The sequence below is a fragment of the Ruegeria sp. HKCCA4633 genome, assembly GCF_013034605.1.
In the GTDB taxonomy this organism is placed as follows: Bacteria; Pseudomonadota; Alphaproteobacteria; order Rhodobacterales; family Rhodobacteraceae; genus Ruegeria.
This window is the reverse complement of the sequence record NZ_WQGJ01000002.1, coordinates 576,715-620,942: the sequence shown is the minus strand read 5'-3', so window position 1 is coordinate 620,942 and position 44,228 is coordinate 576,715. Positions and strand designations below refer to the sequence as shown.

Genomic DNA, 44,228 nt, shown 5'->3' with positions numbered 1-44,228 from the left:
ATCCCATAACAAAACCCCGCCAAAACATAGGCGGGGTTTTCGCCAATCGGAAACTTCCCAAACAATTTGGCACTGACCAAACCAAGGTTGGTACATCCAATGAAACACTACGTTGTCACGAATGATCACGAGAATGCTGCCAAAGGCTCTGCCCCGGTGTCAGATCGGTTACAATTCATCGATGTCGTTTTGTACCGAAACTCTGACAAAGCCTCTGCTGAACTGATTATGGAGTTTTACCGGGCGCTGAACACTTTGGTGGAAAAACACACCTATGTTGTGAATTTACGTGTCCTTGCTAGAGAGCCAGTAGGAGGTCCGCTGTATTGGGCCGGACGTACCGCGATTTTTTGGGGGGATTTTGAACGCGCCTGGTGCCCCACTGCAGCTGAAAGGTCCTGGGTGAATCAGGTGCTGAACTTGTCCCCCAGGTCTGTTCTTGTAGGGGGGGCGGTGATGCTGCTGGCCCAACTCGGAAGTGCTGACAGAAGCACAGCAGCCGTGCATTCGGGTTTCGAAGCCGCAGCGCTGGAACTGGGGATTGGAAACAGCGGAACTTCGATCCATTTTCCCCCAGATGGGCGCACGCACAGCGCAAACACACGGATCAGCGCCCTACGTCTGCTGGCCGAGTTTGTGTCAATGGATCATGGTGAGCATTTGGCAGACACGTTGCGGCGGTATGTCGGGCTGGCCGAACCCAAGGGTGCAACTGAAAGCCAGGTCGCAAATCGCCTCATTCGAAAGTCCAATGGAGACAGGCTTGTGAGCCTTGCCGTGGATACAATGCTGGATAACATCGAAGACCCGCTCAGGATTTCTGAGCTTTCTGAACTGGTCGGGACGTCCATCCGGCAGCTTCAGCGAAGGTTCTTGTGTAAAACGGGCATGACTCTTTTGGACACATATAAGGAACTCCGCCTTGAGAGGTCCAACAGTCTTTTGAAGTATACTGACATGCCACTTGTTGAGGTCGCATCTGCAACTGGTTTTTCGTCCCGAACGGCAATGTCGCGGGCCTTTATTAAACGTTACAAATTACGCCCAGAACAGGTTCGGAACGGACGGTTTCTTGGACACATGTCTGCTTGAATTAGCAGTTGCGGGTTTCCAGCGATCTAGCGGTACGGGCGATAGGTGCTGTGGCCGGATCAAGGGTAGCTGTCCCGATGACTTGGCCGTTTTCAACAAGCTGTATTATTACTGCCCTGTCGCGGCGTTTCCTGTTGGACATTTACGTCAAGAATTTGGACAGCAGTTTTGACCAATGGCACACCTTTTCCGAGGTTTTCTGCTGCCGCCTCTTTCGTTGATTTTAGCCATAGTTGTCGCGCTGCTGTGGTACGCCCACCGATGAGCCATAGGTTGTCCAACACCCTCGCCGCGCTTTCAAGATAGCCCTGATTTTTTCTTTTGGCTCATCCGGTCCCACGTTCGTTAGGCTTGGCTGAGGCGAGGATTGCCGCGCAGTTTTTCTACGTTGCGCAACGAAAAATCCCAATACAGCGGATTGAACGGGCTAGCTTTCGGGTCGGTTTTTTGCTTTACATCATATCGGCACGTGTCGCTATTATCCGACATTTTGTTGATGTAATTGCTGCTGGCCGCATAGGGTTTCGATCCCAGCAATCCTCAGTCGGCAAACTGACTCAAGCTAATGACATTGGAGGCTTCGACCGCGTTCAGCGGGGCATGACCGTCATAATAGGCGCGTTTAACCCGTCGGCAGATTTCCAGTGGATACAGCAGCCCGGCGTTCAGATACTGAGCTAGGACCGAATAATAATGAAACGGTTCACCCATCTAAATCGCGTCCTGACAGTCACCGAAATGCGGTAAGGCCGTCTGCACAAAGTGCTCCAGCGCGTTGTCCCGTGTTGCGGCAAACAAGAACGGTATCACGCGCGGCGATGCCCCGACGCAGCGCGGCGATCTTGGGGGGTCAGCTGATCGCCAAGGACGACAATTATCCTGAGGTGCGTTTCTTCCATTGGCTTGGAGCGAGGACATCAGAGCAAGTTGGCCAGATCAAACCGAGCGTATGCGCTTTGGTCTGGCTGGCTAATCCCGCCATTGGCAAAACGCGTGAAAACTGAAGTCTTCTTCTCTGAGCGTTTGCCAGTTTCCGTGGCGTAAAAGGTTGAACCAAGAGCGCCTCACTCAAGGTCTTCGGCGAAATCAGGATGGTTGTCGATTGACAATGAAACCAGCACGCGTCGCGCTCAGGTCATTCGCCGGCATAGTACCCTACGACATCGCCATCCGTTGTGACGCCCAATCCGTTGAGCAATCGATTGGCATAATTGAAATAGCCGACGATCTGGTTGATTTCGAGAATCTCGCCGTCGTCCCAACCTGCGTGTCTCAGTGCGGTGACGTCGGATTCAACCATAGTGCCAGGCGACACAGTGAGCTTTTCGGCGTAGATCAAGGCCTCTAGATGTTCGCCGTCGAACGCATCCTGCGGTCGTTGCGCCTTGAGCGCGGCCTCGATCTTGTCCGCCCGCGCGTCATCCCCGATCAGATGCCGCGCGTTGGCCCAGTGATTTGCGTAGGAATACGGGCATGTGTTCAACGTCGAAACATAAGAACTGACCACTTCCTGAAACCACATTGGGATCGTGTTGCTGTCATCGTGCAAGCAGGCGCGATACAAAACCACATGCCCTTTCATGGTATTGGGGCGCAGGGAATGCACGCGCATAACGTTGTCCACCGTTCCATGCGGAGTTCGCGCAAGGTCCAGAACGGCCTTAAGCGGCGCTTCGGCCTCTTCATCAGATATCATCCTGATCCAGGCAGACAAATTTGGTTCCTTCCTTGTATTCATAGCCCAGGTTTTGAGCGATCGTTGGTGTCACGCCACGTTTGTTTGGCGAATTCCGTATCTTGGTGAACCAATGTAGAGCGCGCGCATTAGTGTCAGTATGATTAACCTGTTTTGCGCAACCCGATATCTGTGTCGGGATGGGCAAATAGCCCTGCGGCGCAAGGATACCGGCTTAGTATCTCTGAACCGCGCGGCAGACGATCGGCGTAAAAACGCCCGCTCTGCCAATAGGTTGTGCCGTCGATGACAATGGTCGGGTCGATCACGTTCCAGCTGATTTCACCGGGAGCGTAAGCACCACATGTGTGGAAATGCAAGATGCGCGGATTGCCGAATGCCGCCCCGCCCCACCGTTCATAGTTCTCACGCATGTCCCAGGGGTAGCCGCATCCGGGATGAATGCCAGCATGCCAGGAATGCACAAAGTTCCGGTCAATTTCGAACTGTTCGGCCACCCGATCATAATGAGTCTCTGCCCGCGCTACATCTGAAGGATGCCCCTCGAACCCGGTCAGGCGGCCTTGATCTAGGCGCGCAAGAACGGGATGAGTGAATTCGGTAGTGTAACCTTCATAGTATTTTGATCCGGTCCCTGTCAGGAAGGTCAGGGCCACTTGGCCAGAGAAGCTGTGTGCAGGGACAGGCGTGAAAACCGACATCGGGAAGCGCAGGATGGAGGTATCACCCGAAGGGTCCAGGTTCATTTCAGGCCGCCCCCGCACATCCGTGCCAAGGGGGCACGTGAAACGCACTTCCTGCGCGGTATTTAGTACAGAGTTGATCTCGGCCTTGAGTTCCATGAAGGCGTCGTGGTGCCCGTTCGAAAACCCCGACCCGAATTGTTCGCGGCTGAGGGCAAAGCTGACGATGATCTTTTTGCCCTTGGGCATTTGCGAAAACCGTAGCTGATCTCCGAGGCGGGCCAGAAACAGGATAACATCGGCGGTTTCGAACCTTTTAAGCAAGTCCACAGGCAGATGCGGAGTGTCAGGGTTGAACCCCACATCAACCGTTTCGACGGACAGGCCCATGGACTTGGCAACACGCGAGACGATTTCGACACTGTCCGCGTCGAAATACCCGTACTCTGGCGGTTCGTAGACGATCAGCAGCCGGTCTCCGGCCGTTGCATGGGCACAGTTTGCCAACAGGTTTTGCGCGCCACGTTCCGGCGTGATGTCCGACATTCGCGTCTCCCATAGGATCGAATTGGTCAAGGTTACGCCAGGGGCTTGCAGCCAATCTATTTGAAAGTATTAATGAGTGACATTAGAGTTACTAATATGATCTTGAACTTGCCCTATTCCGCACTAAGAGCGTTCGAGGCCGTCGTCCGACATTCGGGGTTTTCACCCGCTGCTACCGAATTGGGCGTCAGCCAGAGCGCTGTCAGTCAGCATGTGCGCAGCCTTGAGGAATGGTTGGGGCGCGAGCTTTTGGTGCGGGGCGCACGTCAGTCGCGCCCAACCCGTGAAGGAGAGTTGTTGGCCCTTGCGATCTCGGAAGGACTGGGGCGCATCTCGGATGTATGCGCACAACTCAGGGATAAAACACGCTCGGATCGGACAATCGTTATCTCATGTCTGCCGGGTTTTGCGTTCAACTGGTTGTTTCCACGACTTTTACGCTTTGACATGGCCCACCCGAACCTGTCGATATCGATAGCAACCGATACCGGACAATTCCCGTTTTCCGGTGCGGATGCGGATATCGGAATTCGCTATGGCTTGGGCGATTTTCCGGGCTGTCAGGTCGATTTACTTATGACAGAGCAGCTGTTTCCGGTTTGCGCGCCGTCGTTGTTGCCGGACCTTCGCAAGGTCGATGACCTCGCACGTCACACGATGTTGGTGGACGAGAATCTACATCACAGAGCGGCGAGCCCCACATGGGAATTCTGGGCGCGGCGCTGTGGCCTGACCTTGCCAGCCGCGCTGCGGACACGGCGACTGGGGCAGTCAAACATGGTTGTTCAGGCGGCGATTGAAGGATTAGGTGTGGCACTGGGGCGCGAGCCTTTGGTCATTGACATGATGGCAGACGGGCGTTTGGTCCGACCCTTTGCGGAAATGACCCAATCGCCGTTGTCTTATTGGCTGGTCCGACCGCACGAAACCAAGGGTAGCGAAAAGGTTGCCGAATTCTTGAGCTGGATTCATTCCGAGGTTGCTGCGCAACCTGACATCCCTCCGCCGGCTTCAGTTTGAAATTAGTCAGGCTTATACAACCCATTACTACTCTGACATGGCATGGCGGCGTTTGGGCGCCCATACTTTAGCAAGCCAAATGATGGATTGGCGGGCAATCGATGTTTCTGAGAAATTGCTGGTAAGTTGTGGCCTTGAGAAAAAATATCGGGCGCGTGCTGAAGGCCGAAACGTTTCTGGCTAAGAACATCGTTTTCTTCCGGCAGGAAGATGGCACCCCGGTGTCGTTTCCGAGCGATTGCGACCGGCTTCAGCATTACGAGATGTGCCTGCCTGCTATCGCGCTGAACAGATCCGTTTACGCGCCTGTTGGAACCGGTGGCTATGGCAACCCCCATTCGACAAGATCTAAGTCAATATCTCGTACAATTTCATGACGCCGTTTGACGAGGACCGAACCCGGTACTTTTGGTTTCAGCACCGAAACACAGACCCCGATAACGCAGAGGTTTTAAAGTTCATGAATGACGCATGCGGATGGCGTTTCTCGAAGACAAAGGGGTGTTGGAGCAGGTGCATCTGGGTATTAAGCACGCCAAGACACCCTATATTGATCTTGGTCTGGATAAGGGCGCAAAACTGTTCCGCAAAGCACTGGACAGCGCTATCGAAGCTGAAACGACATCCATGGGCACCACTGCGCGGGCTTACCGGCCTTTTCCGTATACCGTTTCGCCTGATGAGGGGCAGGGGGCCGATGTGTTGACCAATCGTCGGCAAAGCGCAGCAGTTCAAAATCCCGCGGCGACAAGTCTACCGTTTCTCAATTCAAGCGTGTCCGGGGCCAATGCCTGACGGAAGGATGGCGCATGGCTGACCAGTAAAATGGCCTGTGGCAAACCCTGTAGTATCTCCAGCAGGCGGGCTTCGTTCTGGATATCGAGCGCATTTGTTGGTTCGTCCAATAACAGTGCCCGGGGTTCCATCGCCAATACGGTGGCAAGGGTCACAAGACGCTTTTCGCCCCCCGACAATTTATGTGTTATGCGATCACGCAAGTGCATCAAGTCTAGATCAGAGAGAACTCTGTCGACGATGGCGAGAGCGTCGTCCTTGTTGCGCCCTAGATTGAGAGGCCCAAACGCGATGTCTTCTGCCACAGTGGGGCAAAACAGCTGATCGTCAGGGTCTTGAAACACCAGTCCGATCTCGCGGCGAACCTCGTGAAAATCGGCCTCGGTGCGCCGATCTTTTCCAAGGGCGATCACACTACCCGAGGTTGGCTTTTGCAAACCAAGCGCAATTCCAAACAGGGTGGATTTCCCTGCTCCGTTAGGTCCTGCAATCGACAGGCGTTGCCCTGGTTCAAGCGTAAGCGAGGCGCCGTCCAGTACGGGTGCTTGACCGGGATAGGCGAAATGAATGTCTTCCAGCTTGAGGATCGTCATGCGAAATCCAGACAAAGAAGCCCAATGCACACTATGCATAGAGTCGCCGCAAACACGTAGTCGCGCAGGGTCAGGTTAAATTCCTGCAGCAAGAGAAGCCGTCCAGAGAACCCTCGGCATTTCATCGCTGCTAAGATTCGCTCGGACCGTTCGATGGCGCGGACCAACATCATGCCAACCAGATAGCCAAAGCTGCGATACGTGTGCCAATTAGTGCCCGGTCGAAACCCACGGACCTTCATCGCCGCGCGCAGGCGCATATATTCCTCGCGTAAAACTTCGATGTAGCGAATGGTAAACATCAGAAGGTGGACGAGTGCTTCGGGACAGCGCAGTTTATGCAACGCGTGGCCAAGCGTAACCGGTTCCATCGTTCCAACCAGAACCATCAGGGACAATATGACGGCGTTAGCTGTCAGCGCAATCTCAGTGGCTTTCCAAAGGCCTTGCCAACTGGCCGGAAACCCAAACAAGTTGAACATCGCATCCCCGGGCGTGGTAAATGGCAAAAGTACCAACATGAAGATGATAAAGCTGTCCATCATCGCCATACGTTTGAGCGTTCGGCGAATGGGCAGGCGAGACATCAGCAGCACTCCGATAGAAACAGCCAATGCCGCAATCAGCCCTGGAATGGTGCTGAGCGAGACCGTGACAATGGAAAAAACACTCGCCACCACGATCCGCATCCGAGGATCCAAGCCTTGGATCACCCAAAAGGATGCACCCGTACCAGTCTCGGCCAATGTCTTGGCCTGGGGTTCCAGGGCGTGGGCCATCAGGAGGTCATCTTCTTGCGTGCGGCGATGTAAAAGCCGATTCCGAACAAACCAATGATGTAACCGATGCCACCCAGGATCGTTTGCAGATCATTGTGTTCACGATAGGAGGCAATCTCGCGTCGCAGCGGGCGGGTTTCGTCTCGGACCGCCTGAGCAATTGCGGCGCGTTCTTCGTTCGTCAATGATGCGACAGTCACCTGCGTCCCACCTTCCTTAGGGGCAATCATTGCGGCAGTTTCGACCACGTCAGCTTCAACACCCATTATCGCCGCGACATCGGCAGCAGGCATGGTGACTTCTGCCACATGCCCCGCGCCCAAGTCTGCTTTGAACGTGTGTTCTACCGGGTTGGTCGGGGTGTAAAGGAAGAAACCATCTGTATCGGTCAGTGTTCGTCCCAACTCAGCACCATCGGGCCCGTACACGATGACTTTTTGGTTTTGCGCCATATCGCCGTTTGAAAAGCCCAATTCGCCTTCGATTGCATCGCCTGCAGGAAAGACCCCTGCGATAACTTTGTGGGCCAGCGCAGGAAGCGGCATCAGTGACAACGCAATAACAACGAGCAGTTGCCTCATGCCGATGCGCCTTTATAAAAGAGTTCTGGTTTAACCTGACGAGCCAGTAAAATGGCGAACCCGGTCAGAACCGCTTCGACGGCCATGACAGGGACGTGAGCAAATAACACAAGCTTCGCAGCCGGCAGGAATTCGTCGCCCGACAGCGCCAGCGATACTGCGACAAAAGCCGTCGTAGCTGCGATTGAGAAAGCGCCGCCTATGCCGCCCCAAACTGCTCCTTGAACAGGCGTGCCCTTGGCGATCAGACGACCGAAGATTATCCATGTAAGCACCGCCGGAAGGGCGATGTTGACTGTGTTGATCCCAAGCACTGTCAGTCCTCCAAAGCCGAAGAACACAGCCTGAAGCAGCAAGCCAACAAAAAGCGCCGGAAAGGCCGCCCAGCCGAGCAAAAGCCCGGCCAGACCGTTCAGGATCAAATGCACAGAGGACGGGCCGATCGGAACATGGATCAGTGAGGCGACAAAAAAGCTGGCTGACAACACCCCGGCAGTGGGAATGCGATCCAGGTCCAGCGATTTCAGCCCCATGGCGATCCCGCCTGCTGCCGCGATTACGCCGCCAATCACAACAGGGTTCGAAAGGGCTCCGTCCACAATATGCATATGGGTTACTCCAGATCCCAGGCGCGGATCCAGATCACAGCGTCCTGACTTAGTTCTTTGCCTTCATGTTCAGTCTTCGGGCCCGAACCCAACGCTGCGAAACCCCAGTAGCCTGCTTTTGGCACGCCAAAGGTGAAATAGCCGTTTTCGTCCGAAATTGCGACCAGTGCGCCGCCTGGCAGTGGGGAAGCAGTTGCGTTTTTTGCGCCGTTTCCGGCCAAGTCGGGTTCCGCGGCCATGTATTCGATTTCAATCTCTACGCCAGCCACTGGGTTGCCCTCGCTCAATACACGTCCCGTGAAGGTCGAGCCAGCGATGATGTTATAGGGCTTGTTCAGCGGCAGTATTTCGGTAGCCAAACCTTGCGGCTGGTCCCAGTCGGTGGGCAGCTCGTTTCGGTTCAGATATGCCTTGGTGACCTGCTGGATATAGATATCCTCAGATTCCTCGTAATAAGGCGCAGGTACCGTTACCACGACGTAATCGCCAGAACGTTTCACTGGAACCGAGCCCAAAAAGGCCTTGGCCGTGTTCTCGGGGCCTTCGAACGTGGTTTCTTCCAACGTACCCAACAAATCGGTCTTTTCGCCGTTGTGGATCACATAAAATTCTTCTGGCTTTTCCAGGGTCATCACGTGCCCGGCTTCAAACGGATGCCAGAAGACCAACTTGACCGGAACGTCACCAGGACGATCAATCATGGTATCTTCGGTGTATTCCAGCAGGAAATGAGCCTGAGCCATCGCAGGCAATGCAATGGCAGCTGTTGCCGCCAACAAAAAGTGTTTCACAAACAAGTCCTTCTCACGTCGCGCCTTCCCCGGCACGCATTGGTTTTTGACATTGGGGAATGCGAAACCATTTGCTCAAATAGGCAAACAGTTTCGGCGCACACCCCGTCGCCGACGATCAACGCCCATTCCGAGGGCGCATGTTCGGCAGGTCTCCTGACTTGCGGGTCAAAACGCTTGGCTGGCCTTCCCGGGCATATCCCAGTGGCACGATCAGCCGCGCTCGCCGCTTACAGTTGCGGGGGCAGTTGCAGAATTGGCGAAGAAAAAGCCGCACTGCATTCCCTATTGCCTCCGGGTGAGTCCCCGGAACCGAACATGGCGCGTTGATGGCAGAAAAACTTGTACACGGTCAACTCTCGTTTGCGGCATCGCTTAGGGCAATACCGAATTTCAATAAGGTGTTTCTGCCGTGTAGTTGCGGCTCGGTGCATAGAGGTGATCAGTGTCACTGTCTGACAATCAGTGCGGTGACCTCAGATTTGATGCCGAAGCATAAGTATCCCGGCTTGTGAAACCAGAAATTTACAATACGCACAAAAATTGGACTTTTCCATTGCCGAAACCGGTTTCGGAAACGCAAAATGATGGAATGACAGCGAATCTCAACACGCGACAGCGACAAATCCGATCCCGGCGCGCCTCGGCGACTGGACGGGTGAAGCTTGATGAACTGGCCGATCAACTCGGCCTTTCGAAAAGCACGGTGTCGCGGGCATTGAATGGGTATTCCGACATCTCAGAATCAACGCGAAAGCGGGTTGAGGTGACGGCGCGCAAGATGGGGTATCGCCCGCTCAGCCACGCTCAGGCCATCCGAACGGGGCGCGTGCGTGCCATTGCAATGGTCATCAACAGTGAAGAACCGGATCGGCACAATCCGTTTTTCCAAGACTTTCTGGCAGGGGCTTGTGAAGCTGCCAGTGCGTCTGACTGGACGATGACAATTTCGACCGCGAAGTCGAAACAGGACATGCTGAACATGCTGGGCCGTTTGGTTGAAGAACGTAAGGCCGACGGATTTATACTGCCGCGAGCCGAAGTCGATGATGCGCGCGTTGGATACCTGAAGGACTTGCAGGTGCCGTTCATCCTTTATGGGCGGACTGGCTATGGTCAGGTCGGGTTTCAGGACGATACGTCGTGGTTTGATATTTCCGGCGAAACAGCCATGAGCGACGCGGTCGAACGTCTGGCCCGTTTTGGTCACAGCCGTATCGGGTTTGTCGGCAGTGATCCAAAGTTCAACTACAGCCACCTGCGTCGGGATGGCTATGTCGACGGGCTTAGGGACGCAGGATTGCCAGTTGATCCCGAATTGATACGCGAAGGGGCCCGCACCCGCGAAGAAGGGGCCGCTGAAGCGCGCGCTTTATTGCGTCTTCCTGTCCCGCCGACCGCGATTGTATTTGCGACAGACCAAGCGGCACTGGGAAGCTACTCTGTCTGCGCAGAATTTGGCCTTGAGATCGGGCGCGATGTCTCGGTTCTTGGATATGACGGGGTCCCGGAATGCCAATACGCCAGCCCCGGGCTAACGACGTTCAGCGTCGACTCTAAACGGGCAGGTGAACGCCTTGCTACGATGCTGATACGTCAGACCCGAGGAGAAGAACCCGCAACTTTGCGCGAACTCAGTCAGGCGGTGCTGATTGAACGCGACTCTGACGGACCGCCGCTGCTGACCTCGAACGAGTTGGCGAAAAAAATCAAACGATCCATGGAAGACAATCGGGGAGGAAACCGACCATGAAACTTACACCAAAAGCAGCCAAGCTGATGCTCGGCTCTTCGTTGGCAATGGCGCTGACGGCAATGTCGGTACAGGCGGACACGATCCGTTTCTGGACGACCGAAGAGCAGCCCGAGCGTCTGGCGAAACAACAGGAAATGGCCGACCAGTTCAAGGCGCAGACCGGCACGACCGTTGAGGTGATCCCTGTCACAGAAACAGATTTGGGCACCCGCGCGACAGCAGCTTTTGCCGCAGGTGACTTGCCAGATGTGGTCTACCACCCGTTGCAGTACGCCCTGCCGTGGGCCGAAGCTGGCATTCTGGACACCGAAGCTGCGACCGAAGTGATCGAAGAACTGGGCGCTGATACTTTCGCTCCGGGTGCTTTGGGCATGGCTGCGTTCAATGGTGAAACCGCCTCGGTTCCGGTGGATGGCTGGACGCAAATGGTTGTGTACCGGAAGGACCTTTTTGAAGAGGCCGGTCTGGAAGCGCCCGACAGTTTTGCAGATATTCAGGCCGCACTTGAGGCGCTGCACAACCCGCCAGAAATGTATGGCTTTGTCTCGGCCACAAAAGTTGACGAGAACTTCATGAGCCAGGTGCTGGAGCATGTATTCCTGGCAAACGGCGTCAGCCCGGTTGGCCCCGATGGCTTCCAGCCGCTTGATGAGGCCAAGACCACCGAGGTTTTGGATTTCTACAAGGCCATTTCCAAAGCCTCGCCTCCGGGTGAACTTTTCTGGAAGCAATCGCGTGAGCTGTATTTCGACGGTAAAGCCGCGATGATCATCTGGTCGCCTTTCATTCTTGATGAACTGGCCGGTCTGCGGGACAGCGCCCCTCCGACCATCAACGACGACCCGACATCGCGCGATCTGGCCAGCAAGACCGGTATCGTGACCAAATTGTCGGGCCCGTCGAACCCCGATGGCGCGGCCTGGGGCGACGTGCGGTACTTCGGTATCACCAATGATGCGGACACCGACGCGGCCATGGAATTCGTAAGGTTTGCCATGGATGACGGCTATACCCAGACGCTTGCCATTGCGCCTGAGGGTAAGTTCCCCGTGCGCCGTGGTAATGCAGACAATCCGACTGCATTCTCTGAAGCCTGGGCGGAACTGCCTGTCGGTGTCGACCGTAAGGCCCCTCTGGGCGAGTTGTATGAACAGGCGATGATCGATGAGATCGTCGGTGGTCTGGACGTGGCGCAGCGTTGGGGCGTAGCCGAGGGTCAATTGGCGCTGGCGTCGAAAATGATCAACTCTCAGGCCATCAATCGTGTTGTACGTCAGTACATTGATGACGAGATCGACGCAGCCGCAGCGGTTGCAGCCATGAACGAAGAACTGGCGAAGGTTCAGTAATCAAGTGGCATCTGCAGCGGCGTGCGCGCCGCTGCACTTAACCCTTCGAGGTACCCCATGACTTCGGCCACCCCACCGACCGGAACCGGGGCGTTAGCCAAACGCGAGGCGCGTCTGGCCTGGACGCTGCTGGCTCCGACCGTGATCAGCGTATCGCTTGTGGTGATCTTGCCTTTGCTGGCAATCTTCTGGATCAGCTTCAAGCCATTTACCCTGTCCGATCTCCGCCCACCCGCACCGGTTGTGCGTGAAAGCCTGCGCGGATCGGGCGACGATCTGCGGATTGAATACCGTCTGCGCAACTCCAGTCAGGAGATCGCAATCGACGGCGTCACCCTTAGTGACGTTCTGCCCGACGGTGTCGTTGCGGGGGACGTTGCCGCCCCCTGCGTTTTGGACGGGCAGGACCTGTTTTGTGACTTCGGCACTCTGGAAGGGGGCCAGCGTGAGCGTATCCGCATTCCTGTTGCCGTCGACGGCGATCCCGATGCCTTTGAAGACGTGGTCGAAGCGTCAGAACCGCGTTTGACTGGTAGTGGACCGAACGTTCTGACCAACTTTGAATTCAGCCTCGAAAACTATGCTCGCGTCTTTGACGGAGCTGAGTTCTGGGGCGTGCTTTGGGTAACGTTGTTTTACACGGTGTTCGGGACCATTGGCGCCTTGGTTATGGGCCTGTTTGCAGCGCTTTTGCTGAACAAGAGCTTCAAAGGGCAGGGGGTCATCCGGGGCCTTTACTTGTTTCCCTATGTCGCTCCTGTCATTGCGGTGGCCTTTACCTGGGTCACGCTGTTTGATCCGTTTTCGGGTTCAGCCAATGCGCTCTTGATCCAGATGGGTCTGACCAGTGCGCCGATCAACTTTTTCGGCGAACGCCCTCTGGCACTGATCATGGTCACGGTGTTCGAAATCTGGCGCTATTTCCCGCTGTCTTTCCTGTTCATTCTGGCGCGGATGCAATCCATTGATAGCAGCATGTATGAAGCCGCTGATATGGATGGAGCGTCGCCCTTCCAGAAGTTCTGGTTGCTGAGCATCCCGCAATTGTTGGGCATCCTGTCGGTACTGTTCCTTCTGCGCTTTATCTGGACGTTCAACAAGTTCGACGACATTTTCCTGCTGACCGGTGGTAATGCGGGTACCCGCACACTGACTGTGAATGTCTATGAGCAGGCGTTTGCGATCTCAAACATCGGGGCAGGCGCGGCGGTGGCCGTGGTCATCCTGCTGTGCCTGATCGCCTTCAGCTTTGTCTTCTTCCGCTTCATCAGCCGTGAGGAGGGTTTGTGATGCGCAAAGGTTTCATCACTGGCCCGGTTCTGGGCGCACTCTGGTTGGTCATCATTTCAACCACCGTTTCCGTCACCATGTCCTTCGCCACGGGCGCAGCGTTTCGCCCGCAGGTGGGGTTGAGCCTGATCTGGGGCGCGGTGGCAGGTCTTACCTATGTTGCGTTTCCGGCGCGTCATGCTCCGGCGCGTTTGGCGATCTCTGTGCTGCTGGGTTTGTCTTGCCTAAGCGGTTTGGGTCCCGTTCTGATTGGTCCGGATACGACGCTGCAGGCAAGCCTAACTACTGTCATCGCTGTTGCGGTTGTCATGCACCTGTCATTGGCCGAGATCCTTAAGGAACTGCCCTTCACCGAACTGACACGCCATGAATTCGAAGATGCGGTGATCCGCTTTTGCACCGGATTCGGGTACATCTTTTTCACGGCAATTGTCGTCATCCCCTTCTATGTGATGGTGATGACCAGCCTGAAATCTCAGCAGGCGCTATTGCAGAACCCGCTGGATTTTTCCGTTGATCTGAGCCAGGGCACTGCACTGTTCCGCAGCTATACCGAGCTGTTCCGCGACTTCAATTTCGGCACTTATCTCTGGACGTCCTTCTACGTCTCGGTCCTGACAGTATTCATCACGTTGCTGTTCAGTGTCCCCGGTGCCTACGCGGTGGCGCGGTTCCGGTTCAAAGGGCAAAAGGCGTTTTCGCGGTCGATCCTGTTGATCTACATGGTTCCGATGATCGTTCTGGCGCTGCCGATTTATATCGCGTTTTCGCTTACGGGCCTACGGAACTCGATCCTCGGCATTGTCATGATCTACCCGGTCACGACGATCCCCGTCGCGCTTTACATGCTGCAAGGCTATTTCCGTGGTCTGCCCACCGAAGTGGAAGAGGCTGGTCTGATGGATGGTCTGTCGCGTCTGGCCGTGATTTGGAAGATCACCCTGCCGCTCAGCCTGCCTGCGCTGGCCTCGGTCTCGCTCTATGTCTTTATGATCGCCTGGAATGAATTCTTGCTTGCCTTCATGCTGCTGGACGATCCGTCGAAATTTACCCTGACCCGAGGCGTCACGATGCTGAACTCCTCGGAAATTCCCCGACAACATCTCATGGCTGGCGCGGTAATCGCCACTTTGCCGATCATGGCGTTGTTCCTGGGGCTTGAACGTTTCATGACCAAAGGCCTGACTGCGGGGTCCGTCAAAGGATGACAGAAATGAATCAACATACGAACCACAACCGCGAAGCGCGCAATATCCTGATTGCCAATGATCGCGGGGGTTACACAATCCCGACCGAGGGGCTGTATCCTTATCAGTGGAACTGGGACAGCGCGATTGCCGCCGTGGGCTTTGCCGAATTCGACATCGACCGCGCCTGGACTGAGGTCGAGACGCTTTTCTCGGGCCAATGGGCGGACGGCATGGTGCCGCATATCCTGTTCCACAAGCAAGACGACGGGTATTTTCCAGGCCCGGATGTATGGGGTTGCAACGGCCCGATCCCGTCGTCGGGTATTATTCAGCCACCCATCGCAGCAACGATGGTTCGCAAAATTTGGGAGCAGGACAAAAAGGTGGGCGACCAGCGCCTGCGTGCCCTCTTTCCAAAGCTTTTGGCCTGGCATCGTTGGATCATGAAGTGGCGGCTTGATGAAAAGGACGCTGTCTGTACGACGCACCCTTGGGAGGCAGGTCGCGACAATGCCCCTGACTGGGATAAATCCATGGCGCGCATGGACGCCTCTGACGTGGGGGAATACCAGCGCAGGGACATCGCGCATGTGAACAGCGACGATCGCCCTACCAAGTTTGACTATGATCGTTACATCAAACTGGTCCAGATTGGCCGAGAGGCCGGATGGAACCAACAGGCTCTGTTGGAGAAAAACCCGTTTCGGGTCGCCGACCCGACAATGACATTCACGACCTTGCGCGCTGCGCGGGATCTGCTGGCGATCAGCGACCAGCTGGGCGTCGACGCCGAAGGGTTGCATTCGGATGTTGAGAGGCTCGAAAATGGTGCGCGATCCTTGTGGAATGAGGATCTGGGTAGTTTCGATTCCCGTGACGTTCGTACAGATGAATGGGCCGGCAGCATCTCGAACGCTTCATATATGTGCTGGTACGCAGGCATCCAGTCGGAACAGATGCTGAAGCGTTTGGATGCTGTGTTGGACACCGTTCCTTATCCGGTTCCAAGCTATGATACGTCGATGCCGAATTTTGATGCGCGCCGCTATTGGCGTGGTCCGACCTGGGCGATCATGAACATGATGATTGGGTTCGGTCTGGCTGATATGGGACACACGCGGCAGGCAGAAGACCTGCGCCTGAAAACAGCAAAGCTGATTTCGACCTACGGCTTCGCCGAGTATTTTGACCCCAACACAGGCAGCGCTGCTGGCGGCACTGCCTTCACCTGGACAGCCGCGGTCTGGCTACACTGGGCAGGGAGGAGCTAATGGGCAGCATCGAACTGAAGTCCGTCGAAAAATGGTTTGGGTCCGCCCAGGTCATCAAAGGTGTGGACCTCAAGATTGAAGAAGGCGAGTTCATTGTCTTTGTCGGTCCGTCGGGCTGCGGAAAATCCACTCTGCTTCGCATGATCGGCGGGCTTGAGGATATTTCGCGCGGATCGCTTCTGATAAACGACAATGACGTCACCGATCATCCGCCTTCGAAACGCGGCCTGACGATGGTGTTTCAGTCTTATGCGCTGTATCCGCATCTGACTGTTGCTGAAAATATGGGGTTCTCGCTGAAAGTGGCCGGGGTGCCAAAGGCTGAAATCGCAGAACAGGTCAACAAAGCGGCTGAGGTTCTGAAACTCGGGCCGTTTCTGGAACGCCGACCCAAAGACTTGTCAGGCGGGCAGCGCCAGCGTGTGGCCATCGGCCGATCCATCGTGCGCGACCCGACGGCCTTTTTGTTCGACGAGCCGCTTTCGAACCTTGATGCGGCGCTGCGCGTTGAGATGCGATACGAGATCGCCAAGCTGCACCAAAGCCTCAAGCGCACGATGATCTATGTGACCCATGATCAGGTCGAAGCCATGACGCTGGCCGACCGGATCGTGGTTCTGGAATACGGCAAGATCGCGCAGGTCGGTACGCCCCGCGAGCTCTATGAACGTCCGGCCAATCTGTTTGTGGCGCAGTTCATTGGAAGCCCGAAAATGAACGTGTTGACCTGTTCCGCTCAAGGCGGCAGTTATACGCTGGCACACGGCAGAGGGGGCCAATTTGCGTTTTCCGGCGAAGCCAACCGATTGGGTGTTCGTCCTGAACACATTGAAGTGGTTGCAGCGGGCGAGGGCCAGACGGACGGTGTGATCGAGGTGATCGAATACCTGGGTGCTGATACGTTCCTGATCGTCGATGTCGGTGCTGAAGAAAACGTCACTGTGCGTTTGAATGGAGACACGGACCTCAAACCGGGCGCACATATCGGTTTGCATTTTCCGACCAGCAAGCTGCATTTTTTTGATGAAGATGGTCAAGCTGTGGGTCGGGAATAACCCAATACACTGCCGATAGCTTTTCAAGCACGCGTTGCGGTTTCAACTCCTGAACCGCAACGTGTTTTGTTTGAGGTTATGTGCAGCTTAGTAACTGCATTCGCCTGCCCCGGCTGGTTTATTGTCAAAAACACTTGGAACCTGTGGCAATCCACAAGCCTACAGGATCATACTGTGTTTGTGTCCGTCACATCCAATTGACCCTTGTGTGATTTGAAAAGTCGGTGAAGCGACTTTGATTTTTAGGATGGCTATTGAATTAAAGGCGGACAGGATGTTGGCTACATCTTGTTGAATTTGCTCGAAACGAGAGAAGAGAGACATGGCGAAAAACGTGTGTGAGGTCCTGCTGGACATTTTGTCGGATGCAGGTGGTTGCCAGATCTTTGGCGTGGTTGGCGATGCGCTCAACCCGTTTCTCGAAGCCATGCGCGGGGACGACCGTTTTGAATGGAAGGGTTTGCGGCATGAAGAAAACGCAGCCTACGCGGCTTATGCGCAGTCGCATCTGACCGGTGGTATCGGCATTTGTGCCGGCACGGTTGGTCCCGGTGCTTTGCATCTGATTAACGGGCTCTACAATGCCAAACGCGAAGGCGCGGGCGTGGTGGCGATCACTGGCCAAGTCGCCCATCGCGAGCGCGGCACTGGCTATCATCAGGAAGTGAACCTGGAAAAGGCATTTGATGATGTGTGCGACTATCAGGCGGTGATCCACACGCCGGATCAGATGCCGCGTCTTGCCCAGATCGCCGTGCAACGTGCGCTCATCAACCGCGAGGTGGTGCGGATTGAACTGCCCATCGATGTATCCGAACAAAAGGTGCCCAGCCTGCACCAGTTCCACCCGCTTTTGAAACAGCCCTCTACCCTGATCCCACCCGAAGCTGAGATTGCCCGTGCTGCGCAGATCATAAACGCAGGCAAGAAGGTGGCGCTTTTTGCCGGTGTAGGTTGCCGCGAGGCCAAAGATCAGGTTTTGGCCCTTTCGCAAAAGCTCAACGCTCCGCTTGCGCATACGTTGAAGGGCAAGGACATCTTCGACTACGATGACCCGAATGTGGTTGGTATGACTGGTCTCATCGGCAACCCCGGTGGTTATTATGCGGTACACGATTGCGATGTGCTTGTGATGCTGGGCACCGACTTTCCCTATGAATGGTTCCTGCCAGAAGCGGCCAAGATCGTGCAGATCGACCGCAGCGTTGAAAATCTGGGTCGCCGTGCGCCTATCGCATCGGGCTTGTTGGGGGATGTCGGTGCAACGCTGGACCGGCTGCTGCCTCAAATAGCCGAAAAAGAAGACCGAAGCTTCGCTGATCATCAGGTCAAACTGTGCAACAAGTGGCTGGCGCAACAGGACAAAGAGGCCAGCCTTGAACGTGCCAGCGAACCGCTGCACCCGCAGTTATTCGCCCGCGAGATATCCAATCAGGCCGCAGAAGATGCGGTTTTTGCGATGGACATAGGTGAATGCACTGTCTGGGTGGCGCGGCAGACCCGAATGAAGGGTGGGCGGCGTATGGTGGGATCATTCAACCATTCCTCTCTGGGCTCTGGCTTGCCTTCGGCGCTCGGCGCGGCTGCGCTGGATCCCTCGCGTGAGGTCTGGACGTTCTGTGGCGACGGCGGCTTTGGTATGTCCATGCAGGATTTCGTGACCGCCGTGCGCTACCACTGGCCGATCAAGGTGATTGTGTTCAACAACCAGACACTGGGTTTCGTGAAGATGGAGATGGAGGTCGCGGGCTATGCTGTGAACCCTATGGCAACGGATCTGGTGAACCCGGATTTTGCCGAATACGCCAAGGTCTGCGGTGGTGATGGCGTGCGCGTGGAACATGCCGCTGACATCAAAGAAGCCGTGGCACAGGCCAAAGCCAGCACCAAGCCGTTCATCATCGACGCCATGGTCACGCCGGGTGAGTTGGTCATGCCACCTCATGTGGACACAAAGATGGCCTGGGGATTTGGCATATCCAAACTGAAAGAGGGCATCCTTCTGGCCAAGGGCGACCACGCGCAGTGGGACAACTGGGTCAAAGAACTCAAGGCGCAGCTTTAGTGCAGGTGCCAATCCAAGCTAGTAACCGGAGATCGGACGCATGATTGTACGCAATATATACTACGCGGTGGCCTTTTTTGGTCTACCATTGACCTTGTTGCTTGGCTGGTTCTGGACCCCAGCGCTGTGGCTGTTGGTGATCGTGCTGCCCTATATCGCGATCGGGGCTTATGACCTGATGACGACCAAACACAATGTGCTTAATAACTATCCGGTTCTGGGCCATTTTCGTTACATGCTGGAATTCGTCAGCCCAGAAATACGCCAGTATTTTGTTGAAACAAACGAAAGCGGACGGCCCTTCAACCGGATTACGCGCAGTCTGGTCTATGCCCGTGCCAAGGGTCAACAGGATACACAGGCGTTTGGCACCCAGTACGACATCACGCAGGTGGGCTATCACCGCACCAATCATTCGTTGGTGCCGAAAGAGGTGGGGGAAAGCGAGAAGCGTGTTACGCTGGGTGGTCCTCTATGCTCTCAGCCTTACGATGCGTCGCGCCTGAACGTTTCAGCGATGAGCTTCGGAGCGTTGAGCCATACCGCGATCCGGGCTTTGAATGGTGGGGCCAAGGACGGTGGCTTTGCCCACAACACCGGTGAAGGAGGGATAAGCCCGCATCATCTGGCGGAAGGCGGTGATCTCATTTGGCAGATCGGTACCGGCTATTTCGGCTGTCGCACCCCCGAAGGTGGGTTCGACAAGGACAAGTTTGCCGAAAGAGCCGGAAAGGACGTGGTCAAGGCCATTGAGATCAAGCTGAGCCAGGGCGCAAAACCCGCTCATGGCGGCGTGCTGCCTGCGGTTAAGGTTGATGAAGAAATCGCTGAAATTCGCGGTGTTGAACCCCATAGAGACGTGATCTCACCTCCTGCACATGCGGCCTTTGAGACCCCCACCGGGCTGATGGAGTTTGTGCAACATCTGCGTGAGATGTCGGACGGCAAGCCAGTGGGTTTCAAGCTGTGCATCGGTAAACGGTCCGAGTTCATGAGTATCTGCAAGGCAATGCTGGATACCGGGATTTTGCCCGATTTCATTACCGTGGATGGAGCTGAGGGTGGTACCGGTGCTGCACCAGTGGAATACTCCAACAGGCTGGGGATGCCCCTGAACGAAGGGTTGATCTTTGTCGACAATTGCTTGCGTGGCATCGGCGTGCGCGACAAGGTCCGCATCATTTGTTCGGGCAAGGTGGCGACGGGCTATGACGTTATCGAGAAACTCGCCTTGGGCGCTGATATGTGCAACTCAGCCCGCGCGATGTTGTTTGCCGTGGGCTGCATCCAGTCGCTGCATTGCAACACCAACCGCTGTCCAACGGGCATCGCCACTCAGGATCAGGAACGCGCCAAGGCTGTGAATGTACCTCAAAAACGTCAGAGGGTGCATCGCTATCATGATGCGACGCTGGAAAGCTTCCGCGAAATTCTGGGTGCAATGGGCTATGAAAAGGTCACGGAGTTGCACCCTTCGGACATTCTGCGCCGCTCAACGGACGAAAAAGAGCTTACATACGCGGACCTTTATGAACGGCTTCCGGAAGGTGGGTTGCTGGCAGACAGTGTCCCTGCGGGATTTGCAAGCGATTGGGAGCGTGCATCGGCCCAACGGTTCTGAAGTACCGACGGCTCGATCATTGGCGTTTTACCACCCAAGCCTGTATGGAAATAGATCGAAGAATACGATTCTGATCAGGGGGGCCAAGGGCTTGCAGAGAACACTCATGTACCTCGCCGTCTTTGTCGGCGGCGCGCTTGGGTCCTTGCTGCGCGAAGTGCTGTCGCTTGAGATACCCGGTGTGCCCTTCGTGACTGCGACCTTCGGAATCAACATCGCGGCCTGTCTGTTCATCGGCTGGCTTTATGCGGTGCGGCACAGGGTTCATGCCTATGTCATCCACCTGGGCGCGGTTGGCTTTTGCGGCGGGTTGTCGACTTTTTCCTCGTTCGTGGCCGAGCTTGACCGGCTGCACCAAGCAGATGTCACCTATATGGTCGCAGCTCTGACCCTTGAGGTTGTTTTGGGCCTTGCCGCCGCTATCTTGGGTGAGGCGATCGGGCGCAAGTACCACGCCGGAGAGCACCCGGATGAGTGATCTCTATTTACACGCAGCATTTGCTCTTGGCGGCGGTCTGGGCGCAGTCGCACGGCACATGCTCAACCGCGTGATCACGCACGAACTACCGCTGTCGACGCTGATCGTGAATGTGGCAGGTTGTTTGCTGCTCGGGTTGTGGGTCGGTTATCTGGGCGATCCCCAGGTTCTGCCGGACGAGGAACGCCGCCTGGTGTTCGGCTTTTGCGGAGGGTTCACCACTTTTTCCAGCTTTGCCTACCAGTCTCTGCAACTGCACCGCGAGCGCACCATCCTTATGGCGGCAGGAAATATCCTTCTCAGCGTGGGTCTATGCTGGATTGCATTCTGGTTGGGCCTTCGTGCGATGCTCTGAGCCTTGCCGAAACCGGAGGCTTGAAATTTCGTTGCCCTTGGCTGAACGCAGCACGAGTATGCCAGGCCAGTGTCTGTCGCCCTAGATAATGGTGCCTTTTTGCGATGACGAAATTGGCAGCCTCGCCAACATGATCTGCCTAGGCAGATTGAAACGCGTATTAGGCGTTCATTTTTCGAAACGCGGTCGGGGTCTGGCCGAATTCCGCCTTGAATGCCCGTGTCATCGCACTGGCGTTATCATACCCGCAACGCCCGGCGATTTCCGCAATGGACTGTTCCGTATCCTCCGCCAGATTACGCGCAAGCGTTAGGCGTAGACGTCGGTACAATGCTTGCGGCGTTGTTTTCAGGTCCGCCCGGACGCGAGCCTCGATCCGTCTTTGCGAACATCCAATGCGTCGTGCAACCTGAGCGATTGAAAGCGGCGTTTCAATATGCGCCTGCATCACGTCCAGTACCCGATTGACCAGTGTGTCTTTGGATTTCAACGGAAGAGCATAAGCGTCGCGCCCCTTACGGCCCATCAGCAGGTGCGCTACCTCCATGGACAAAAGCGGGCCATGATCCCGCTGAATGAGGGCAGAGGCCAAATCGAACGCCGCCATTGCCCCGGAACAGGTCAGCAGATTGCCATCAATCACAAATCGCTCCCGCACGGTATCGACGGCCGGGAAGCTTTCTTCGAACCGCGAAAGCTCGTCCCAATGAATGGTCGCTTGGCATTCATCGAGCAAACCGGCTCGTGCCAGAAGCCAGCTTCCGGTGTCCAATCCTGCGATCTGCTGGTGCCGTTTTGATGCGGCCAGAATTGCCCGCGCAGTCGACCGGGTATCGAGTTTCAGAAAGCCGTAAGATGGCATAACCACCAAAACATCTCCGCTCTGACCTTCGAGGGCGCAATCCGGGGTTACGCTTAGGCCGCTGGAACTGCGTACGGGCGCCCCATCAAGCGAACAGAACCTCCATGCATAGAGCGTTTGCCGTGACATGTTGTTCGCCGCCCGCAATGGTTCGACCATGTTCGCAAGACAATGGTTCGAGAACCCATTGAAAAGCAGAATATTGTAGTGCTGTGGCAAAAATTTCGAATCCTGCATGAAATGCGACCAAGTCTGCATGCCGAATACTTGGAGGATGACGTTCTTTGGGTCAACAACTGATCCAAGGGATGCGCGCTATGCAGTTTGGTTTGTCCGAAGAACAAGAGATGATCGTTTCGACCGTCCGCAGCTTTGTTGAAAACGAAATCTACCCGCATGAAGAGGCCGTCGAACGCAGCGGTACGGTCCCGCTGGAGCTGGGCAACGAAATCAAACAAAAATGCATCGATCTGGGTTTTTATGCCTGTAACTTCCCTGAAGAGGTCGGTGGCGCGGGCTTATCCCATCTGGATTTCACCCTTGTTGAGCGCGAGCTTGGCCGAGGCTCGATGGCACTGACGCATTTCTTTGGACGCCCTCAAAACATCCTGATGGCCTGCAACGAAGAGCAACGCGAACGCTATCTGCTGCCCGCCGTGCGCGGCGAAAAGATGGATGCTTTGGCGATGACCGAACCGGATGCCGGGTCGGATGTGCGCGGTATGAAATGTCAGGCGGCGCGCGATGGTGGTGACTGGGTTGTAAACGGTTCGAAACACTTCATCTCGGGCGCGGAACACGCGGATTTCTTCATCGTCTTTATCGCAACAGGCGTGGACGAGACCCCCAAGGGCCCCAAAAAGCGCATCACTACTTTCCTGGTGGATCGCGGCACCCCGGGCTTTGAAGTGCGCGAAGGGTACAACTCGGTAAGCCACAAGGGCTACAAGAACTATATCCTGTATTTCGATAATTGCCGTCTGCCGGATGCGCAGGTTCTGGGCGAAGTCGATGGTGGTTTTGCCGTGATGAACGAATGGCTCTACGCAACCCGCCTGACGGTTGCGGCGTTCTCGGTTGGGCGCGCGCGGCGCTGCTTTGACTATGCGCTGAACTATGCGGCCGAGCGCAAGCAGTTCGGCCAGCCTATCGGAAAGTTTCAGGGCATCGGCTTCCAGATCGCAGACATGATCACCGAGATCGACGCCGCCGACTGGCTGACCCTCGCCGCCGCCTGGCGGCTGGATCAGAACCTGCCATCGAACCGTGAAATTGCCTCGGCCAAGCTTTACGCCTCGGAAATGCTGGCGCGGGTGACGGATGTGACGCTGCAAATCTATGGTGGTATGGGCCTTATGGACGACTTCCCGATCGAACGGTTCTGGCGCGATGCGCGCGTTGAACGCATCTGGGACGGCACCAGTGAGATTCAGCGCCATATCATCAGTCGTGATCTTCTGCGTCCACTGGGCGCCTGACCATGAACAAAGACCTAACTCGGCTGCTGCGCCCCAAAACCATCGCTGTCATTGGCGGTGGTGCCTGGTGCCAGCAGGTCATTCTGCAATCCGAACGTATGGGCTATGCCGGGCAGATTTGGCCAGTGCATCCCAAAGCCAACGAGATCGCGGGACACAAGGTTTATGGCCACATCGAAGACCTGCCTGAAGCCCCGGATGCGGTGTTCATTGGCATCAACCGCCACGCCACGATTGAGGCGGTTCAGGTCCTCTCCAGCATGGGCGCGGGCGGGGCGGTCTGCTTCGCCTCGGGTTTTTCCGAAGCCGTCGCTGAAGATGATAGCGGCGGGGACTTGCAGGCGCAGCTGATCGCCGCAGCCGGTGAAATGCCCATTCTTGGCCCTAACTGCTATGGCTACATCAACGCGCTAGACGGAGCCCTGCTGTGGCCTGACCAGCACGGGGCGACGCCGGTGGACAAAGGCGTGGCGATCCTGACGCAAAGTTCGAACATCTCGATCAATCTGACCATGCAGAAACGCGGTTTGCCGATTGCCTATATGGTGGCCTGCGGAAATATGGCTCAGACCAGCCAGGCGCAGATTGCTGCGGCCCTGCTAGATGATCCACGCGTGACAGCCGTGGGCCTGCATATCGAAGGCTTCAAGGACATCCGCGAGTGGGAGGCGCTGGCCGTCAAGGGGCATGAAAAGGGCATCCCGCTTGTTGCCCTCAAGGTCGGTGCATCGGAACAGGCGCAGGCAGCGACTGTCTCTCATACGGCATCTTTGGCGGGCAGTGATGCAGGCGCGCAGGCGCTGTTGGACCGGCTTGGCATCCCGCGCCTGACTGCGCTTCCGGATTTCCTCGAAACGCTCAAACTTCTGCATTGCTACGGGCCGCTTCCCGGCGGCCGTATCGCTTCGATCAGCTGTTCCGGCGGGGAAGCAAGCCTGATTGCAGACATGACGGTTGGCACTGACCTGACTTTCCCAATGTTAAGCGATGATAAAAAGGTTCGCTTGCGAGACGCGCTCGGTCCGATGGTCGCGTTGAATAACCCGCTGGACTATCACACCTATATCTGGCGCGATGAAGAGGCGATGGCCCGGGCATGGTCAGGTATGACTGGCGCGGATATCGATTTGACGTTTTCTATTGTCGACTACCCGACCACCGATCCAACTGACTGGGCCAGCGCGACCCGAGCGGCTTTGAAGGTGCGCGCTGACACTGGAGCGCGTTTTGCTGTTGTCGCTACATTGCCAGAACTGCTGCCGGAGGATGTCGCGCAAGACTTGATGGCTGGCGGAGTGGTGCCATTTATGGGCTTGCGCGAAGCGCTGGCCGCAACACGCGCAGCGGGTCAGATCTGTGCGCCTTGTGTACAGCCTGTTTTGCTGCCGGGCTGTGCCGAGGTGTCCCGAACCCTGACCGAAGGTGAGTCGAAACAGGCGCTGGCCAAGTTTGGTTTACGTATCCCGCAAAACCGTTCGGTCAGAGGTAGGGAAGAGGCCCGCGCGGCGGCTCAGGACATGAACGGCCCCTTTGCTGTAAAAGGCGTGGGGCTTGCTCACAAATCAGAACACGCCGCCGTTCGGTTGGGCATTCAGGCGGAAGATGTTGCCGCTGTTGCCGCTGAAATCGGCACGGAAATCATTCTGATAGAAGAGATGATCACCGGCACTGTCGCCGAACTTTTAATTGGCGTCTTTCGGGACCCAGCGCATGGATTTGTGCTGACATTGGGGGCAGGGGGCGTGTTGACCGAACTGCTGCGCGATACGGTTTCGTTGTTGGTGCCCAGCTCTCCTGCGGAGATCCGCAGCGCCCTTGGCACATTGAAGATAGCACCCTTGCTAGAAGGCTATCGCGGTCAACCTGCGGCTGATATGGATGCGATCATTGCCGCAGTCCAGGCCGTACAGGCCTATGTCACGCAAAATGCCGACGCGCTTGGCGAGGTCGAAATTAACCCGCTTCTGTGCACGCCTGAAAAGGCGGTTGCTGTGGATGCTTTGATAAGAAAGGCCTGAGAATTGGACCCGATCAAAACCCGACGTGATGGAACGATCCTTGAAGTGACGCTAGACCGACCCAAGGCCAATGCCATCGATCTGGCCACCAGCCGCAGAATGGGTGAGGTTTTTGCCGAGTTCCGCGATGACCCGGACCTGCGCGTGGCCATTCTGACCGGCGCGGGCGAGAAATTCTTTTGCCCCGGCTGGGATCTGAAAGCTGCTGCTGATGGTGACGCGGTGGACGGAGATTATGGCGTTGGCGGGTTTGGAGGTCTGCAAGAGCTGCGCGACCTGAACAAGCCTGTGATCGCAGCCGTAAACGGCATCGCGTGCGGGGGCGGGCTAGAGCTGGCCCTGTCAGCGGACATGATCCTTGCCGCTGATCACGCCACTTTTGCTTTGCCGGAAATCCGATCAGGCACTGTGGCTGATGCAGCCAGTGTCAAGCTGCCAAAACGCATTCCCTATCACATCGCCATGGAACTGCTTTTGACCGGGCGCTGGTTCGATGCTGAAGAAGCTAATCGCTGGGGTTTGGTGAATGAGATTGTCACCGCAGATCAACTTATGGACCGCGCGTCGGAACTGGCGCGTTTGTTGGCGTCGGGACCGCCCCTGGTTTACGCCGCAATCAAAGAGATCGTGCGCGATGCGGAAGATTCCAAGTTCCAGGATGCGATGAACCATATCACCAAACGTCAGCTGCGCACTGTGGACGTACTCTATGCCAGTGAAGATCAACTGGAAGGTGCCCGCGCCTTTGCCGAAAAACGTGATCCGGTGTGGAAAGGGAAATAAACAAACCCGGCGATCAGTAGGTGAATTTGCCATTTACTGATCCACGCTGCGGGTGCACATTAAGTTATGCCTTATTTCGAGCGTAAACCCTACGAAAACCCGTCGCGCGTAATTAGCTCTGTTGCATCGCAGCCGGACACGCAACCGATTTCGGATATCGCGCGCCGCGTGCTTGAGACAGAGCGCGGCAACCAAAAACACCTCAAAGGGCCTTTTACCTGTCGCAAGATCTGCCATCCCGGCGGTACGGCCACAATCTTGTTGTCCTTTGCTGCGGCTGAAGGTGACGAGCCGGTTGAAATGCAGTTCGAACCTGGTGATCTGACCAATCCGAATGGGGATATTCTGCCTGCGAACCGCGTCAACGTTATTCCGCCCCAGATTCGATTGGCCGCAGGTGAGGCCACAGATGTAGCGGTAGTTGTCACTGTACCGGACCTGACGGAACCGGGCGCTTATCATGGTCGGATCGCCTGCACCGGGACCGAGCAGACTTCGATCGTTGTGGTGTTTGAGGTTGCAGGTGCTCAGACCTGACGGGTCACGAGGTAATCCATGAACTGCGCGAGAAATGCACGCGGGGCGTCTTGGGTGCCTGCAAATACCTGCGCAAATTCCTGACGGGCGGAAGCAAGAAGATCGTTGGCCGCATCTTGCGCAAATCGGATGCTGCCATAGTGATCCATACGCTCAAGCACCCATTCAACATCTTGACTTGAGCGATTTTCGCGCGGGTTTGATAGCAGTTCGGCCAATCGCTTCTGTTCCGGCTCATCTGCGTGCAGACCAAGTTGCCCCAACATCAGCGTACGCTTGCCCTCATAGATGTCGCCGCCAATTTCCTTGCCGTATTTATCTTGCGAACCAACAAGGTTGAGAACGTCATCCTGAATTTGAAACGCCGCGCCCAGAAAGAAACCGAACGCGTTGAAGTCATCCAAATTCAGTGTGCCCGAGGCGACATCCTGCGGCCGTGCAATCAATGCGCCGATCCGCATGGGGTGAATGAAACTGTACCAGCAGGTCTTTTTGAGACACATCCGCAGATAGTCCGAGGCGCCCACGTTTAGCCGATTGTCCCGTATCCAACCCAGCTCCAACGCCTGACCTTCGATGGACTGCTGTAGCAGATGGTCGAACTCGTCCACGACACGCATCCCGGTTTCCAGTCCAAGCGACCCCAGATTTTGCCGCAACAGCCGCAGGGCCAGCGCCTGCATCCCGTCGCCTGTATTTATGGCCAAAGGGATCCCAAGCCGCTGGTGCATACATGCACGCCCACGCCTGAAATCGCTTTGGTCTTCGATATCATCGTGGATCAGAAAGGCATTGTGCAAAAGCTCCAGCACAGCTGCGGACACTCGTGCTTCCTCGGTGTTGCCGCCAAAGGCTTCGCATGTGGCCAGCAATAGCGCGGGCCGTAGTCCTTTGCCTGATGTTTCGATGTAATCCCGTATCGGACCATACAGGTAAGCCTGGGGTTCACCCGTTGGCAAAAGCCCCAACAGAGTTTCGCGCGCGCGATCCCCGTAAGAGGTCAGCTGTTTCAGAAACTCCTGCTGTGCCGCAGGGTCCAGATGCGCGGTTCCGGGTTTCAAAGGTTAACCCTTCTGCGTGATGATCACGCGAGGTTTGCTGCTCTGCGCGCTGGCGGGGGCAAACCCGGTTCCAGCAGAGGCAAAGGGTGCATCCGTTATCGGCAGGGCTCTGGACAGCACATCAGACTGACCGCTGTCCCGGCCCAGATCATAGGCCACATCTTCGGCAACCTCATCTCCGGGTATCGGAAGATCTGCCGTTGGTTCATAGCTGGCCATCAGATCAAACAGTTCTTTTGGCGGGCAAATCATGCGCAGCGCTTCGGCAATGGCCGGGTCTTCGATGATACCGCCGGGTTTTGAATACTCTGCAGCCGGTTCACCGATGGCTGCCAATGGCCCGTCACCACCGCGATCAATCCCTGCGGTGTCTTGGCCCATTTTCAGTGCAGCTTCGACCGCGACAGCAAACCTGTTGTCCCACGGCAGACCCGCTTGATAACGCGCGTAGTCATAGGCGCGCAGCGGTTTCAGGATATCAGGCTCGTGCAGGTCCCAGATCTGGCAGGGCTCGGCATCCGATCCGCTGCGTTGCAGGATCGCGTTGACTGCCCGGCGCGCGGCCTCATTCGCCCCTTCCATTGTGGCAAGGTCAGTAAAGGTGCGCACATAGTCGGATGCCAGAAAGAAATTCGGGATCAGCGTGGCCGCATCTGGCCGCAATCGCCAACTGTTGATGCGGTTGACAAGCAGAGGTTCCACATTGCTTTGGCGTTTGGGATCTTCGGGGTCCTGCACGATGTCGGGATCAAGGAACCAGTAGTGCATATCCTCATCCCGCAGCAGAGTCTCGCCATCCACGTTGAGACTGCGTTTGAGCTGCTCCCAAACTTCTTTTGCAATCTCTTCCCGGGTGCAATTGCGCGCGGTCTTTCCGTTCAAGCCCGGCTTGTCCCATTCCGAAATATCAATTGAAAGCAGGCCTTTGGTTTTGCCTTCAGCCCAGTTGTCAAAGTTGATCCCCGGCCAAAACTGTTTTTGCGACACGGCGGTCAGAGCCCACGGGCTATCGATGAAGATCACATGCCCGTTTGTAAGTGTGACCTCTTTGGTCAGATAGAACTGAATACCGTTCATCCACTGAACGTCGTTTGCTAGCAGTGGCAGTTTGGCAAGCGCCGGATCGGCTGCCATCATCTCGGGCGTGAGAAGTGGCGCGATGCGCTCGATCGGCATGGCACTGATGAACCAGTCGCCTGTTACGTTCTGTTCTCTGCCATCCTGTTCAACCGTCGCACCGGTGATCCGCCCGTTTTGGCATTCGATGCCTGTTACCTTGGACTCGAAGTTGTAAACGACCCCCTTGCTTTTGAGGTAATCCAGCCAGGGCTGAATCCATACTAAGTTGGTCGGTCCGTTCAGCAACCTGTTGCAATGCGGCTCAGGCGTGGCAATGCCCAACTGCAGCTGCACGGCAATGTCGCCAACGGTCTTGGTGCTGGCAGTCGTGGCTTTAGCGGCCACCAGAGACCGTGTCAGGCCGATGGCAAGAAATTTCTGATACGCTTCCGAACGGTCTTCCGCCCCGATGAAATCCCACCATCCGATCCGTTCATATTCGTCGAACCGGCGTTCCTTGCAGGACGTCGCTATCCGCCACATGCAGGCAACGAAATGCTCGACATCCTCATATGCTATCTGGTCCCTTGGCGAGAGCGCGAAGGCAATTGTCTTGAACGCATCCGCCACGTCTTTGAGGGTGCGAGGAAATCGCTCGGGTACAATGATGCCGGGCTTGTCGAACTGACTGACCAGAACCTGAGTGGTCGGCACCAGATTATCAAAGCACGTGCCTTTGTCGTAATAAGGCGTACGGGCCATCGTGTCGGTAATATGTCGATAGAAGTTCGGGAAGAACCGGAACCCATGCTCGCCTGGCAACCATGGGCGTTTCACTCCGGGCGGATAGCTGGCCCCGTCCATCTCGGCCCAATTCTCCAGCGCTTTGATATGCTTTGCCTTCGAGCCGTGATCGCCTTCACCCTTCATCACAGGGATACTGCGTGCCTTGCCGCCGGGGATCATTTGGCGTTCGTGGATCTCAACCTCGAAACCGCGTTCGATCAGTTCGTGCGCGGCGCTCATGCCGGCCACGCCACCCCCAAGAATGACAACCTTTTCAGCCATCTGATGTTCCTTTCGCGGAATAGACGTCAAAGCGCAGGGTTATGTCCGACAGGCTGGCTTCGCCAATGCCAAACCCCTGCACCCGATTCATCCAGCTGTAATGCAGGTTCGAGGTCAGGTAGCGCGACGCCACCCGCACAGGGGCCGACGCAGGCAGGTTCCCCTTCAACAGTGCGGCATAACCATCGGGGCCAAACTCACACATGCCGGTATCTTCAAACAGGATCGGAGCGCCGCCGTCCGCTGGCTTGATCAGCGCTTTGGCATGGAGAAGCCCCACGCCGTCAGGACGCACACGCATCCAGTCGCCTCCAACCGGTTCAATCACCCCATTCAAATGAGGGCCTTCGACCGTACCGCCTTCCTTGATGGCGAAATGCAACCAAACCCCGTCCGGCGTCTCGCCCGAAGGGTGGAAATCGCTGGCGAAGGGGACAACGAACTTGGCGATATGGTCCAAAACCGGTGGTTGTGGCGCGGGGTTTGGCTTTTGCACCGGTGCTGTCTTGGGGGCAGTGTCCGGTCCTGGGTCATACTCATGGCCGCCAGACGTCAATACCGGACGCCAGCAAAGTGTCTTGTCCTGTGCTACCGAGGGAAGGGTTGCCGCAAAGCGCTGAAGCCCGGTTTTCTTATCATAGCTCAAAGGCCAGCCGCGAATGGCCCGCTCGGGGCCGCCATCCGGTGAACAGATCAGCCGCATTGTGTCATGAGGCGAAACGGATGGTCCAGCTTCTATCAAAGCTCGCTTGTCACCGGTTGCACTGATCGTTTCTGACCAGCGCAGGGTTACACCCCGGTCTGTAAACTCGCGCACAGCCAAGCCTCCGGTCAGCAGGTGAGGGTGCAGATGGCCTGTTCTTCCTTGATCCGCAGGCGGAATTTCTGTTGCACACGGAAGACATGCTCACCTTCCGACGAAGTCTGCAAGTACTTGACCGCGATTTCAGATGGCACCACGATTTCAACAGGTGCGCCTTGCAGCGACACAAGCGCTGCGTTATTCGCGGGCAGGGTGCCCGAGCGCAGCAACGGACCATCCAGAAACGGCAGAATGCTGTCCCGCGGCAGCACCATCGAGTTTTCCAGCGGCGTCGTCACGGCCTGGAACAGGCCATTGCCCATCACACAGGCATAGGGGCCCAGATACCCGCGCGATTCCAGTTCATTGATACCCGCAACCACCGCTTCGAACACTTTGGTGCCGGTGTAGGTTGTCTTCTTTGCTGACGACGAACCAGAAGATGTCTCACCCGCTTCCAGCAAGCCTTCGTATTTGCCGCCGCCGCTGACGGTATAGATCGGTGGCAAAGAGGTGGGCGCGCTAGAGTTGGGTTTGGGACCTTGCCCGGTGCCCGGTTGGCCGTTGAAGATGATGTCGTCTTCGACCCGTGCCACAATCGCAGCCGCACGGCGGAACATGATCAACGCCGCGGACAGCTCGGGGTCGGCCATCTGCGCGCTTTTCAGATAGACGTTCACAGACACAGTGGTCAGGCGCGTGGTGTCAAAGTCGTTGACACCAAGGCGTTTTGCAGTGCCGTTTTCGTTGTCGACCAGTTCAAGCCGGTTCAGCGGGACCGATTGTGTATCAGCGGGGAGCGGCCCGTATAGTGGCAGAAAACTTGCGGCCACCCGCGCGCGGAGCGCCTCATCATGGACGGCTTTGTTCACGGCGTTCCACTGGGCGTCGCCCCAGTCCAATGCATCGGTCATGTCAAATCCCTCTTGGTTTTGCCGCCATATTTGGCGGTTCACTTGGTTTTGTTCAATTTTTTTTCGGTCAGTTGGTCCAGAAATTGTCTGGCCCGATCTTCCTGCACAATAGCCCCAATGCTGCGCGCCAGCGTTAGTGCCTGCACGGCTTCAGCCCTGGCTGCATCTATTTTCCCGCTTGCCGCGAAGGCCTTGGCTCGCACGCGGTGATATTCAGGCTTGTTTAGCGTTTCTCCGCGTTCCCAGCCGGGTGCGCAGACCGCCTCGAGCCGGTCCAGCGCCCTATCGAGGTCACCATGATCGATCATTATTTCCGACAATACGATCTGATTCTGCGGGAAAGTGAAGTTGCCGCCTGATTTCGAAATCAGGTTCATGCGCGCTTCGATCTGTTCGGGCACATCAGCAAGGTCGCCTTTCCCGGCCTGTGCAAGACCCATATAGATGTCCTGCATGGCGTGCAGATACAGGAACCCTTCCTCATCTGCGATCTTGCGGGCTTCCTTCATCGTTACGTCCATCCTGTCCCACTCACCAGCGTAAGGCAGGAACATGCAGCAGGCACCCATGATATAGACCAGATTGGGCGCGTGGTTCAGCGCCCTGCTGACTTCAATGGACTTAAGACGCGCAGTTTCAGCTTTGTCGAACTTACCTTGCTGCCATAGCAGGCATCCTTGAATCGCCAACAGCGAAGCCATGGTCGAAGACTGCGTCATCGGCATCATCGCCATATCAAGTTCTGGCGATATCAGGGCAAAGGCCCGGTCAAGCTGACGCTCACATTCGGCGAACTCACCACGGAAGTAATGGGTGAAGCTCAGCGCGCGGGCGGTGAGAACGTTGGCAACCGGATCCCCGGTCATTCCAGCCATCGCATCCAGCGCCTGTCCCATCTCCATTGCGTGATTCATTTGGCCACCAACAAAGAAATTGGTCCAACGGCAGAAGGTTGCAGCGAAAAGCGTCTCTCCATCACCCAGAGACTGGGCAAGCTCCATGGCGCGCGCGGCTGTCTCTCCGACCTGATCAGCAGACCAGCCATAGATCGCCATGTAAGCGGGCAGAATGTTCATCTGAACGCGCAATTCGAACCCGTCACGTTCGGCAGTTGCGGGCATGGACCCGAGATTGCGCAGCGCCGCCCGAAAGGCTGAGATCGCGGGCAAGTTCGCGAGTCGGGACAGGGCTTGCTCGCCTGCGGTGAACCAGTGGGCGACAGCTTCGTCCTTTAAACCACCCAAATCGCAGTGATGCGCGATGGTGTCAGGGGCTGGGTTGCCAAAGGCCTTGTGCTTTTCAAGTAGGGCTTTGCCAATTTTCAGATGCAGTTTTTGACGATCGTCGCGTAGCAGAGAGTTATAGGCGGTATCCTGAACAAGCGCGTGGCTGAACGTATAGGTGGCGGACCCTTCGTCGCTGGTCGCCAACAGTACACCGGCCGCCATCAATTCCAGCAAGGCTTTGTCGACATCCATGCTGTCCTGGGCGACCGCGTCGATCATGCGTGCTGAAAAGCTGCGCCCGATGACTGATCCCAACTGCGCAACAGGTTTGGCGTTTTCCATTCTGTCAAGGCGTGACATCAACGAATCCTGCAGCGTGGATGGAACGCTCAGCGCATCCAGCACCTCGGCATTGATCGGCGCGTCGGCGGGTAGCTGATCCAGAACCGCCTTTGTTATTTCCTCAATGAACAGAGGAACCCCATCCGCTTTTTCAATGATCTGACGGATCAGAATAACTGGCAGACTAAAGGGCTCGGCCACACGGCGTACCAACTCGGATGCCTCTGTCCTTGCAAGCGGTGACAGATCGACGGTTGCCGCCTTGTCCAGGTAATGCTCTGGCGGCTCGTATTCAGGCCGGTGTGACAGAACCATAAGTACCGGGAAACCTGCCAGATTGGCAGCAAGTGTGTCCAGAAAATCCAATGTGGTGGCATCTGCCCAGTGAACATCTTCTATAACCAACAGCAACGTGCCGCGCCTGTCGCATATGCTGGCAAGGCTGCGCAGAAGCACATCCATGGATTTCCGCGCCTTTTTCAGCGGATCAGGTTCGGCGGGCGCGCCCGAGTCGACACCTGCCAAATCCAGCAGGACGGGCAAGTCCGTTTCGTTCACACGCGAGGCGGATTGAACAAAACCTGTTACCGCAGCCTGGATATTTTCGTCGGATTGGTCGCCTGACACACGTCGTAACTCGTTTATTATAGGGTGTAGAGGTAGACTGGTCAGATGTGGCGTACATTGTAGGGTAAGCGGTTTGACCCCGACCGTTTCAGACAGCGACTTGATCAGTCTCGACTTGCCTATACCTGCCGCGCCGCCGACAAGTGCCATTCTGCCGGCCCCTTCCTGTGCTGCAGACCAAAGCTGAGTCAAAGTCGACAGGTCGTCGTGCCGTGCCACCAGTTTGACTGCAGATTGTCCGGTCCGGGCCTCAAATCGACTGGCAGATACGGTTTCCTTGAGCACGCAAAAGACTTTGCGCTGGTCTTCGAACCCTTTCAAATCATGGCTACCGCGCGGCTCGAATTCGAACGTTCCCTGTGTCAGCCGCATTGTTTCTGATGAGACGATCACCTCCCCAGGCTTAGCGAGCCCTTGCAACCGGGACGCAAGGTTCGCCGTCTCGCCAACCAAAAATTCCTCAGACCCAAGGCTTTTCGAGGACACGATGCCAACAACGACCATTCCGGTTGCGATTCCTGCACGCAGATTAAGTTTTTCACCGAATTTGTTGTCCAGGTTTTGAACAGCCTCAATGGTTTCCAAAACTGCCCTTACAGCCCGCTCAGCGTCGTCTTCCATTGCTTTGGGATACCCAAAATACACCATGATGCCATCGCCCTGACGATAGGCCAGATGACAGCCATGCTGTTTCAAGGTGCCGATGGCTGTATCCAAGTACAGATTCATGATCTGCATCAGGTCTTCGGGATCATAGCGCTGTGCAAGCTGCGTGGATCCGACGAGGTCGCAAAAGACCAGAGTCAGTTGCCTTCGTTCGGCCTCGGACTTTACTCCATCTCGGCTTGACGCGTCTTTGCTTTTGAGTTCCGCCTGAGCTTTGCGAAACCTTTTTCTTTCCCCAACGCTCAACCCAAGGTCGCGCAGTTCCGGGTCGGTCAGATCGTCCAAAAGCTGGTCGTCCACGCCTTCTTGCCGGAACATCGATAAATGATCCGTCAGACCGGCCAGATTTAGAACTTTGGAAATACGTTTTGCCTCAAGGACCCGCGTCATAGTCTTGCGATCCCGCCCATATTTTTCCCCTCATAGTCCCCACAGTTTATATTGTATTTGCATAGGTAAAAATAGAGAGGATTTTTTAGAAGGCGCTTGACGCAAGGGCAACTTCGTTAACGAGTTATCTTGTTTGAAGAAATCCTGTTGAAATTTCAACCCGCCTTTGCTGCCTTCAGTTGGGAATAGTGAGTCAGGGTATCAAAGCGATATTGGAAAGGGGGAATCCCGTTCCACAGGTTCGTTTTTGCTGCTCAGCTTGCCAATTGAAATCGGTTAAGAAATGAATTGCAGCAACCCAATGACAAAGAACGAGGCCGCGTGTTGAATTAGAACGCTACGAGGTACTCGACCCAAACAGCGTTCAAGGCCAACAGGATCGCTGATTGACAAATACCCGGCCCTCGCTCAATGCAGTAGGGATGATCACAAGTCTGAATTCACGGAGCGCGGCCCCAAAAATGCCCAATCTCACCCAGCTGGCCAAAAAACACGGTACCGACAAGGGACTGACGGATCTGGCTCATGGTTACACGCGGCTGTACGAGCTTCTGTTTCACCCGCTTCGGGACAAGCCTATTCGGTTGCTTGAAATGGGGTTGTTGCGCGGTGGCCCCGAGGTGCGGGGGCGTCGGGCAGACCGTGAAACGGATCGCGTTCCATCGGTTGATATGTGGCTGGAATATTTCGAACATGCTCATGTCACGGGTCTGGATATCTCGGACTTTTCTTGGCGCAAGGGGCCTAGGTTTGATTTCGTCCAATGCGATATGGAAAAGCGTGAGAACATCAAAGCTGCAGCGGCCCAGTTTGAACAGCCCTTTGATGTGATCATCGACGACGCTTCGCACGCCTCGCATCATCAGCAATTCGCGCTTTTGGAGATGTGGCCAAAACTCAAGGATGGTGGGATTTACATTATCGAGGACCTCCACTGGCAACCGGGCACGTTTGAGAACCCGGATTTTCCCAAGACGGGAGATCTATTCCATGACTTCCAACGTACCCGTAGGTTTGCGCACTCTGATCAGGAGATCGAGCGCGATCTGAACGCTCTTGCGGATGAAATCGGGTTCGCCTTCGTCTTCCCCGACAAGTTCAAGCGACGCGGCGCACCCAAAATCCTAGCGATGCAAAAAGTACTTGGTCAATATGATTGATAGCCTATCGCTCTCGATACCTTTCGGCCCATTTTTGCGTTCAAGTTATGACCCGCAGGATTGTGTCGGATGACCAGCGACAAAAAAATGGCTGTCGTGCTGTGCACGGACGAAAACCAGATTTGGCAGGCGGCCTATGCGTTGGTGCGATCATTCTTGCTCGACACGACCAACGAGATTCAGCATTACCTTTATGTCTCGGCTCAGGTAGATCCGCGGTTGGAAACTCTGTTTTCAAGATATTTCAGGATCGTCTATTGTTTGGACGATATTGTCCCGCCCGAAAAATTCAAGTCGCATGGTTACGTGTCCCAGGCGACTTTGCTCAGGCTAAAAGCACTAGGCGATCTGTCTCATTTGCACGAATTTGTACTGTATCTTGATAATGACATCGTGCAACGTTGGGGGTCGCCGTCAGACCTGATGCAGTTGCAGGGTTTTGAACAGCCCATTGCGGCCGTGGCCGATAACACCCGCTGGACGCAGGGCCGGTTCTGGAAAAACGCAGACTTCAATTTATTACCTGCAGGCGCGCAGCAAAAGTACTTCAATGCCGGTATGCTGTTCGTCAACAGCAGGGCTTTGATTGCGGAAAACATCTTTGAAAAGGCGCTTGGCGCGTTGACTGGTGCGAGTGATCCTCTGCCCTTGGCCGACCAAAGCGCACTTAACATTGCTGTGGACGGAAACTGGCTAGAGTTGTCGCCATCGTGGAATTGGCAGCACTCATACCTGCCGGGCAAGATCATAGCTTTGCTGAACCCCCGTTACGTTCACTTTACAGGACCAGTCAAACCCTGGGCCAACACGACCCGCGAAATAGAAGAGATCTATACCCTGTCCCTTTTGGCTTTTCTAAAGCACTTCGGACTTGATGATGTGCATAATGAAATCGCGGCTGAGAATTTTCCGAAGAAACGTCTGACGCACTACATGAAAAGAACGCATGGCATTTCGGAGAAAACGTTGTCCAGATACGACAAAAGCTTGCCCTACTTTTCAGACGGCACATTTGCAGACCGCCAATCCGGCATTCTTGCTTTTGGGGCGGATGCCGACAGGCAGGACTACCCGTTTCCTGAACTGTTTAACTTCCTTGGATTGAATCCAGATTGAGCCCTAAGGTCTGTTGGCGTGTGTTGGTCCCGCCGGGGTGGCGGAACCGGATCTATGTCAGGCCGTAGAACCCTTGAGTCGAATGGCCGTGCCCAAGCTGCCTGCGCAGACACCGACCACGACGGCGATGACAAGCTCTAAACCTTCGACTTGCGCGAATTGAAAGCCAGCAAACACCAGCGTTTCGAATATACCGACTGCGCCACCCAATGCCGCGCCCAGCCACAGCTTGCGGGTCATCATGCCAAGGGCCAGCCCCAGAATGCCGGGCAGGCTTAGGATGTTGCCGCCTATCGTTCCCAGTATCTCTAGCATCTCCGCTCCCCCTTCAATTCGAGCTGTTGTTCAGGAAGTCACGGATATCGTCGCCAGATGCGGTCGCATGTTCTTCCAGAACTTCGCCTTCAAGTCCCGCGGTCACATTCTCATATGTTTCCAGGTAGTTCGGCGGCAGGCTGTGCGCGATACCCTGGTGGCAATCGATACAGGTCATGCCTGTGTCGATAGCGCGCTGGTGTTCCGACGCGGCGCGGGTTTCCTGAATGGTAAAGTCCATATAGTCGAAGTTGTGACAGTTGCGGCATTCGCGGCTGTCGGACGCTTTCATCTTTTTCCACACCGCCGAGGCCATTGCCAGCCGGTGATCCTCGTATTTCTCGGGCGTGCTGATGGTTCCGGCAAGCTCGTGATAGACGTCTTTCACGGCCATGATCTTGGCTTTGATCTTGTGGTTCCACTCATCCGGAACGTGGCAATCGGAACAGATCGCACGCACACCGGAATGGTTGTTGTAGTGGATCGTCTCGCGGTATTCGCCCAGATTCGTTTCCATGGTGTGGCACGAAACACAAAACTCTTCTGTATTGGTCAATTCCAGGGTCCAGTGAAACCCACCCCAGAACAGGATACCGGCCAGAAATCCTGCAAGGATCAGAAAGCCCGAGCTGAACATTACCGCCGGTGTCCAGATCGCGTTCCACAGTCGACCTAAAAAGCCGCGTTTTTCGGGGGAGTCTGCCATGTCGCTGCTCCTTTCAGTCTTGAGTTGAATCAGTTGCCAGTTGAGGGCTGGAACACGTTATCGACCAGCGGCGGCGCGTCCGCTTGCGGAACGTGGCACTGATTGCAGAAATACCGGGTTCCTGCGATGCGATCCAACTCGCGGCCTTCGCGGTCCAGATAGTGGGTCATCGAAAGGGTCGGTGCATTTCTCTCGCCAGCTTTGGACCAGTCATGGCAGGACAGGCACTGATTGGTGCGCACATCGATCTGATATTGTTCGATCGAGTGTGGGATCAGCGGCGGCTGCTGGCGATAATTGCGCTGCATCCGTCCTTCTACATTTTTGTGGATTTGATCCAGCGGGATCGGTTCGTCCACGTCCGCGCCTCGCAGGGTTTCAACTTGTACGGATTGCGCGAGGGCCCATCCGCTCAGCAACAATACGGGTAGAAGGGCAATTCCGCCTGTAACGATTGATCTTTTCATCTTGGCACTCCCCTAGATAGGTCTGGCAGCGCGCGGTTCAGGCGCGGCAACTGGATCGGAAGGTTGAACGACGTGGTCGTCAAACCGGTGAGTAAAGTTAAAAACGTCGACTGCGCAGACATCGATGCAACGTCCGCAGTTTGTGCAGTCGGGTGACAGGATCAGTGGCGTGTGTCCCGACTTGCCTTTCAGCGCGGGTGAGATCACCTGATTTTCCGGACAGACCGCATAGCAATCCATGCAGTCGTCACAGGCGGCGCGATTGGTGGCGCTTACACGTAGCAGGCTTTTTGACCCGATCAGGCCATAGAACGCACCGACTGGACACAGATGACCACACCAGCCATGACGTGAGACAATCACGTCAAAGATAAAGATCGCGGCAATCATGGCCCAAACAAAACCCATGCCGAAAACCAGTCCGCGATGGAGCATGGTGATCGGATTTACCAGCTCCCACGCGATCACACCGCTCAGGCCCGACACAAGCAAGACAGTTGCCAGAACCCACAGGCGCGAACTGCGCTTGGGCTGCCAACCTTTGGGCAGATCCAGCTTGCGATGCAGCCAGTTCGCGGCATCCGTCACCGGGTTGATAGGGCAAACCCAGGAACAATAGACCCGACCGCCGATCAGCGCATAAACCGCCAAAACGATCAGCCCGCCGATCAGTGCCGTCACCTCAGGCAAATGACCCGCAACGAAGCTTTGCAACAGGATGAAAGGGTCTGTCAGGGGCAACACGCCCAGCGTCAGCGACCCCGCCAGGTTTCCTTCCACGATCCATATGCCGAACCACGGACCCAGCAGAAACAGAACCAGAAAGAACAGCTGACTTACGCGGCGCAATAACAGATAGCGATGTGCGCCGATCCAACCTTTGCTTTCGACTGCCTCGTGACCTACAGGCATATGCGTGCGGGCGCTCATTGTCCGACTCCGGGTAGTTCATATCCGGGGGCAAACCCGCCCGGAGAAACCAAGTTGTCGGTGCCAGGTCCTGGCAAACGGTCGGGCAAATCAATGATCCCTTCGACAACCGGCGCGCCCTTGGCAGCCTTTTCTTCCCAGCCTTTCCGGTAGTGTTCTGCCGAACTACCACGCGCCAGCCGCGTAGGCAGAACCTTGATGGCTGCTTCGGGTAGAACACAGCTTTTTTCGCACATGCCGCAGCCAGTGCAGCGATCGGAATGGACGGTCGGAATGAACAGCGCGTGATGACCGGATCGAGTATTATGCTCGGTCTCGAGCGTGATCGCTTCATCAATCACCGGACAAACGCGGTAACAGACATCGCAACGCAGGCCGAGGAAGTTCAGGCAGTTCTCTTGATCGACCAGCACCGCGACGCCCATTTTGGCATCGTCGATATTGTCCAACCCGGGGTCCAATGCCCCTGTTGGACATGCGGCCACACAAGGAATGTCGTCGCACATTTCGCAGGGAATATCCCGCGCGGTGAAAAACGGCGTTCCGGTTGCTACCGCATCCGATCCAAGTTCGGCCAGCTTCAGGGTGTCGTAGGGGCAATCCCGCACACACAGACCGCAGCGGATGCAGGCCGACAGAAACTCCTTTTCCGGCAATGCGCCGGGCGGGCGCAAAGCCTCGGCTGGCAGCGCGCGGGCGTCGCGGGCCAGATAGGCCAGCACCGACCCGGCGACAACGCAGCCGCCCGCCGCGCGGGCCGAGTCCTGCAGGAACCGGCGCCGTTGCGGCGAAAGGGGTGTGTCGACAAGAGGCATGGGAATTACCCGTACAATCCTTGCTGGTTACGCGCGCTCGACCTTGCAGGCGCACTTCTTGAAGTCGGTCTCTTTCGAAAGCGGGCAGGTCGCGTCCAGCGTCAGTTTGTTGGTTAACTGATGCTCGTCGAACCAGGGCATGAAGACCAAACCACGCGGCACCTTGTTCCGGCCTCGGGTCTCCACTCGGCTGGTGACTTCCCCGCGACGGGTGGACAGGACAATCTCTTGCCCGCGCCGCAAGCCGCGATCACGCGCGTCTTCTGGGTGCATGTACACCACAGCCGACGGATAAGCGCGGTGCAGTTCCGGAACCCGGCGAGTCATCGAGCCCGAGTGCCAGTGCTCCAGAACGCGGCCCGTTGACAGCCACAGATCGTACTCCTCATCGGGCACTTCGGCGGCAGGTTCGTACGGCGCAAAGATGATCTTGGCTTTACCGTCTTTGTGACCGTAGAACTTCACATCCGCGCCTTCGGGCACGTAGGGGTCATATCCTTCGCGGAAGCGATAGAGCGTTTCCTTGCCATCCACGACCGGCCAACGCATGCCGCGTGCCTGATGATACATGTCGAACGGAGCAAGGTCATGCGCATGACCACGCCCGAAATCGGCATATTCCTCGAACAAACCTTTCTGGACGTAGTAACCGAAATGCTCGGCATCGTCGTTGTCGAAGCCTTCCGCAGTTTCGGACAGCGGGAATTGGTCAACCTTGCCGTTGGCGAACAGCACGTCATACATGGTCTTGCCGCGATGTTCGGGCATCTTGGCCAGCAGCTCTTCGCCCCAGACCTCTTCGACGGTGAAGCGTTTCGAAAACTCCATCAACTGCCACAGGTCGGATTTCGCTTCGCCCGGCGCCTTGACTTGTTGACGCCAGAATTGGGTGCGGCGTTCCGCGTTGCCATATGCACCTTCCTTCTCGACCCACATCGCGGTGGGCAAGATCAGGTCGGCAGACACCGCCGTAACTGTCGGATAAGGATCAGATACGGTGATGAAGTTTTCCGGATTGCGGTAACCGGGATAGCCTTCTTCGTTGATGTTGGGCGCAGCCTGCATGTTGTTGTTGCACTGAACCCAGTAAGCGTTCAGCTCACCATCTTTCAGTTTGCGGTGCTGCAACACGGCGTGGAAGCCGGGCTTTGGCGGGATGGTGCCAGCCGGAATGTTCCAAGCGGTTTCGCAAATTTCCCTGTGCTCATCATTCGCGACGACCATGTCGGCGGGCAGGCGATGGGCAAAGGTGCCGACCTCACGCGCGGTGCCACAGGCCGAGGGCTGACCGGTCAGCGAGAAGGGCGAGTTGCCGGGTTCCGATATCTTACCCACCAGCAGGTGCACGTTGTACATCAGAGAGTTCACCCAGGACCCGCGTGTGTGCTGGTTGAAGCCCATGGTCCACAGGCTCATGACCTTGCGTGTTGGGTCTGCATATTGCTGCGCCAGTTTTTCCAGCTTATCCGCAGGGACGCCGGACAGCTCGGAAGTGTACTCCAGCGTGTAGGGTGCGACAGCCTCGGCGTATTCCTCGAAACTGATGGTTTCCAGCTTGCCCGAGTTCGGGTTCGCGGCTTCCTGCTGCAACGCATTGGTTTCACGCAGGCCATAACCGATATCGGTTGCGGTCTTAGTGATATTGACGTGGTTACGCACGAAATACTCGTTCACCGCGCCATTCTGGATGATGTAGTTGGCGATATAATTCAGGATTGCCAGGTCTGTCTGTGGTTCGAACACCATTCCGTTGTCGGCCAGTTCGAACGAGCGATGCTCGAAGGTCGACAGTACATGCACTTCGCATCCCGGTTTTGTCAGGCGCGTATCCGTCAGGCGCGACCACAGGATCGGGTGCATCTCGGCCATGTTCGAACCCCACAGCACGAAGGTATCGGCGTGTTCCAGATCGTCATAGCACCCCATCGGCTCGTCGATGCCAAAGGTACGCATGAAACCCACAACAGCCGAGGCCATGCAATGGCGTGCATTGGGGTCGATATTATTTGACCGGAAGCCTGCTTTCATCATTTTGGCCGCAGCGTAACCTTCCCAGACGGTCCATTGGCCCGAGCCGAACATGCCGACGCTGGTCGGGCCTTTCTTGGCCAGGGCCTCTTTCCATTTGGCGGCCATGACATCAAAGGCTTCATCCCAGCTGACGGGCTCAAATTCACCGTTCTTGTCGTATTCGCCGTTGGTTTTGCGCAGCAGTGGGGTGGTCAGGCGATCCTTGCCGTACATGATCTTGGACAGGAAATAGCCTTTGATGCAGTTCAGACCCCGGTTCACGGGTGCGTCGGGGTCGCCTTGTGTGGCGACAACGCGGCCATCCTTGGTGCCAACCAGAACCGAGCATCCAGTGCCGCAGAAACGGCAAGCGGCCTTGTCCCAGCGAATATCGGGCGCATCGGCCTGCGCATTGGCCTGACCGGCGGCCATCGGAATGCCAGCGGCCGAGGCCGTTGCGGCAGCGGCGGATGCCTTTAGAAAAGTACGACGGGATTCAGAAACAGTCATTGCATGGGCCTCCTGCTGGTCGGTTGGCTTTGGGCATTTGATTGCGGAGATGTCTCCGCCGGATCTTCGAAATGGTGATATGTCAGCGACAAAGAGATCACGCCGGGGATCTGGTGCAGATCCATAATGGTGTCCGAGGCCAGCTTTTCAGCGGTATCCTCGACAACCACTACAAACCGGCCATCCTCGGCTTCGGCATGAAGCTCGACGCCTTGGGTTCCAGTCATTGCCGCACGCGCGGCGTCGGTGTGATCTGGGGCGATGTGGACGAGACAGCCACAGATATTCATTAGGTCACCTCCGGGTGTTGTGGGGTGGGGCGGTGCATCGAGATGGCCCCGGCGGGGCAGGCAGCAGAGCAGCTTCCGCAACCGATACAGACTTCGGTATCAAGCGCAGGCTCCGCCCGTCCGCCCAGTTGCAGACGAAAGCGGATGGCGTCTTGCTCGCAATTGTCCTGGCATACGCGGCAGCTGACCCCGTTCATTGACAGGCAGCTTGCCGCATCAACTTGTGCACGCCACGGCCATTGGGCCACACGTTCGGGCAACAGCGCAAGTGTTGGGCACGCTTGGGCGCAGTCTCCACATAGGGTGCAACCATCTGCGGAAAAGTCGAGAGTGGGAAAACCACCGTCATCGAATGTGATGACGTTTTCGGGGCAAGCCGAGGCGCAATCCTCGCAGCGTGTGCACAGATCTGCAAAGTCCGAAACGGCCGCGCCCGGCGGGCGGATCGCATCGCGATCTTCC

The 44,228-nt window shown here is 56.2% G+C and carries 42 protein-coding genes and 1 riboswitch (1 of these 43 running past the window's edge); of the genes, 20 read left to right on the top strand and 22 right to left on the bottom strand.

What is annotated here, in order from left to right; translation table 11 throughout:
- The first annotated feature begins 99 nt into the window (after window positions 1-99).
- Window positions 100-1,092, top strand: coding sequence for a helix-turn-helix domain-containing protein (locus GOV85_RS09355; RefSeq protein WP_171177271.1), 993 nt, complete (start codon window positions 100-102; stop codon window positions 1,090-1,092).
- Window positions 1,093-1,632: 540 nt separating this feature from the next.
- Here the strand turns inward: GOV85_RS09355 and GOV85_RS09350 are convergent.
- Complete coding sequence (locus GOV85_RS09350; protein ID WP_171177269.1) at window positions 1,633-1,803, bottom strand: hypothetical protein; 171 nt, start codon at window positions 1,801-1,803, stop codon at window positions 1,633-1,635.
- Between the two features lie 107 nt (window positions 1,804-1,910).
- Here GOV85_RS09350 and GOV85_RS09345 point away from each other — a divergent pair, with 107 nt between their 5' ends.
- Window positions 1,911-2,096: a hypothetical protein gene (locus GOV85_RS09345; protein ID WP_171177267.1), complete on the top strand. Its 186-nt coding sequence runs from the start codon at window positions 1,911-1,913 to the stop codon at window positions 2,094-2,096.
- Between the two features lie 131 nt (window positions 2,097-2,227).
- Here GOV85_RS09345 and GOV85_RS09340 read toward each other — a convergent pair whose 3' ends face one another.
- Together GOV85_RS09340 and GOV85_RS09335 are read right to left on the bottom strand one after the other, a co-directional pair.
- Entirely contained in the window at window positions 2,228-2,806 is a 579-nt protein-coding gene (locus GOV85_RS09340; RefSeq protein ID WP_171177265.1) for a carboxymuconolactone decarboxylase family protein, read from the bottom strand.
- Window positions 2,807-2,931: 125 nt separating this feature from the next.
- Window positions 2,932-4,017: a hypothetical protein gene (locus GOV85_RS09335; RefSeq protein WP_171177263.1), complete on the bottom strand. Its 1,086-nt coding sequence runs from the start codon at window positions 4,015-4,017 to the stop codon at window positions 2,932-2,934.
- Window positions 4,018-4,113: 96 nt separating this feature from the next.
- Here GOV85_RS09335 and GOV85_RS09330 point away from each other — a divergent pair, with 96 nt between their 5' ends.
- Window positions 4,114-5,037 carry a LysR substrate-binding domain-containing protein gene (locus tag GOV85_RS09330; RefSeq protein ID WP_171177261.1) on the top strand — a complete coding sequence of 308 codons (924 nt, stop codon included), beginning with the start codon at window positions 4,114-4,116 and terminating at the stop codon, window positions 5,035-5,037.
- Between the two features lie 477 nt (window positions 5,038-5,514).
- Window positions 5,515-5,832: a hypothetical protein gene (locus GOV85_RS21415; protein WP_174827342.1), complete on the top strand. Its 318-nt coding sequence runs from the start codon at window positions 5,515-5,517 to the stop codon at window positions 5,830-5,832.
- Here GOV85_RS21415 and GOV85_RS09320 read toward each other — a convergent pair.
- From GOV85_RS09320 to GOV85_RS09300, 5 genes are read right to left on the bottom strand one after another with little or no spacing between them, the layout of a single operon-like run.
- A complete protein-coding gene (locus GOV85_RS09320) occupies window positions 5,769-6,425 on the bottom strand; it encodes an energy-coupling factor ABC transporter ATP-binding protein (protein ID WP_171177259.1) in 657 nt (218 codons plus the stop codon). The two genes, GOV85_RS21415 and GOV85_RS09320, sit on opposite strands and share 64 nt — an antisense overlap.
- Entirely contained in the window at window positions 6,422-7,204 is a 783-nt protein-coding gene (cbiQ, locus tag GOV85_RS09315; protein ID WP_171177257.1) for a cobalt ECF transporter T component CbiQ, read from the bottom strand. Before cbiQ ends, GOV85_RS09320 begins: the two co-directional genes overlap by 4 nt.
- Entirely contained in the window at window positions 7,204-7,785 is a 582-nt protein-coding gene (locus tag GOV85_RS09310; RefSeq protein WP_171177255.1) for a cobalt ABC transporter permease, read from the bottom strand. Before GOV85_RS09310 ends, cbiQ begins: the two co-directional genes overlap by 1 nt.
- Window positions 7,782-8,393: a cobalt transporter CbiM gene (gene cbiM / locus GOV85_RS09305; RefSeq protein WP_171177252.1), complete on the bottom strand. Its 612-nt coding sequence runs from the start codon at window positions 8,391-8,393 to the stop codon at window positions 7,782-7,784. The genes GOV85_RS09310 and cbiM overlap by 4 nt, the downstream gene beginning before the upstream one ends.
- A gap of 5 nt (window positions 8,394-8,398) precedes the next feature.
- Window positions 8,399-9,184 (bottom strand): DUF4198 domain-containing protein, encoded by a 786-nt coding sequence (locus GOV85_RS09300; RefSeq protein WP_171177249.1) that lies wholly within the window; start codon window positions 9,182-9,184, stop codon window positions 8,399-8,401.
- A gap of 128 nt (window positions 9,185-9,312) precedes the next feature.
- Window positions 9,313-9,516, bottom strand: a riboswitch (cobalamin riboswitch).
- 260 nt (window positions 9,517-9,776) lie between these two features.
- Between GOV85_RS09300 and GOV85_RS09295 the strand changes: the two genes are divergently transcribed.
- The 10 genes from GOV85_RS09295 (at window position 9,777) to crcB (ending at window position 21,614) form a co-directional block, all read left to right on the top strand.
- Complete coding sequence (locus GOV85_RS09295) at window positions 9,777-10,937, top strand: LacI family DNA-binding transcriptional regulator (RefSeq protein ID WP_171177248.1); 1,161 nt, start codon at window positions 9,777-9,779, stop codon at window positions 10,935-10,937.
- Complete coding sequence (locus tag GOV85_RS09290; RefSeq protein WP_171177246.1) at window positions 10,934-12,289, top strand: ABC transporter substrate-binding protein; 1,356 nt, start codon at window positions 10,934-10,936, stop codon at window positions 12,287-12,289. Before GOV85_RS09295 ends, GOV85_RS09290 begins: the two co-directional genes overlap by 4 nt.
- Window positions 12,290-12,346: 57 nt before the next feature.
- Entirely contained in the window at window positions 12,347-13,579 is a 1,233-nt protein-coding gene (locus GOV85_RS09285; RefSeq protein ID WP_171177243.1) for a carbohydrate ABC transporter permease, read from the top strand.
- Entirely contained in the window at window positions 13,579-14,787 is a 1,209-nt protein-coding gene (locus GOV85_RS09280) for a carbohydrate ABC transporter permease (RefSeq protein ID WP_171177242.1), read from the top strand. Before GOV85_RS09285 ends, GOV85_RS09280 begins: the two co-directional genes overlap by 1 nt.
- 5 nt (window positions 14,788-14,792) lie before the next feature.
- On the top strand, window positions 14,793-16,040 hold the full coding sequence (locus GOV85_RS09275) for a hypothetical protein (protein ID WP_348540134.1): 1,248 nt from the start codon (window positions 14,793-14,795) through the stop codon (window positions 16,038-16,040).
- Window positions 16,040-17,095: an ABC transporter ATP-binding protein gene (locus GOV85_RS09270; protein ID WP_171177238.1), complete on the top strand. Its 1,056-nt coding sequence runs from the start codon at window positions 16,040-16,042 to the stop codon at window positions 17,093-17,095. The genes GOV85_RS09275 and GOV85_RS09270 overlap by 1 nt, the downstream gene beginning before the upstream one ends.
- 322 nt (window positions 17,096-17,417) lie before the next feature.
- Window positions 17,418-19,160, top strand: coding sequence for a thiamine pyrophosphate-dependent enzyme (locus tag GOV85_RS09265; RefSeq protein WP_171177236.1), 1,743 nt, complete (start codon window positions 17,418-17,420; stop codon window positions 19,158-19,160).
- Window positions 19,161-19,200: 40 nt separating this feature from the next.
- Window positions 19,201-20,781: an FMN-binding glutamate synthase family protein gene (locus GOV85_RS09260; protein WP_171177235.1), complete on the top strand. Its 1,581-nt coding sequence runs from the start codon at window positions 19,201-19,203 to the stop codon at window positions 20,779-20,781.
- A 106-nt stretch (window positions 20,782-20,887) separates the two neighbouring features.
- Window positions 20,888-21,259, top strand: a complete 372-nt coding sequence (locus GOV85_RS09255; protein WP_171177232.1) for a CrcB family protein — start codon at window positions 20,888-20,890, stop codon at window positions 21,257-21,259.
- The gene (crcB, locus tag GOV85_RS09250; protein WP_171177230.1) at window positions 21,252-21,614 is read left to right on the top strand and encodes a fluoride efflux transporter CrcB; all 363 of its coding nucleotides are present in this window, start codon (window positions 21,252-21,254) and stop codon (window positions 21,612-21,614) included. The genes GOV85_RS09255 and crcB overlap by 8 nt, the downstream gene beginning before the upstream one ends.
- A 160-nt stretch (window positions 21,615-21,774) precedes the next feature.
- Here the strand turns inward: crcB and GOV85_RS09245 are convergent, their stop codons facing one another.
- Window positions 21,775-22,713, bottom strand: a complete 939-nt coding sequence (locus tag GOV85_RS09245) for a GlxA family transcriptional regulator (protein ID WP_171727710.1) — start codon at window positions 22,711-22,713, stop codon at window positions 21,775-21,777.
- A gap of 80 nt (window positions 22,714-22,793) precedes the next feature.
- On the opposite strand from GOV85_RS09245, the gene GOV85_RS09240 reads away from it, so the two are divergent.
- The 4 genes from GOV85_RS09240 (at window position 22,794) to GOV85_RS09225 (ending at window position 27,292) form a co-directional block, all read left to right on the top strand.
- Window positions 22,794-23,954: an acyl-CoA dehydrogenase family protein gene (locus GOV85_RS09240; RefSeq protein WP_171177226.1), complete on the top strand. Its 1,161-nt coding sequence runs from the start codon at window positions 22,794-22,796 to the stop codon at window positions 23,952-23,954.
- A gap of 2 nt (window positions 23,955-23,956) precedes the next feature.
- A complete protein-coding gene (locus GOV85_RS09235; protein WP_171177224.1) occupies window positions 23,957-25,972 on the top strand; it encodes an acetate--CoA ligase family protein in 2,016 nt (671 codons plus the stop codon).
- A gap of 3 nt (window positions 25,973-25,975) precedes the next feature.
- Window positions 25,976-26,755, top strand: a complete 780-nt coding sequence (locus tag GOV85_RS09230) for a carnitinyl-CoA dehydratase (RefSeq protein WP_171177222.1) — start codon at window positions 25,976-25,978, stop codon at window positions 26,753-26,755.
- 66 nt (window positions 26,756-26,821) lie between these two features.
- Entirely contained in the window at window positions 26,822-27,292 is a 471-nt protein-coding gene (locus GOV85_RS09225; protein ID WP_171177220.1) for a hypothetical protein, read from the top strand.
- On the opposite strand, the gene GOV85_RS09220 is transcribed toward GOV85_RS09225, so the two are convergent.
- Genes GOV85_RS09220 through GOV85_RS09200 form a run of 5 tightly spaced genes read right to left on the bottom strand, consistent with a single transcriptional unit; the run spans window position 27,283 to window position 35,447 of the window.
- Entirely contained in the window at window positions 27,283-28,353 is a 1,071-nt protein-coding gene (locus GOV85_RS09220) for a polyprenyl synthetase family protein (RefSeq protein WP_209509356.1), read from the bottom strand. The two genes, GOV85_RS09225 and GOV85_RS09220, sit on opposite strands and share 10 nt — an antisense overlap.
- Window positions 28,354-28,356: 3 nt before the next feature.
- The gene (locus tag GOV85_RS09215) at window positions 28,357-30,480 is read right to left on the bottom strand and encodes an FAD-dependent oxidoreductase (RefSeq protein WP_171177218.1); all 2,124 of its coding nucleotides are present in this window, start codon (window positions 30,478-30,480) and stop codon (window positions 28,357-28,359) included.
- On the bottom strand, window positions 30,473-31,297 hold the full coding sequence (locus GOV85_RS09210; protein WP_171177216.1) for a DUF3237 domain-containing protein: 825 nt from the start codon (window positions 31,295-31,297) through the stop codon (window positions 30,473-30,475). The genes GOV85_RS09215 and GOV85_RS09210 overlap by 8 nt, the downstream gene beginning before the upstream one ends.
- Before the next feature lie 14 nt (window positions 31,298-31,311).
- Complete coding sequence (locus tag GOV85_RS09205) at window positions 31,312-32,196, bottom strand: encapsulin (protein ID WP_171177214.1); 885 nt, start codon at window positions 32,194-32,196, stop codon at window positions 31,312-31,314.
- 38 nt (window positions 32,197-32,234) lie between these two features.
- On the bottom strand, window positions 32,235-35,447 hold the full coding sequence (locus GOV85_RS09200) for an adenylate/guanylate cyclase domain-containing protein (protein WP_171177212.1): 3,213 nt from the start codon (window positions 35,445-35,447) through the stop codon (window positions 32,235-32,237).
- Window positions 35,448-35,908: 461 nt separating this feature from the next.
- Between GOV85_RS09200 and GOV85_RS09195 the strand changes: the two genes are divergently transcribed.
- Window positions 35,909-36,607 carry a class I SAM-dependent methyltransferase gene (locus GOV85_RS09195; RefSeq protein WP_171177210.1) on the top strand — a complete coding sequence of 233 codons (699 nt, stop codon included), beginning with the start codon at window positions 35,909-35,911 and terminating at the stop codon, window positions 36,605-36,607.
- 69 nt (window positions 36,608-36,676) lie between these two features.
- Complete coding sequence (locus GOV85_RS09190; RefSeq protein ID WP_171177208.1) at window positions 36,677-37,723, top strand: glycosyltransferase; 1,047 nt, start codon at window positions 36,677-36,679, stop codon at window positions 37,721-37,723.
- Window positions 37,724-37,780: 57 nt separating this feature from the next.
- On the opposite strand, the gene GOV85_RS09185 is transcribed toward GOV85_RS09190, so the two are convergent.
- The 8 genes in view from GOV85_RS09185 to napF are tightly spaced (at most 29 nt apart) and all read right to left on the bottom strand, a layout consistent with a single transcriptional unit that may run on beyond the window.
- On the bottom strand, window positions 37,781-38,038 hold the full coding sequence (locus GOV85_RS09185) for a hypothetical protein (RefSeq protein WP_171177206.1): 258 nt from the start codon (window positions 38,036-38,038) through the stop codon (window positions 37,781-37,783).
- A 13-nt stretch (window positions 38,039-38,051) separates the two neighbouring features.
- The gene (locus GOV85_RS09180) at window positions 38,052-38,744 is read right to left on the bottom strand and encodes a NapC/NirT family cytochrome c (RefSeq protein ID WP_171177204.1); all 693 of its coding nucleotides are present in this window, start codon (window positions 38,742-38,744) and stop codon (window positions 38,052-38,054) included.
- A 29-nt stretch (window positions 38,745-38,773) separates the two neighbouring features.
- Window positions 38,774-39,211, bottom strand: a complete 438-nt coding sequence (locus tag GOV85_RS09175) for a nitrate reductase cytochrome c-type subunit (protein ID WP_171177202.1) — start codon at window positions 39,209-39,211, stop codon at window positions 38,774-38,776.
- A gap of 12 nt (window positions 39,212-39,223) precedes the next feature.
- Window positions 39,224-40,141: a quinol dehydrogenase ferredoxin subunit NapH gene (gene napH / locus GOV85_RS09170; RefSeq protein ID WP_171177200.1), complete on the bottom strand. Its 918-nt coding sequence runs from the start codon at window positions 40,139-40,141 to the stop codon at window positions 39,224-39,226.
- Complete coding sequence (gene napG / locus GOV85_RS09165) at window positions 40,138-40,956, bottom strand: ferredoxin-type protein NapG (RefSeq protein ID WP_171177198.1); 819 nt, start codon at window positions 40,954-40,956, stop codon at window positions 40,138-40,140. Before napG ends, napH begins: the two co-directional genes overlap by 4 nt.
- A gap of 27 nt (window positions 40,957-40,983) precedes the next feature.
- Window positions 40,984-43,476: a nitrate reductase catalytic subunit NapA gene (gene napA, locus GOV85_RS09160; protein WP_171177196.1), complete on the bottom strand. Its 2,493-nt coding sequence runs from the start codon at window positions 43,474-43,476 to the stop codon at window positions 40,984-40,986.
- Window positions 43,473-43,766, bottom strand: a complete 294-nt coding sequence (locus GOV85_RS09155; RefSeq protein WP_171177194.1) for a chaperone NapD — start codon at window positions 43,764-43,766, stop codon at window positions 43,473-43,475. The genes napA and GOV85_RS09155 overlap by 4 nt, the downstream gene beginning before the upstream one ends.
- Window positions 43,766-44,228, bottom strand: partial view of a ferredoxin-type protein NapF gene (napF, locus tag GOV85_RS09150; RefSeq protein WP_245224427.1) — the 3' portion only. 74 nt of this gene lie beyond the right edge of the window; only the last 463 of its 537 coding nucleotides appear in the window; the start codon falls outside the window, past its right edge; it ends in the stop codon at window positions 43,766-43,768. The genes GOV85_RS09155 and napF overlap by 1 nt, the downstream gene beginning before the upstream one ends.

Coding starts and splice junctions, on each gene's coding strand:
- crcB (WP_171177230.1), top strand. CDS start 21,252: ATGAGTGATCTCTATTTACACGCAGCATTTGCTCTTGGCGGCGGTCTG.
- GOV85_RS09295 (WP_171177248.1), top strand. CDS start 9,777: ATGACAGCGAATCTCAACACGCGACAGCGACAAATCCGATCCCGGCGC.
- GOV85_RS09200 (WP_171177212.1), bottom strand. CDS start 35,447: ATGACGCGGGTCCTTGAGGCAAAACGTATTTCCAAAGTTCTAAATCTG.
- GOV85_RS09205 (WP_171177214.1), bottom strand. CDS start 32,196: ATGACCGATGCATTGGACTGGGGCGACGCCCAGTGGAACGCCGTGAAC.
- GOV85_RS09290 (WP_171177246.1), top strand. CDS start 10,934: ATGAAACTTACACCAAAAGCAGCCAAGCTGATGCTCGGCTCTTCGTTG.
- GOV85_RS09255 (WP_171177232.1), top strand. CDS start 20,888: ATGTACCTCGCCGTCTTTGTCGGCGGCGCGCTTGGGTCCTTGCTGCGC.
- GOV85_RS09195 (WP_171177210.1), top strand. CDS start 35,909: ATGCCCAATCTCACCCAGCTGGCCAAAAAACACGGTACCGACAAGGGA.
- GOV85_RS09240 (WP_171177226.1), top strand. CDS start 22,794: ATGCAGTTTGGTTTGTCCGAAGAACAAGAGATGATCGTTTCGACCGTC.
- GOV85_RS09335 (WP_171177263.1), bottom strand. CDS start 4,017: ATGTCGGACATCACGCCGGAACGTGGCGCGCAAAACCTGTTGGCAAAC.
- GOV85_RS09275 (WP_348540134.1), top strand. CDS start 14,793: ATGAATCAACATACGAACCACAACCGCGAAGCGCGCAATATCCTGATT.
- GOV85_RS09185 (WP_171177206.1), bottom strand. CDS start 38,038: ATGCTAGAGATACTGGGAACGATAGGCGGCAACATCCTAAGCCTGCCC.
- GOV85_RS21415 (WP_174827342.1), top strand. CDS start 5,515: ATGGCGTTTCTCGAAGACAAAGGGGTGTTGGAGCAGGTGCATCTGGGT.
- GOV85_RS09285 (WP_171177243.1), top strand. CDS start 12,347: ATGACTTCGGCCACCCCACCGACCGGAACCGGGGCGTTAGCCAAACGC.
- GOV85_RS09175 (WP_171177202.1), bottom strand. CDS start 39,211: ATGAAAAGATCAATCGTTACAGGCGGAATTGCCCTTCTACCCGTATTG.
- GOV85_RS09190 (WP_171177208.1), top strand. CDS start 36,677: ATGACCAGCGACAAAAAAATGGCTGTCGTGCTGTGCACGGACGAAAAC.
- GOV85_RS09215 (WP_171177218.1), bottom strand. CDS start 30,480: ATGGCTGAAAAGGTTGTCATTCTTGGGGGTGGCGTGGCCGGCATGAGC.
- napH (WP_171177200.1), bottom strand. CDS start 40,141: ATGAGCGCCCGCACGCATATGCCTGTAGGTCACGAGGCAGTCGAAAGC.
- GOV85_RS09180 (WP_171177204.1), bottom strand. CDS start 38,744: ATGGCAGACTCCCCCGAAAAACGCGGCTTTTTAGGTCGACTGTGGAAC.
- GOV85_RS09355 (WP_171177271.1), top strand. CDS start 100: ATGAAACACTACGTTGTCACGAATGATCACGAGAATGCTGCCAAAGGC.
- GOV85_RS09245 (WP_171727710.1), bottom strand. CDS start 22,713: ATGCAGGATTCGAAATTTTTGCCACAGCACTACAATATTCTGCTTTTC.
- GOV85_RS09260 (WP_171177235.1), top strand. CDS start 19,201: ATGATTGTACGCAATATATACTACGCGGTGGCCTTTTTTGGTCTACCA.
- GOV85_RS09310 (WP_171177255.1), bottom strand. CDS start 7,785: ATGAGGCAACTGCTCGTTGTTATTGCGTTGTCACTGATGCCGCTTCCT.
- GOV85_RS09330 (WP_171177261.1), top strand. CDS start 4,114: ATGATCTTGAACTTGCCCTATTCCGCACTAAGAGCGTTCGAGGCCGTC.
- napA (WP_171177196.1), bottom strand. CDS start 43,476: ATGACTGTTTCTGAATCCCGTCGTACTTTTCTAAAGGCATCCGCCGCT.
- GOV85_RS09270 (WP_171177238.1), top strand. CDS start 16,040: ATGGGCAGCATCGAACTGAAGTCCGTCGAAAAATGGTTTGGGTCCGCC.
- napG (WP_171177198.1), bottom strand. CDS start 40,956: ATGCCTCTTGTCGACACACCCCTTTCGCCGCAACGGCGCCGGTTCCTG.
- GOV85_RS09155 (WP_171177194.1), bottom strand. CDS start 43,766: ATGAATATCTGTGGCTGTCTCGTCCACATCGCCCCAGATCACACCGAC.
- GOV85_RS09235 (WP_171177224.1), top strand. CDS start 23,957: ATGAACAAAGACCTAACTCGGCTGCTGCGCCCCAAAACCATCGCTGTC.
- GOV85_RS09280 (WP_171177242.1), top strand. CDS start 13,579: ATGCGCAAAGGTTTCATCACTGGCCCGGTTCTGGGCGCACTCTGGTTG.
- cbiQ (WP_171177257.1), bottom strand. CDS start 7,204: ATGGCCCACGCCCTGGAACCCCAGGCCAAGACATTGGCCGAGACTGGT.
- GOV85_RS09265 (WP_171177236.1), top strand. CDS start 17,418: ATGGCGAAAAACGTGTGTGAGGTCCTGCTGGACATTTTGTCGGATGCA.
- GOV85_RS09225 (WP_171177220.1), top strand. CDS start 26,822: ATGCCTTATTTCGAGCGTAAACCCTACGAAAACCCGTCGCGCGTAATT.
- cbiM (WP_171177252.1), bottom strand. CDS start 8,393: ATGCATATTGTGGACGGAGCCCTTTCGAACCCTGTTGTGATTGGCGGC.
- GOV85_RS09345 (WP_171177267.1), top strand. CDS start 1,911: ATGCCCCGACGCAGCGCGGCGATCTTGGGGGGTCAGCTGATCGCCAAG.
- GOV85_RS09350 (WP_171177269.1), bottom strand. CDS start 1,803: ATGGGTGAACCGTTTCATTATTATTCGGTCCTAGCTCAGTATCTGAAC.
- GOV85_RS09320 (WP_171177259.1), bottom strand. CDS start 6,425: ATGACGATCCTCAAGCTGGAAGACATTCATTTCGCCTATCCCGGTCAA.